Here is a 57,671-nt window from a genome sequence, read left to right as displayed (position 1 = left end):
CACAGCAGGTACGGGGGCGGGAACCAGATCATCAGCCTGGAGCAGCTGGAGCGCGAGGGGCAGGGCACACCTATGCCGCAGTATTCCTTCACGCTGGAGCGCGGGCTGATTCAGGCGCTGCGGACCGGCGAAGCGGAGGAGGCGGACCGGCTGCTGGAGGAATTCCTGGAGACGCTCTCCGCAGGCGGTGCGAAGGTAATTGACGTACAGCAGGGGATGCTGCATCTGCTCGGCGCGATCCTTCATGCGGTGCTGGAGGCCGGGATGGCCCAGAGCCAGCTGCTGCGCGGCAGGAATCTGTATGCCAGCCTCTCGCAGATCCATGAGCCGGGGCTGATTCTCTCCTGGTTCCGCACGCAGGTGATTGCTCCTTTCCTGAAGGAGCTGTGCGAACGCTCCGACGCCGGTATCAGGCGGACCATCGACCAGGCGATGCTGTACATTCAGCAGCATTATATGGACAATATCTCGCTGGACAGCTGTGCGGATTATACAGGCACCAGCCCTTTTCTCCTCAGCAAGTCGTTCAAGCGGGTCACCGGGCAGAATTTCATCGATTATCTGACAGAGCTGCGGCTAAACAAGGCGAAGGAACTGCTGCGTGACACCGATCTGAAGATGAATGATGTCGCCTTGCAGGTTGGCTATCAGCAGAGCTATTTCAACCGGATTTTCAAAAAACAGGAGGACATCACTCCGACACGTTACCGTGAACTGAGCCGGCAGGAGGGGGAGAAGGAGAATGGAACCCGCTAAGCGGGGAGCGGCTCCAGAATGACAGCGGCTCACTTCCCGTAATCCCGGCGTCCGCAGGCCTCCTGCTCCGGGAGCGGTTCATTCGTCCGGGTGATGTCCCATCAAGGAGATGACAGACAATGACTGCTATATCCTCGGCCCTGCCGGTCCAGCTACGGTGGTTAAACCCGCCTGCTGCGGCTGCGGGGGTGACCTGGGGGGTCCCTTGGCGCAAAGGAGATCTGAAGCGCGGTGAACTGGACGCGTTATGTCTTGGCAGCGGGGCTGACGATGGCCCCCGTCTGCCGCTGCAGAGCTGCCCGGCTGCGTATTGGCCGGACGGCAGCATCAAATGGTCTTTGCATTCTGCCGTATGCCCGGAAGGGAGTGCGGCAGGATATATGCTGGAACGCTCAGCTGGTCAGAGCGCTCTGCCCGCAGCTTTTCAAGTATCGGTGGAAGAGACGGAAGAAGCTTATATTGTTGATACCGGCAGCATTCGTTGCACCGTGGTCAAGCATGGCCCGGGTGTGATCTCCCGGATTATCCGCCGGGACACGGCGGAATCCGGGGGAGCGGACGGCAATCGCGGATATTCTGGAGCTTCAGAGGTGGGGTTAGGAGCAGGTGCAGGCGTGAGTATGAGCAAGGCGGAGGGTGAGTGTGCAGGCGCTGTGAGCGTAGGTGCTGAGGTGAGTGCAGGTGCGAATGCGAGTATGAGTGCAATTTCGGATGCAGGTATAGATTCAGCCGGTGCAGCTATAGGCGCGGCGAAGCAACCCTGTCCGGCAGAGCATGTGGTGTGCAGCGGAAGCGAACTGGTCTGTCTCCGCGAGCAGCGGGACATCCTCAGCGGGGAGCTGACGCTGCGGCAGGAACGGTTCACCGGAGTGACGCTGAAGGCCAGCCTGGAGGAGCGGGGACCGGTGCGTGCCGTGATCCGGCTGGACGGGCGGCATAGAAGCACAAGGGGAGTCCGGGAATGGCTTCCTTATACTTTGCGGCTCTATTTCTATGCCGGGCTTGCGTCGATCCGGCTGGTGCATACCTTCTATTATGACGGCAATCCGCAGCAGGATTTCATCAAGGGGCTGGGCCTGCTGTTCAAGGTGCCGCTCAGCGGTCCGCTGTACAACCGTCATGTCCGGCTGGCGGGCAGCGGCGGAAGCTTCAGCGAATCTCCCAAGACGCTCCAGACCCGCAGAACGCGGGGCAAATATGCCGAGATGTTCGCCGGACAGCTTGAGGGGCAGAGCCAGCACTTTGACCCGGTTGAGGATGCATACTTCACCAGCCTGCTCCAGGATTCGGCGGTATGGGATGACTTCTGCCTGGTGCAGGATTCGTCTGAGCACTATGCCGTGCATAAGCGGACCGGGCCGGACTGCACCTGGATTAAGGGCGCTGAAGGCCGGAGGGCCGGAGGGCTGGGCTATGTCGGCTGTGACGGCGGAGGGCTGGCTGCCGGCGTGAAGGATTTCTGGCAGAAGCACCCGTCCGGGCTGGAGATCACTGGCACCTCCGGCGCGGAAGCGGCGTTAACGGTCTGGTTCTGGACGCCGGAGGCACAGGCGATGGACCTGCGCCATTATGATACGAAGACGCATGTCGAGTCTTCCTATGAAGGCGCGGAGGAGCTGCGGGCAACCCCTTACGGCATCGCCAATACGAACGAGCTGACCTTGTGGTGTACCTCGCGGACACCAGATTATGCGCAGTTTCAGCAGATGCAGCAGCAGGCGGATGAACCGCCGCTGCTGGTCTGTAAGCCAGAGTATTATCACCGCACCCGGGCGTTTGGACTCTGGAGCCTGCCGGACTGGAGCACGCCGGCCAAGGCGTATCTGGAGGAGCGACTGGACGGGATCATCAGCTTTTACCAGAAGGAGATTGAACAGCGGAAGTGGTACGGCCTGTGGGATTACGGCGACTTCATGCACAGCTATGATCCGGTCCGTCATGTCTGGAATTATGATCTGGGCGGCTGCGCCTGGCAGAATGCCGAGCTGGTGCCGAATATGTGGCTGTGGGTGAGCTTCCTGCGGACCGGACGCGCGGATATTTACCGGATGGCTGAAGCGATGACCCGCCATACCAGCGAGGTGGATGTGTATCATTTCGGGGAATATGCGGGTCTTGGCTCCCGGCATAATGTTGTGCACTGGGGGTGCGGCTGCAAGGAGGCACGGATTGCCATGGCCGGACTGCACCGCTACTACTATTATCTGACCGGGGATGAGCGGACCGGCGACATCATGGACAGTGTGAAGGATGCGGATTATTCCACGGTGAATCTCGACCCGATGCGGGCATATTTTCCGAAGGATGAATTCAAGACGCATGTACGGGTGGGGCCGGACTGGGCCGCGTTCAGCTCCAATTGGATGACCCGGTGGGAGCGTTATCAGGATACCGCCTACCGCGACAAAATCCTCACCGGCATCGACTGCATCAAAGCAGCCAATCTGCGCCTGATCTCCGGTCCAACCTATGGATACGATCCCGCAACGGGAATTCTCAGTCCTATGGGCGATGACAACTGGGGACGGCATCTGGCCATCTGCATGGGCGGGCCGCAGGTATGGTTCGAGCTGGCGATGATGCTGGAGGACCCGGAGTGGGAGGACATGCTGGCGGAGTTCGGCGTCTTCTATAACTTGCCCGAGGAAGAGCAGCTGCTTAGATCTGGAGGTGCGATTACAGGCAAACAGCGCTTCGAGCATCCGGTGCTGAGTGTGGCTATTGCCGCCTACGGCGCGTGGGTCAAGGATGACCGGGCTACGGCGGAACGCTGCTGGAGCATTCTGCTTGAGAATCCGTTCGGGAAGCTCCGGCTGGAGGAGGAACTGAAGCGGGTTATGTATACGGAAGCGCTCGATGAGATTGACTGGATGAATACGAATGAGGCCTCGCAGTGGTCGCTGAATACGATCATTGCGCTGGAGCTGATTGCTGAAGCTCTGCCTGCACGGGAGGCAATGTCGGGTACGGCGAACGGGTGATGCAGCTAGTGTGGATTACCTCACCCTGATTAGGCTGCAAGGGGTGGGCTTAGATGTAATTTGTACAACTAAATCGCCGGATGTGCTGCCGAATCTCAGATTAGATGTAGTTCGTGCACTTAAAATGCCTCTAATTCTGGATTTTCGCCCATCCGGGCAAATTTAGTTGTACGGACTACAATTAGATGAGGAAGTCCACCCGTTTCGTTCTTTTTAGATGTACAGAATACACTTATCCCTGTTGCTTCGCTACGAACTCAGCTTCATTCTTTACCCCATTTATGGAATGAAATCTGTTTAATTCTGATGGTCTACTAGTAGCTTAGGTAATGTGAGAGATGGAGGAATTGCCAGGAATGGTGCGTGAACTGGTGATAAGGCTGGTTCATGAACAGGTGCAGAAGCTGAGATTAGCGCGGGGGCCGGTGCCGAAGTTGACAATAATGCCGGTGCCGGGAAAGGTGAGGTGGTTTAATGACGGTGCAGCAGGCTAATGCAGGCGTTCCTGAGGGCTGGCAGGAGATCTACCGCAATACGTTGGAGGGTCCCGCTCAGGCGGAGGGGTTCCACTTGGAAGGTGAGGGAGTCGTTACTTTTCCGCAGGGAAGGCTGCGGCTGGAGAGCACCCGGGGGGCTGAGGAGGGGCAGAAGGCGAATGTGGTCTTGTGGTGCCCCGAGGTGTTCCCGGCGGAGCTCGCCATCTCCTGGAGGTTCCGTCCGCTGCGTGAGCCGGGGCTGGCCATTCTGTTCTTCGCGGCTGCCGGTGCCGGGGGCAAGGATCTGTTCGACCCGTCCCTGCCGGTCCGCACGGGCGAATATGACCAGTACCATCATGGGGAGATGGATGCCTATCATATCTCGTATTTTCGCCGGATGTGGGAGGAGGAGCGGGCTTTTCATACCTGTAATCTGCGCAAAAGCTACGGCTTTCACCTTGTCGCCCAAGGCGCTGACCCGCTGCCGGATACCGCCGATATGACTGCGGACTACCGGATGCTGTTGGTGAAGCGGGGGGCTGCTGTCACTTTTGCTATCAATGCATTGCCGGTGCTGCACTGGTTGGATGATGGCTCGTCCTTCGGTCCGCTGCTCGGCGCAGGCAGACTTGGCTTCCGCCAAATGGCCCCGCTGATAGCGGAATATAGTGATCTGGTCGTCTATGCTCCCTGAAGCTGGGATAGGTGGCTGGGCGGATGAACAATTCGGTGATAAGGAGGTTTAACAGCAATGCCGGGAGTGTATTACTGCTATCCGCAAGGCCGTCATAAGGCGCTGACCATGAGCTATGATGACGGACGGCGGGCGGATGAACGGCTGGTCGGCCTGTTCAACCAGCATGGAATCAAGGGCAGCTTCCATCTGAATTCGGGGCTGCTTGGCGAAGGGGACCGGATCAGGGCGGATGAGGTTGCGGCGCTCTACCACGAACATGAGGTCAGCGTGCATACGCGGAGTCATCCGACGCTGGCGCGCTGCCCGCGTGAGCTGGTCGCGGAGGAGATTATGGAGGACCGCAGGGTGCTGGAAGGACTGGTCCGTCAGCCGGTGCGCGGGATGTCTTATCCGAACGGCTCCTATACGCAGGAGATCAAGACGCTGCTGCCGCATTTGGGCATTGAATATGCCCGCACAGTGCAGTCTAGCGGCGGGTTCGCCCTCCCGGAGGACTGGCTGGAGTGGCAGGCGACCTGTCATCATAACCGGGAGCTGCTGGCTCACGGGGAGGCTTTTGTGGGGCTGCATAAGCGGCAGTATCTGTACTTGATGTATGTATGGGGACACAGCTACGAGTTCGACATTGACCACAACTGGGATCTGATGGAGCGCTTCTGCACCATGGCGGGCGGACGCGGCGACATCTGGTATGCAACCAATCTGGAGCTGGTGCATTACATGAAGGCTTGCCGGGGGCTGCTGTTCTCGGCAGCAAGGGATTTGGTCTACAATCCGGGAGCGGCTGCTGTCTGGCTGGAGGTTGACGGTACGCTAGTCGAGGTGCCCGGAGGACAGACTGAGGATTTAGGCTGATACAGAGCAGGGATAGAGTGAAGGAGGATGTATTGTGAATCATATGGATCATAGTCAAAAGCTGCACCGGCTGGCCGGGCTGGATATCTCCGCCGCCGGTCCAAGATGCAAAATGCTGCTCGGCGATCTGGACGGGGACGGCCGGGCCGAACTGCTGCTGGTGCAGCCGGATAACCGCCAGGATGTCCGTTATATTCCGCATCAGGTGCAGTGCCTGACGGCTTACAATCTGGACGGCCGTCTGCTGTGGCAGACGGGAACGCCGGACCCGGGCGCAGGCAGCCAAGGCTCCGATTATCCGGCGCAGATTGCCGATATCGATGGTGACGGCGCTCTGGAGGTGCTGTGTGTGATGAAGGACCAGCTGTATATTCTGGAGGGGGCAACGGGCAAGGTCAAAGCGGTTCATCCGCTGCCGGCGAAGGAGGCCCATGACTGCATCATTATTGCCAACCTGTCAGGCGGGGACTATCCTTCCGACATCATTCTCAAAGACCGCTACCATCAGCTGTGGGCGCTGGACCGGAACTTCCGGCTGCTCTGGACCCATCAGGGCAATGTGGGGCATTATCCCTGGGTGTACGATCTGGACGGAGACGGGCGCGATGAAGTTATGGCCGGATATGATCTGCTGAGCGCGGAGGGCAAGCTGCTATGGAGCTGCAAGGATCTGGAGGATCACGCGGATTGCCTGTGGGTCGGCGATGTGAACGGGGACGGGGTGCCGGAGCTGGTCATCGGCGGCAGTGTGACGGTGATGTACGGCCGTGATGGACGCGAGCTGTGGCGGTACGAAGGCTCTGTCGAGTCGCAGCATCTGGCGCTCGGGCGGTTCCGCCCGGACCTGCCCGGCCTGCAGATTGCGGGCCTTGACCGCCTGGTCCGCGAGGACGACGGCAAGGGCCTGCGGGGCAGGGATGCCATGTTCCTGCTGGACGCATCCGGCTGCGAGCTGTGGAAGGAAGAGCGCACCACTGACGGATGGCTTACCATTGTCGAAGCCGTCAGCCGGTTCTGGCCGGAGGCACCGGACTATATTCTGGCGTACCGCCGGGGGGAAGCCGTGCTTCCTGCGCTCTATGACGGCTATATGAATATCGTTGCCGAGTTCTCCGAGCAGGGCTACGCCGTTCACGGGGATCTGCTGGGCAGCGGAACGGAGCAGGTCATTATTTATACGGATGAGCTGGCCGCCGTCTATGCCGGTGAAGCATTCCCGCTGCAAGCGGTCCACCCCGGGCAGCAGCTGCCCCAGCCCAAACGGCTGTACAGCTCCACCCTGTACCCCGGCGGTGAGGTGGCGCTGTGATGGGGACTGGGGACGAGAAGGCGGTGTTGAGTACCGAGGAAGGGCATGCCGTGAAGGGTGCTGCATTGAGAGCGGAGTCGGTGAATACTGATGCCGTGCAGGATAGTGCATTGAGAGCGGATTCTGTGAAGAGTACCGTGAAAAGTAGCCCGCCGGGCAGCAGAGGTGAGGTTGCGCAGGCTAGCGTTCCTGCCTATTTTCATCCGCGACACTCTATCGTCCGTACAGCCGGAGACGATACGGAAGCGATGCTTGCCGTTATAGCGAACCGCTATATAGGTGCGAATCCGCCGCAGCCTCCGGTCTACCGCGTGCACCTTACGAACAGCTTTCCGCGGCTGGCGGATTGCCGGTACCGGCTGAACCTGAAGGAGCGGCTGCCTGAACTGAAGGAAGGGGAATTTGTCTATGCCTGGGGGAAGCTGTGGAGCGATGCAGACAGCGAAATACCGCTCGCTCTCAGCTGCTTCGGTCCGGTGACGGTATATGTCAATGGCGTTGCCGTGTTCGCGTCCAATCTGAACGATGATGTGTTCCCGGACCGCAAGGCGTTCTTTCGTACCGGACTGAAGGCAGGCTGGAATCACTTCCTGCTGGAATGCACCGCCGTCGGCACCGGCTGCGGCGGGATTTTTGGCACCGGGAGCGTGAAGGGCGCGCCGCTGCATTTTCTGGCCCCGGCCGCGGAGCGCAGCGGCTGCGAGGGCTGGATCTACAGCGCGCCGCAGCAGAGCAGATGGACGCTGCAGCCGGAGGGCGGCGGCGCTCCAGCGGGAGAGGCTGCGGCGCGCCGCGCGGAGCCTTCGCAGCGCGTCCGCTGCGGCGAAGCTGCGGAGGCCGCCGAAGCTGCGCTGGCGGCCCGTTGTGTCTGGTATCCGGCGGCCGGATGGCCGGATGACGCGGCGCCGCGCGGGAACCTCGCGCGCGTGCTCGGCGCGGAGCCCGGCGCGAAGGCGCTGGCCTGGAGCAGGCTGGCGGTGAGCGCGCCGGGCGGAATGGACGTCCGGCTGTCCCTCCGCAGCCGGGATGTAGCGGCACTCAAGGTCTACGTGGATGGCAGGCTAGCCGCCATCCAGCCCGAAGAGAGTGCCGGCCTTGAGTGTATGCTGCCGCTAAGCTTCGGCAGCCATGACCTGCTGGTCGAGGCCGTGTGCGGCGGCCCCGGTTGGGGCTTCCGCCTGGAAGCGGCGGAAGCAGTTCCCCGTGTCCAGGCGGGGGACACGGAAGATAGCTCTTGTGCCGCTTTAAGCTCCATCGGCACATTGAAGCTGGTGAGTCCTTACCCGGTGGAAGGGCAGACCGGGCCATGGCTGTACCTGGGTCCGTTTCTGCAATCGGCGGCACCGCAGCCTATGGAGGCAGCTTCTATGAATGCTCCCTTCGGCGAAGGGGCGGAGGAATGCTTTTGGAGAGTGGACCGTCCTGGCGGCGCAGTCAGGCCCTATCTGGAGAGTGCGCTGTACGGCCGCTGGAATTATCCGCTCGGGGTAACCCTGTATGGTCTGCTGCGAACAGGTCAGGCTCTGGGCGATCCTCATTATTCCGCTTATGCCAGAGGACATATTGAGCAGTGTACCCGGCTTCATGCTTATTCGCTCTGGGACCGCAGCCGCTATGGTGCTCCGGGGATCAACCAGCAGCTGGCGCTCATGGACTCACTGGATGACTGCGGCTCCTTCGGTGCGACGATGCTCGCTGCCCATGCCGAACAGCCGCTGCACGGAGCGCCTGATACAGCGGCGTATATCGCCCGGTATATTACTGAGGAGCAGTCCCGCGATAAGGAAGGGGCGCTCTACCGTACACGGGGCACTACTGACTTCATGCAGGGAACAATGTGGTGCGATGATCTGTATATGAGCACTCCGTTCCTGAGCAGGTATTATCTGCTGACGGGTGATTCCGCTTATCTGGATGATGCAGTGTCGCAATTTCTCCATTACCGCAATCGGCTGTTCCAGCCGGAGCTTGGCATTATGCATCATGTGTATGACTACAAATTCAGCAAGCCGAACGGTGTAGCCTGGGGGAGAGGCAACGGATGGGTGCTGTTCTCGCTGACTGAGCTGCTGGAGGTACTGCCGGAGCAGCATCCGCAGCGGGAAGAACTGCTAGAGTATTACCGGCAGCTGTGCGAAGGGTATTTACGGCTGCAGGACGCCGCAGGATTATGGCATCAGGTGCTGACTGATCCCGATTCTTATGCGGAGGCATCCTGTTCTTCGATGTTTGTGTATGCTTTTGCGCGCGGCGTGCGTAGAGGCTGGCTGACTGAGCCGTATCCTTATACGGATGCAGCGTTACGCGGCTGGACGGCGCTGGCCGAATACTGCATCGATTATCAGGGGAATGTCTACGGCGTCTGCCGGGGCTCGGGCTATTCCTTCAACAAACTATATTACAAAGAACAGCTCACCTGGCAGCTCAACGATACTCACGGAATCGGTATAGTGCTGCTGGCCGGTATTGAAGCGCTTGAGCTCACACGGGAGCTGGAGGCACAGCAGTATAAATTATAATGTAGTGAAGGCGGCTTAGAAAAGTAATTTTGATTTTACTGGGAGCGAACGTACCGGGGAAGTAGGCCATGTGTAGGTTGGTAGCCAGAATGAAAGGGATAAATCCCTCTGAAAAAGCTGGAAATGGGCGATGGGCCGAAATCAAAGGGATAAATCCCATTGATTTAGCTGAAAGTGGGCGGTGAGCGAAAATGAGAGGGATAAATCCCATTGATGCGGATAAAAGTGGATGATGAGCTAAAATAAAAGGGATAAATCCCTCTTAGCCGTCAGAATGAGGAGCACAAGTGCACCTGAATTTTCCAAAAGCCGGCCTGAAGCGTAAATGAGGAGCACAAGTGCACCTAAATCCGCCACAATCACACAAAACCCCGCAGGAGGAAAATTTTTCCTGCGGGTTTTTTGCGCGTAGTGCCCTACGGGTATGTAGCACAGGCAGGCTGTGCGGTTAATCCTTATCGATGAGCTCAAGCTTTTCAAGGATCTTAAGGGTGGTAACGGCGGATAATTGCACAGCTAGTTGAATGCTGGCCTGGCTGTTTCCACTCTGCTCCAAGGCAGCTTGGTGCTCGGATAACACTTCTTCCGTTACCTGCTGGATCAGACTTTTAACAATCTCATTGTTCATAATAGGCTCCTCCTTCCGAATGTAAATCCTCTCATTCTATATTTCGGCCTGACCCAGGATTTTACTTAGGGAGCAGGGAATGTTATCCGGCAATCTGGAGGAAATCCATATATAACACAGACTTGGAGCGGAATCTGTAGTAAACTGGAAGGAATGTATTGTACGCCTGCAATTATTCTACAGAAAAGAATGTGATCAATGTATGCAGCTTCAAGCTCCTGAGCCGGCCAAGAAATGGCTGGAAAAATATCTGTCCGGGGACAGCATGGATTACCGGCAAATTATCGCCTTGTTTCTGCCTATTCTCATTGACCAGGCCTTCATTATCGGACTGAATCTGGTCAACACTGCGATGATCAGCTCGTCAGGGATGGCGGCGGTCAGCGCGGTGAATATGGTGGATTCCCTGAATATTTTTCTGATCAATGTATTTGTGGCGATTGCGACCGGGGGGACGGTGGTGGTTGCACAGTACAAAGGAAGCAGGAACGACCGCATGGTCTCCCAGGCTACAGCCGGCTCGGTAACCTCCGTCTCGCTGCTTGCTGTGGGTATCGGTCTGCTGCTGATGTCCTTCCATACGCCCATTCTGAATCTGCTGTTCGGGACGGCCTCTGCCGATGTGCTGGACAATGCCCGGGTCTATATGATCGGCAGCAGTATTTCGTATCTGGGGATTGCCGTGGTTCAGGCCGTATGCGGTGCACTGCGGGGCGTGGGCCGGACGCGGGCTTCGCTGATGCTGTCGCTGATTATGAATGTGCTGTACGTTATCCTCAACGTCGTCTTTATTAACCTGCTGGACATGGGTGTGCTGGGCATGACACTTGCGGTCAATATTGCGCGTTATGTGGGGATGGCCTGTGCCCTGATCTATCTGTTCAAGTTCGATTCGGTGCTGCGTGTGCAGTTTCGCGACCTGTTCCATGTTCCGCTTACGATGCTGCGCAAAATCATGTTCATCGGCGTACCGTTCGCCGCAGAGCAGATGTTCTTCAACGGCGGCAAGCTGCTGACGCAGATCTTCATTGTCAGTCTGGGCACGTATGCCATCGCCACGAATGCGATTGCCGGATCACTGGCGATGGTCTTTCAGATTCCGGCCAGTGCGCTGTCGCTGACGATTGTGACCGTGGTCGGCCAGTGTATCGGACGGGGGGATGTGGCGGATGCCCGTAAGTTCATTAAGTCCTTCCTGTGGATCGGTTCTGCCTCTTACGCCCTGGTGGCTTTGATCCTGATGCCGCTGTTCCACCCGCTGGTGTCTATTTTCTCCCCGCCTGCGGAGATTATCGACGATCTGTTCGTGGTGCTGCTGGTCAATGCAATTGCCCAGATTCCGCTCTGGGCCTTCAGCTTCATTCTGCCGTCCGCGCTGCGGGCAGCGGGTGATTCCCGCTTCACCTCAATTGCTTCAATGCTGACCATGTGGCTGTTCCGGGTGGTGTTCGGCTACATTCTCGGGATTGTACTGGGCTACGGGGTGCTGGGGGTATGGCTGGCGATGAACTGCGAGTGGGCGGTCCGCGGAGCAGTATTCCTGTGGCGCTTCCGGGGCAAGAAGTGGTATGCGCACAAGCTGATCTAGCATAGGATGAGACAACAACACCCAAAGAGCGGGTTATCGGTGAGATAACCTCATCTTTCTCGCTGGAACGGATACCGTCCTTTTGAAGGGCGGTATCCGTTTCTACTTTACAGGATAAAGAAATCCATTTAACAGACGAGTGGAATAGTTTTACTTTTATAGACTACTGTGATAGTATAGAATCAATTCAGACTACTGTAGTAGTATGAGGGGGAGGAGGCATGTGATTATTAAACTTTACGATTCTGAACTCAAGGTAATGGATGTGTTATGGAAAGAAGGAGTGCTAACCGCCAAGCAGCTTGCCGGTATCTTGAAAGAACAGGTAGGCTGGAACAAGAATACCACGTACACTGTGATCAAAAAATGTATTGAAAAAGGGGCCATTGAACGAATTGAACCTAATTTTCAGTGCAGGGCAGTCTTGGCTAGAGAACAGGTGCAGCAGCAGGAGACCGAGGAGCTTGTGAACAAAATATTTGACGGCTCGGTTGATTTGCTGTTTGCTGCTTTATTGAACAAGCGAAATTTATCGACTGAAGAAGTTCAAAGGCTAAAACGGCTTGTTAATGAGCTGGAATGAGGTAGGGGATATGGGGATCTATATCTATGATAAAAGCTTAACGGCAGCGGTTATGATCTTAGCAATTATCACAATACGGGCGCTTGCTTTGTACAAATTACCCAGGAGGACTTTTTCTATATTATGGGCAATTGTAATTATCCACCTGTTCGTGCCGTTCTCGGTGGCCTCGCCGTTCAACGTGTACGCAGGGGTTAACTGGCTGAAGCAGACGATGCTTGGTACAAAGGAAGTCATTGTGCCTGTATTGGCTAACAGCTTGGACAGGGACAACATTATGGTACTCAAGATGGCAACTGACACACCGCTTGCTTCTATTTCGATGTATATGATTCTATGGCTGGCAGGAATGTTTGTCTTTGCAGCGTATTTCTTTAGGACTTACCTGAAATGCCGCAGAGAATTTGCAATGTCCCTACCCGTGCCCAAGGAATGTTCTGCGCATTGGCTGAATCTATACCGTACCCGGCGGACAGTTGAAATCAGGCAAAGCGACAGAATCCGCTCTCCGCTGACCTATGGAGTATTGCGTCCTGTTATTCTGCTGCCCAAGGCAATGGACTGGACCGACGAAGCCCAAATGAGATACATCCTTGCACATGAATTCGTGCATATCCGGCGTTTTGATGCAGTGAGCAAGCTTGTACTGGTCCTCACCCTATCGGTCCACTGGTTCAACCCTCTGATTTGGGTAATGGTTGTGCTGGCTAATCGTGATATCGAACTGTCTTGTGACGAAGCGGTGATTAAGGGCTTAGGTGAACATACCAGATCCGCCTACGCGATGACGCTTATAGGGATGGAAGAGAACAGAGGCAGACTCACCTTTTTGTTCAACCACTTCAGTAAAAATGTGATGGAAGAAAGGATTGAATCAATCATGAGAATAAAAAAGACTACGGTAGCCGGGATCGGTTTGGCGCTGGCATTCATTATTGGTGTACCTGCTGTATTTGCCGCAGATGCTGCCGCAATTCCGAACCATGAAGCTGCGGGTGTAACGAATGAGAGTGCCATTACGTTATCTGCAACGGACGAGGATACGGGACTCATAAGCATCAGCGAGGATGGCGGTGTGACCTGGGTTCAGGAAAGTGAATATCAGAAGAATAATCCGGTGATCGTCTGGTGGACCGCTGAAGAGTATTCGAAATGGCTGGATCAGGAGAAAATAAATTTGCAGTCCATAGTTGGCGCCCCGGGCTGGTCTCAGGAGAGAGTCGACAGTGCGATCCTTAGGTATGAGCAGGAGCTGGAGCAGATCAAGGCGGGGGTGAAATATTCCCGAACGGTCGACGGAGATGATAACACCTCCTTTGTCTATACAGAAGGTCCAATCGGGATAAGCAGGATAAAAGATAGCAATGAGAACTAAACGTATCTTAATATAATCAATACGTTTGAATAACAGTGAAGGGCAGTGATTCTCAGCAACCGGAGAGTAGCTGCTCTTTTTTGATTCTAGTTGGTGGCTTACAAATGAAATCATCTATAAAAAGCACGGTACAACCTTTAATTTCAGATAAGACGCATTTGGGTTCGTATGCTACGATTTGGGTGGTGAAGGGGGAGGCTTCCATATTAACTGTAAGCGCTTAACTCATTGAAACCCAAATTCATACAGAGGAGTGCAATGCATGAAGAGAATAATCAAGCAAGTCTCTCTGGTGCTGCTGGCAGCCCTTCTGCTTCTTCCGGCAGGCGGGTATCTTCCGGCGGCGGAGGCAGCTGAGGCGCAGACCACGGTATATCACGAGACGTTCGCGAATGGGGCAGGTAAGACGAGCCAATCGGGGGGAGCCAGCCTGAGTGCGGTGAAGGAGGTTCCTTTTGCAGGGAATGCCGATGGTGCAGCGTTATACGTAAACAACCGGAAGGATAACTGGGATGGAGTTGATTTCAAATTCACCGATCTCGGTCTCCAGCATGGAAAAACGTACACCGTAACGGCTGTTGTCTACGTTGACGCAAAGGTGACGCTCCCAGAGGGAGCAGAGGCAGCGCTGCAGACAGTGAACAGCTACGGGAATTATGCAGCAACACCCTATGTGGCAGGGCAATCGGTCACACTGACGAAGACATTTACAGTGGACACGAGTGCCACGGACTCTACTAAGAGAGACCATTCCTTGCGCATCAACTCCAACGACAAGGGAGCCACAGTACCTTTCTACCTTGGCGATCTTCTGATCACGACAGATTCCGCTCCGGGCGGCGGGGAAGAGCCCGTGCGTGAACCGGCTTTGCCGTTCAGCAAGATTACTTTTGAAGATCAGGAATTGGGCGGGTTCACCGGCAGAGCCGGAACCGAGACGCTTACCGTAACGAATGAAGCGAATCATACCGAGGGCGGTTCATATTCCCTGAAGGTTGAGGGCAGAAGCAATACCTGGCACGGGCCTTCCCTGCGTGTGGAGAAGTACGTGGACAAGGGCAGCGAATATACCCTGTCTGCCTGGGTGAAGCTGATCGAACCGGCGAGTGCGCAGCTCCAGCTGTCCACGCAGGTGGGTAACGATACAGGAGCGAGCTATGTGGCGCTGTCTCCCAAGACGATTAGTACGGCTGACGGCTGGGTGAAATATGAGGGCAGCTACCGCTATAACAGCGTGGGCGGCGAACATCTGACCCTGTACATTGAGAGTTCCAATAATGCAACCGCTTCCTTTTATATCGATGATATTAATTTCGAGCATACCGGTACCGCTCCGGTGGATATTCAGAGAGATCTGACTCCGCTAAAAACAGCCTATCAAAATGACTTCCTGATCGGCAACGCGTTATCCGCCGAGGATCTGGAGGGTGTGCGGCTGGACCTGCTGAAAATGCATCACAATGCTGCTACCGCAGGCAATGCCATGAAGCCGGATGCGCTGCAGCCGACCAAGGGCAATTTCACTTTTACAGCGGCGGATGCGATGGTGAACAAGGTGCTTGCCGAAGGCATGAAGATGCACGGGCATGTCCTGGTCTGGCATCAGCAGTCTCCTGCATGGATGAATACGTCATCGGATGGAGCAGGCAAAAGCGTTCCCCTGGGGCGTGACGAAGCACTCGCTAACCTGAGAGCGCACATCAAGGGAGTTATGGAGCATTTCGGGGGCCGGGTCATCTCCTGGGATGTAGTCAACGAGGCAATGAATGATAACCCGTCCAATCCGAATAACTGGCAAGCGGCGCTGCGTAAGGCTCCGTGGTATGATGCTATCGGCCCGGACTATCTGGAGCAGGCGTTCCTGGCGGCCAGAGAAGTGCTGGACCAGCATCCGGAATGGGATATCAAGCTGTATTATAACGATTACAATGACGATAACCAGAACAAGGCCCAGGCCATCTACAGTATGGTTAAGGAACTGAATGAGAAGTACGCGCTGACCCATCCAGGCAAGCTGCTGATTGATGGTGTGGGAATGCAGGCGCACTACAATATCAATACCAATCCAGATAACGTCAAGCTGTCGCTGGAGAAGTTCATCTCCCTTGGCGTAGAGGTCAGCATTACCGAGCTGGATATTCAGGCCGGCAGCGGGAATAAGCAGACGGAGAAGGAACAGATTGCCCAAGGCTATCTGTATGCCAAATTAATGAATATTTACAAGGCCCATGCTGACCATATCGCGCGGGTAACCTTCTGGGGCATGGATGACCGCACAAGCTGGAGAGCGGAGTCAAGCCCGCTGCTGTTCGACAGGGACTTACAGGCGAAGCCAGCCTACTACGCGGTCATTGATCCGGCCAAATTCATGGCTGAGCATGAGCCGGATACAGCGGAAGCCAACGTGTCAGAGGCAGTCTACGGCACACCGGTTATTGACGGAACAGTGGATGGCATCTGGGCTTCTGCGCCTGAGATGGCTGTGAACCGTTATCAGATGGCCTGGCAGGGCGCAAGCGGAACCACGCGTACCCTGTGGGATGACCAGAATCTGTATGTGCTGGTCCAAGTGAATGACGCTCAATTGGACAAGAGCAATGTGAATGCATGGGAGCAGGACTCTGTGGAGATTTTCCTGGATGAGAATTTCGGCCGCACGACCTTCTATGAGAGCGATGACGGACAATACCGGGTCAATTATGACAATGAAGCCTCCTTCAGTCCGGTAGCTATTGGTGCAGGCTTTGAGTCGGCAACCAAGGTAACCGGAACTAACTATATGATTGAAATGAAGATTCCGTTCAAAAAAATCACGCCAGCCGGCGGTACCAAGATCGGCTTCGACACGCAGATCAACGATGCCAAGAGCGGCGTCCGGCAAAGTGTGGCCGCCTGGAATGACACCACCGGCAACGGCTATCAGGACACCTCCGTCTTCGGCGTGCTGACGCTTAAGGCCAAAGACGGCGCTGAACCGCCGACGAAGCCGACGCCAACCCCAACGCGGACACCGGAAGCCACGCCGGAACCAACAGCTACACCAGCACCAGTCTCTGGCGGCACCAGCTATAGCACCAGCACGCCTGCACCTAAGACTGCACAGTTAGACAGCAAGGAGGGTGTGGTGACGCTCAGACCTGTCGTGAAGACCGAAGGCACAGAGGCAAAGGCTGTAGTTACGGCTGAGCTATGGCAGCAAGCCCTGAAGCAGGCGGCCCCGGCAGCAGACGGACGGAAGCAGATCATCATCGATCTGGCGAACCTGGCCGGCGTGGCCTCCTATGAAGCCCAATTGCCGCTTCAAGGCCTGAAGACGGAGAAGTACCTGCTTGTTCTCCAGAACGGCCTTGCTACGCTGTCTATTCCAAGCGAGCAGCTCGCAGGGATTACAGCAACCACGGAATATGTTAGCCTCCGGGTCAAGCAATCCACAGCCGAAGGCCTGAGCGCCGCTGCTCTCCAGCAGACCGGCAGCCGTCCGGTGGTGGAGCTGAGCCTGCTCGCAGGCGGGCAGAAGGTAGCTTTGCCTGGCAGCAGCGAGATGACGGTCTCTATTCCTTACAAAGCGTCAGCGGAAGAGCAGAGTGAACCTGATTCCCTGCTGGTCCGTTCGCTCACCGGTAACGGTGCGCCCTCTGCGGTGGTGAACAGCCGTTACGATGCAGCGAAGGAAGCGCTGGTGTTCCGTACTGCGGAGTTCGGCACCTTTGCCTCAGCATACGCTCCGGTTGCGTTCACAGATCTCGGCAGCCTGTCATGGGCGAAGCAGGCAGCTGCTGCCATGACTGCGCGCGATATCCTTCCCGGCGGCAACAGCTTCATGCCTGCGGCTCCCATGAACAGAGCAGACTTCACAGCCTCGCTGGTGAAGGTGCTGGAGCTTAAGGCTGCTGCTGAAGCAGTTGCAGGCTTCAGCGATGTACAGAATAACGCGGCATACAGCAAGGAGCTTGCGGCCGCGAAGCAGCATGGTATCGTCACAGGCTATGCAGGCAATACCTTCAAGCCAGCGGGTGCAATCACCCGTCAGGAGATGATGGTGATTGCAGCGCGTGCCCTGAAGGCGGCCGGAATCACGGCTGAAGGCAGCGGATCAATGGCATCTTACACCGATGCCGGTCAAATCTCCGCCTATGCCAAGGACAGCGTATCTGCCCTGCTGAAATACGGCGTAGTGAACGGTAAGACGGGCAAGCTTGCCCCGGGGGACACCCTCTCCCGTGCGGAAGCTGCGGTGATTCTGTACCGGATCTGGAAGCTGTAGACCAAGTGAAGCACTGAAGCTATGGAAGAAAGTAAACGGCAACGGTGCTCCCATTACGGGTGCACCGTTGTTTGCGTTATGGACTAACAATTGTAGGGCCATTTAGCCCTTTTGGTTGATTGACGGATAAGGCGCGGATATGATAATTTGTGGATGAATTGTGAAGGAACCGTGAAGGAATGGAAGCCGGGGGGAGCAAATAGATGCTGCGGGTGATACTGGTCGATGACGAGCCGTCCATTCTGGAGGATCTCGAAATCATGCTTAGGAATTGCAATGAAGTTGAAGTTGTCGCCACTTACACAGATCCCGTCAAGGCGCTTGAGGATATGGAGCTGCACAGGGCAGGCGGTGCGTTTCTGGATATTGATCTGCCGGGAATGAACGGGATTGAGCTGGCCGAGCAATTGACCGCAAGGAATCCGGAGCTGCAGGTGGTTTTTGTAACTGCCTATAATCATTATGCTGCCCAGGCGTTCGAGGTGAATGCCATTGATTATCTCTTGAAGCCAATCCGTCCCGAGCGGCTGGAGCAGACGGTGAACAAGGTGCTGAAGCGGCTTGCGGCGAATCCTGCCCCCGCTCCTTCAAGCTGCCGGATTCGCTGCTTGGGCACCTTCGAGATATCGGTCGATAACCAGGTGCTGAAATGGAACCGCAACCGGGCGAGAGAGCTGTTTGCTTATTTTTTGCAGCATGAGGGGAAGTGGATCTCCAAATATAAGCTGTGCGATGATCTGTGGCCGGATTCTTCGCCCGAGCGGGCTCAGACGTATCTCCAGGTGTGTCTGCATGCGCTCCGCAAAAATCTGAAGGATGCCGGAAAATCACGGATTCTGCTCGCTTACAGCAACGGCAAATACGCCCTGACCGTCAATGATGTCGATTGGGATGTCAGAGCGTTTGATGAGGCATACCAGCGGTTCAGGGTGTCGAATTCCCTCGATGCGGCGAAGCAGGCCTTGAACTGCTACAGCGGTGAATATCTGGAGAGCGAGGATTGGCTCTGGTCTGCTCTGCGGCGGGAGGCTTACATCTGCCGGTATGATGAGTTAATGCTGGCTGTAGAGGATATTTCGTAATTATACCATTTTCACATGATCTGTCTGCCAATAGGCAGGCTTTTTTTGTTTTCAGGCACGAATGGTGTCGGAATTTGTAATTGGTTTGTAATTGGACCTGAATATAATGAACGCGGATATAGGCACGTCTAGAATACTTAAGATGAGGGGATGGATTTGGGATGAAAAGGAGAAGGTTCAACCGTTCTCTTGCGTTGCTGCTGTCCGTTGTGATGGCCTTCAGTCTGCAGATGGGAGGAGGCGGCACAGTATTTGCAGGCGAAGCGAGCAATGTCATTGAGAACACAACCACCGGTGTCCGGTACGCCGATGTGGGTACAGCGCTGAGTAATGCGGCAGACGGCCAGACCGTGGCTCTGATCTCAGATGTAACCCTTGGAGACGCAATCTCCTACAGCCGCTCAGGTGTTGGAGTAACACTGGACTTGAACGGTTACCGGATCGTCCGCGAGGTGTATGGCGGCGGAGAGACAGGCACAGACGGAGCGGTCTACGTCTCGGCCGGGGTATTGACAATCTGTGATACCTCAGCGGCTGCGGATGGATATATTGATTATATAAATAATGGAGGCTACAGCGGAAGCGGGCTTAACCTGGGAGCAGGCGGTACTGTAAAGCTGCTGTCCGGCGGCATTCTCGGGACCGGCCAGAGCGTATTTGCACATGATGCGGGCAGCCGCTTCGAGATGAGTGGCGGCGTGGTGTACGGCAGCGGAGACCATGTAGGCTCAGAAGCGATTGCAGCCGTATCCGGCGCTTATGTGACGATTTCAGGCGGTTTTGTCGGAACCAAAAATCCCGGTGCGGCGATGATTTGGAGCGGAGCAGCCCTTGACCCGGCGTACTGGAGCATCACTGGAGGGTATTTCACTTCGCAATACTACAGCGATGGCGGCCAGAAGGAGATTGCCAACTTCGTAACACAGGGTAAAGTGACCGAATTGGATGTAGCCCGGACCTATGCTGCTATCTCGGGAACTACGGAGTACAAGTATCACCTGACGATGCCGCGCACGGTTGTCTTTGACGGCAATGGCGGCGATAGCCCGGTGCCCACGCTGGTAACCGATTTGTCCGGCAAGCTGGAAGTATTGCCTGGAGATGCCGTCAAGAGCGGAGCTGAGTTCATCGGCTGGTTCACTATGGCATCCGGGGGAGAGCAAGTTACAGCGGACTATATTTTTAACCGGGATATGACCGTGTACGCGCAGTACCGGGGACCCGGCATTGATTACAAGACAGAGCAATTTAGCGGCCTGACACCAGGCGCAAGCTATAAGCTCACTGACACAACAAGTGTAACCGGGGCCACTTATGTAACGGCAGATGCATCCGGTAAGATTGCAATTGACGAAGCCTGGCTTAGCGGCACATGGTCACTGGAAGAGGACACCGAAGGCGGAACGCCAGCCTGGTCGATCAGTCTTCCGTCCCGTCCCGCTGCGCCAACTGGCGTTAACGCCGGTAGTGTATCGCAAGCAGGTGCAGCCGACGGCAAGCTCACGGGCTTGAACACGAATATGCAATACCGGATCAAGGGGACAGGCCCGTGGATCACAGCCACCGGACCTGCAGCCACCGGGCTTGAGGCCGGCACCTATGAGGTGCGGACGGCCGCTGCCTCCTCCTCCTTTGCTTCAGCGGCAACCGAGGTTACTGTAGGCGTTACAGTTCCCCCCGCACTGACAGCGGCGGGCGATAACGAGAACAATCTGGTGAAGCTGAACTGGACCTCCTCTCTGGCAGGCCAGGAATACTATATGGTATATCAGAGAGATACCGGCGGGGACGGGCTGGATGAATTCCAATCGATTCCGCTGAAGAATGATATCAAGGTGCTGAATGTGTACCCGGATATGCCCGGCTCTGACGGCTTACAGAACTGGATGAGCACTTGGGGCAATCCAAGCGGCTATACGATGCAGGTGGACAAGGTGTCCATGAGCGAATTCAACGGCAGTGATCCCGGGGCCAACTACGCCCACTATCTGGCGAAGGATGCCAACGGGGCATATGCTTATGATGTGCTGTATTTCGGCGCATGGGATGCCAATAACCGGCGCGACCTGTCGGGAGAATCGCATGAGGCGGTAGAGGCCTTCATCCGCTACGGCGGCGGTGTGCTGATGGGGCATGACACGGCCAGCTTCTACCATACGCATCTGATTGATCTGGCGGCCAAATATCTCAATTTGGATGTCAACTTCCAGGAGGGGTACTATAATCCCGACATTCCGACAACCGGAGGTACCCGGGTGGGTGTTGAGCGCCGCGGCTTCCCGATGAACTATCCTTATGCGCTCGGCGATGTCGGGACGGTTCTGACTGTTCCGCAATCCCATAGTTATTTCCAGTTTGCCAAAGGCGATGTATGGTTCAAGTACGTCTCCCCTGATTGGGGGAGTACCCGGGAGATCAATACCTATAACGGCAAGCCCGGCACGAACAACTTCTACCTGACCACCTGGAATAATGCGGCCCTGATTCAGACCGGGCACAGCAATGGCAGCGCGACAGAAGATGAGCAGAAAATTCTGGCCAACACGCTGTTCTACCTGGCGCAGACCTCGACCTCGAACAGCTTCGATGACCGGATGTCGCAGGATGTGGCAGCTCCCGATCCGGTTAGCGGCCAGGCCATCCTCACTTATGACAGTGCCTCCGGCCAACCTGTGCTGACATGGAATGAACCTAAGGATAACGGCAGCAGCTATGCCTACTATTTGAAGGCAACCTCCTATGTGGACGGCACCAGCCGCCAGTCTTCAGAGACCACAGCCACTGTAACGACAGGTGTGCAAGGGTACGCTGTTACGGTTGACACTGACCCGGAGGGGAACGTTCCCGGGAATACGGTGACTACTGCAACATACAGCTACGCGATCCCGGGTGCTCTTGAACGGGGAGTGACCTATTACGCGCACATCAAAACGATTGACCGTGCCGGCAATGTCTCGGGCGTCTATACCGTTCCATTCAATAACGATGCTTCAGGCTTGACGGCGGTATCCACCGATCCTTCCGGCAGGGCGAATGACGGGAAGACAAGATTGTCCGTCCAAGAGACGGTGCTGCCGGGCAACCGGCTGCTGTACCTGAATGTGCAGGACGGCATCTTGCAGGTGCCTGGTCTCGGAGAAGAATTGAGCGGCTATACTGTTCTTCCGGACAACGGCCTGATTGAAGCCGTGAATGGAGACAAGCTCGCGGTTGCGGAAGTGGATGCCAGCGGCAAGGTTGTGCGGTTCGGCTTGGCGGTAGCCAAGGTATTGCCTTCGCCTGCTGTACTTCCGGTGGTCTCCGTTGATCCGGCCGGAACCGAGAACAACGGTAAGACCCGGATGATTGCCGGAGCATGCAGCGGCAACAAGCTGGTGTATGTGAACTTCGCGAGAGGTGAGGTTACAGAGCCAAGCCAGGGTCAGGAACTGACGGGCTATACCGAGCTGCCGGCGGATGGAGTGATTCCGGCGGAGCGGGGCGATAGAATTGGAATTGCCGAGGTGGATGCAGACGGCAAGGTGATCCGCTACGGTGTTGCCGAAGCGGAGGTATCCTCCGAGACGGAAGCGAAGGGCCTGAGCGCTGCGGCCAGTGATCCGGCTGGCAGCGGAACTGACGGCAAGACCCGGGTAAGCGCCAGTGCAGCCAGCGGTAACAAGCTGGTGTATGTGAACTTCAAGCGGGAGCCGGTACGTGTCCCGGATACCGGAAGCAGCCTGGAGGGTCTGGGATACGCGGAGCTTGCGGCAGACGGTCTGGTAGATGCGCAGAACGGGGACAGCCTGGGGATCGCCGAGGTGGATGCGAGCGGCAAGGTTGTGCGGTTCGCAGCGTTGCAGGCGGTTGTGGAAGCGGAAGATGCAGCTAAGGGCCTGACTGCTGCGGCAACCGACCCGGCTGGAGCAGGAACCGACGGCAAGACGAAGCTCAGTGTCCAGACCCCGGCAGGGGCCGGCAATAAGCTGGTCTACCTGAATTTCGGCAGACATGCTGTGCAGAAGCCAGGCACAGGGGATATCCTGGAGGGTTATCTTGCCATCCCAGAAGACGGCCTTATTCCTGCCGTTGACGGGGATCATATCGGGGTTGCCGAAATCGATGCCAGCGGCAAGGTTGTCAAATATGGCACAGCCACCGCGCAAGTTGTTTCCGATTCGGCCGCCGGAGGGTTAAGCGTAGCCTCTTCAGATCCGGCTGGCGCAAGCAATGACGGCTTAACGCTCATCAGTGCGCAAGCCAAGGCAGGCAATGCTCTGCTGTATGTCAATTTCGGACAAGGCCTGCTGCTTACCCCTGAGACGGGCGAACTGCTGTCCGGTTATTCCAAGTTGCCTGAGAATGGTCTGATTGCGGCCAGAGAAGGGGACCGGATTGCTGTCGCTGAGGTGGATGCCTCAGGACGCGTGGTACGCTTCGGCTGGGTGAAAGCCATCGTGGCAGATGAACCTGTTGTTGTACCGCCTGTGGAGACTACACCATCCCCAACCCCTGAACCGGCAGCAACACCAGCATCAGGCGGGGGGACAGGACCGGCTGCAACGCCAACCCCGGCTGCTCCTGCTAAGCCTAGCACCCAAAGCGTGGAAGTGCTGGTTAACGGCAAAGTGGAGTACGCTGGCATTGCGACCATTACAAGAGTAAATCAGCAGGTGGTAACCACCATTGATGTAGATCCGGCCAAATTGCAGGCCAAGCTGGATGCAGCAGGCCGGGGAGCGGTAGTGACGATCCCCTGGACCGCCGCTTCGGACATTGTAGTTGGGCAATTAACAGGCCAAATGGTCCAGAACATGGAGGATCAGGAAGCGACTCTCATTCTGGATACTCCTGCCGGAGCCTACAAGATTCCGGCCAGCCAGATCCGCATGGCCCGGCTGGCGGGCCAACTGGGCAGCGATGTGAAGCTGGAGGATATTACGCTCCAGGTGCATATCGAGCTGTTCAGCGCCGAGGCTGCCAAGGCCGCAGAAGCCAAGGCTGCCAAGCAGGGCGCGACCCTGATTGCTGCGCCGGTTACTTTTACCGTCAATGCGGTATATGCAGGCAAGAGTATCGAGATTAAGGATTACAGTATCTACGTGGAACGAACAGTTGCACTGCCTCAGGGAGTGGACCCGAACAGGATCACTACCGGAGTGGTGCTTGAGCCCGATGGCACACTGCGTCACGTACCTACCAAGGTGACCAAAGTAAATGATATGTATTACGCGCAGATTAACAGTGTGACGAACAGCGATTATGGTGTGCTCTGGCATCCGCTTGAATTCGCGGACGTTGCCTCCCATTGGTCCAAGGATGCCGTTAACGATATGGGCTCGCGCCTAGTCATTAACGGTGTGGGCGAAGGCGCATTCCATCCGAATGCGGACATTACCCGTGCAGAGTTCGCGGCCATTCTGGTCCGCGGGCTGGGACTGCGTCTTGAACAAGGAACGTCAGCATTCCGCGATGTAGACAGTTCCGCGTGGTACGCTTCTGCAGTGAACACGGCGTACCGGATGGGGCTGATCTCCGGGTATGAGGACAACACCTTCCGGCCCCAGGGCAAGATTACCCGGCAGGAAGCCATGACCATGACTGCACGGGCAATGAGCATCACTGGCCTTAAGATCAAGGTAGACGGCGCAGATGCTGCGAAGGTACTCCAGCCTTACAAGGATGCCTCAGCAGTTGCCGGGTGGGCCAAGGAAGCTGCGGCTTACTCGGTTGCCTCCCAGGTGATGAAGGGAAGAACCGCCTCATCGCTGAACCCGCAAGCGTTCATTACCAGAGCAGAGGTTGCGGCGGTTATCCAGCGACTGCTGCAGCAGTCCGGTCTGATTTAGAGCAAGACAAGCTTATAGAGGGGGCCTTTCCGGTGAATTGCCGGAGGGCCCTCTTGTTCTTGATCAGGAAACTATGATTTTCGTCCGGTGTGGATAAGTTGCAGGGATGACTTCGCTGATTTCACCGACCACATTTGGTGCGGCGGAGGTGCGAGGTCCGGATAAGGTCGAAAAACCGACCACATTTGGCGCGGCGGAGTTGCGAGGGCCGGATAAGGTCGAAAAACCGACTACATTTGGCGCGGTGGAGTTGCGAGGTCCGGATAAGGTCGAAAAACCGATTACATTTGGCGCGGCGGAGTTGCGAGGTCCGGATAAGGTCGAAAAACCGACTACATTTGGTGCGGCGGAGGTGCGATGGCGAAATAAGGTCGAAAAACCGACCATACTTGGTGCGGCGGAGGTGCGAAAGCGCAAGCATCTTTTCCTGCCAGGAATAACAAAATACCGGAGCTTGGTGCGGCGTACCCTTTGTTTCAGATGCACACGGGCGAGGTAAGCGATAGGTAGAGTTTCGTATAATATTACCGACACTATGTACATATACAGAGGGAGCGGCCCGTGCCCGCTGATCGCGGAAGGGACCTGAAGGAGGAAGGATATGATGGATAACCGGCGGTATAACGATGGAGGCTATCAGCCGTTTGTGGTGGCAGCTTCACGGGTGAAAATCTTGTTGATGCTTGCGGGAGCGCTGCTTTTTGTGATAGTGGGGATTCAATTTCTGGTATGGTCCCAAGGGGTGACGCCGGATCTCGCCATCCTTCTGCTCACGCTGGGAATCGTCTGCACAGTGCTGTTTGGCCTGTCGGCACTGGTTCTGCTTATCATGCTGCTGCGCCGCACACCGCTGATTGTGGTGGATGCCCAGGGAATTGATGACCAGTCTTCCGCTATTCCCGCAGGCCGGCTGATGTGGGAGGAGATTTCCGATATCCGCCTGATCCGCTACTCCGGGCAAAAAAACATCTGTATCTACCTTACCGATCCCAAGGCCTATCTGGCCCGGCAACGCGGGTGGAGACGCTGGCTGATGGCCATCAACCAGCGTCTCGTCGGCACTCCCGTAAATATTGCGGGCCAGTCCATGGGGGTGTCCCTGGAGCAGGTGTATGAAGAGATGGAGCTTCGAAGACGGCTATGGGCCGGGCAATGGTAAACGTCCGGCTGGAGCGGCTAGGATGATAGCAGTAACCTGATCAAGCCCAGAGTCTCAAGGTGGAATTTCCTTGAAGACTCTGGGCTTTCTATTCATTCTGTGTCGTGGACGGCTTGTCCAACTGAGCGCCGTGAACGAAGAATTACCGCTTTAACACCAGGGGAAGGTACACCTCGTCCACAATGCCCGCGATCGTCTCCTCCGTCATGGGGGTGTTGTACAGCATCAGCTCATGGCGGGCCAGATCCGAGGGCAAGGTGAGCATCCGCGGCGTAATGGCTTCGGGAGCTACCTCGCCCCGGTCCGCGGCCCGCTGAAGCACAATGGTCATCGTCCGGTTCTGACGACCGTCGGGGAAGATCAGGGAGGCCAGCGGCACAGCGCCTAATTCAGTCACCAGCCCGTACAAGGCCTTCATCATGGCTTGTGTATTATTATGGTTCATTGCCCGCAGCACCCCGATTACATCATCGCGCAGGTTGCCGGTATCGGGCACCTCCTCCAGCGGGAGGGGTACGCGTTCCCGGAGCGCCGCCAGCACAAGCTCTGCGCGGTTAGCCCAGCGGCGGTACAGCACTGCCTTGCTCGTTCCCGACCGTTCTGCGACTCCATCCATTGTAAGGTTAGCATATCCCTGCTCCTGCAGTTCTTCACGGACGGCCTGCAGAATCGCCGTCTCCAGCTCCTTCCCTCTGCGTCTGCTTTTCAATTTATCCTGCTGCCCAGAAGTAGACATTCTGTCTCAGACTCCTTTGAATGATAATCATTGCGTTTTGTATGAGGATAGTATATCATAACAAAATAAGAAACTTTTTGTTTCTTATTTATGGTCTTAGGGAGGGAATTAACTTGAACAAACAAACGGCTGAGGTGCATGAAATGGTAGAGCAGGCGGGCTCAACCAAATTACTGTGGATTCTGATGCTTGGCATTATGGCCCCGCTGTTCGACACGACCATAACCAATGTGGCGATTGACACACTTGTCAAGGAATTTAAGGCGCCGGTATCAACCATCCAGTGGGTCATGACCGGTTATCTGCTGGCGCTTGCTATGGTGATTCCGTTGACCGGTTGGGCAGTGGAGCGGTTCGGAGGCCGGAGAACGTGGCTGTTCTCACTGGGAATGTTCTTCCTCGGCTCAGTGCTGTGCAGTATGGCCTGGAGCGTGGAGAGCCTGCTTTTTTTCCGGGTCATCCAGGGGATCGGCGGGGGCTTGCTGATGCCTGTTATGCAGACGCTGGCCGTACGGGCCTCAGGGGCGCAGAATATGGGGAAAAGGATGGCTACCGTAGCGCTTCCGGCGTTGCTTGGGCCGATTCTGGGGCCGGTGCTGGGGGGATTGATTATCAATCATCTGAGCTGGCGGTGGATTTTCTTCGTCAATATCCCGCTCTGTATCGCGGCCATTATTATGGCCTGGACGGGACTGCCCAAGGAAGAACGCAGCGCCCGGACGCTGCGGCTGGATCTGACGGGACTGGTGCTCTTATCTCCAGCCATTGTACTTATTATTTATGGCCTCGGTGAAGTCAGTACCCTCCACGGGTTCGCTCATGCTGCGGTTCTCATTCCGGTGCTGTCCGGGGGCCTGCTTCTGGCTCTATTTGTCACTCATGCCCTGCGAAAAGGAAATAAAGCCTTGGTGGATGTCAGGCTGTTCAGGGTGCGTTCCGTAACCGTATCCTCGGTGCTGCTGTTCCTGTCGGGTCTGACCAGTTACTCGGCGATGCTGCTCCTGCCGCTATATTTCCAGCAAGTCCGTGGTGAATCTGTGCTGATCTCCGGCTTGCTGCTGGTTCCGCAGGGAATCGGAATGCTGCTGACGAGACAACTGGCCGGCAAGCTGACGGATCAGATCGGTTCCCGGCCGGTCGTGCTGGCCGGAACACTTCTGACCTTACTTGGTACATGGCCGCTTACGCAGCTTGGTGCAGATACCAGCTATTATTTTTTGAGTGCGGTATTGGTGGTGCGGGGGGCCGGCCTGGGCGCTGTGTTCCTGCCGGTTATGGCTTCAGCCTATGTGGGACTGACCTCGGGGCAGATTCCCCACGCCAGCAGCACCACCCGTATTATGCAGCAGATCGGCGGTGCTTTTGGCGTGTCGGTGATCGCAGTCATTCTGCAGAATCAGCTTCATTCTGTGCTGTCTCATGACCCGGCTGCTATGGTTATAGCCTTCGATCATACGTTCATGTGGACGATCGCTTTCTCTGCGGTAGCATTGATCCCGGCGTCGTTCCTGCCCGGAAGAAGATCATAGACAAATTGCACACTGGCAGGTTTTGTGTCAGTCCCAAGAGCGGTGATGGTCAAATACAAAAAGCAGCAACCTCTAGTATGAGACGACAGGATTTGAATCTACAGCCTCTTGCTCCTGAAGTATGGGCGGGGGGCTTTTGGCTATATCATGAGGTTGTATCCGTTTATCTGAATTCAGGATATAATATTGAACAAAGGGGTGGTGAGTATGTATCTGGAATTAAAGGATAAGAGCGGCAAAGTGTATCGTTCCTTTATCAATGACAGCCAGAAATCTGTGATTGTAATTAATGACATGGAGTATGAAGTATCCGAAATAATCCAGTATCAGGACAACTCAGATGCTCTTTCAGCTGCGCAAATTGCTGAGCTTGATGCTGATCCCGAAATCGCACAAATGATCCAAGAGTCCAAACAGGATATTATTCATGGTTCAATTATCTCTTCAAAGCAAATGATCGAGATGATAAGAAATGGAGAACTTTGATGCAGGTAGTCTGGACTAAGAGTGCGGCGCAGAGCTTTTCCAAGATCGAGAGCACCCACTTCTCACCACAGGAAACAGCAGAATATAAATTAAAACTTTTCATGCGTATTGAGGAAAAGGTGACTCGGTCAGGAAAGCTGTTTCCATCAAGAACTTATAAAGATACTTACTATATTCGTATTGATCGTTATATTGTTTCCTACCAGCCATCTAAGGATGGCTCTACATATATAATTACTGCTTTTAAACATGGAAGGCAGAATTAGGCATCTTCAAATTGAGCAAGGTAGATTCTGTTAAAACTGAGATTTCAGGGATGAGAGGGAATGATATTTTGAAAATAAGGAGTATTTTAGAGGGAACTGGTGCGAAGTTGGGTGGAGCTATTATTAAAGATGCTTTAAAACTACTACCAGGTGGTCATTTTGTCGTATTTGGTGCTGAAATTATTGGAACTGCTATTGAAACTACACTCGAAGAAATGGCTAACAGAGAGTTATCTTTTAGAGAAGAGTTTCGTGTTGCGTTATCTGCTTCTACAGTAATCACAAAAATAGCACAAAGAATAGATAATGGTGAAACATTAAGGACAGATGAATATTTCTTTAAGAATCAGGGACTTTACAATTCAAGTGCTGAGGAAATTTTTGAGGGGATACTTCTGCAATGTAAGCGAGAACATGAAGAAAAGAAAATACCTTATGTTTCAAATGTTATGGTGAGTATTGCTTTTAGTAATGAAATAGGTGTTGCTGAGGCAAATCAATTACTTAATATTATTGAAAGGTTTACTTATAGGCAACTGGCCCTAATTGCTGTAATTAAAGATAATCAGTATTGTAAATTGAATTTGCGTAGCGAAGTTTTGAACTCTCCCGAATATAGGGAAATTGCATTATTGCAAGAATTAGTTGATCTTTCCAAACTAGGTGTTGTACAACAAATTTCCACTAATGTATTTCCGATTGAGTTCACTAAAGAATATATTATGGAGAGGTTGATATCAAGGGAGTTTGATTCTATATCTTCTTGGGAAGATATTTTACCACAAATACTTGTTTTGACATCATTAGGGGAAGTCATATACGATTTTATGGAATTAAGTGAATTGCCTGATGAGGATGTTGAAAATTCACGAATATCGCTTTCTTAGCTTTATTATGCGTAAAGATCATGGGTAGTGTGCTTTGCTCTTATACACGCCAAAAAATCGCGGCCCCAAAGCTGCGAATCTTAATTAAAAATGGTCGAGACGACAGGATTCGAACCTGCGGCCTCTTACTCCCGAAGCAAGCGCTCTACCAAGCTGAGCTACGTCTCGACGCTATGAATAACATAAATTATACGCCTGTGTGTAAGCGCTGTAAACATCCTTTTTCATTGCATTACCGGCCTCAGCTACAGCAAATTACGGTCTGTGATTGACAGATATCCACCCGCTGGCTATACTTGAAATGTTAAAAAGCAAATCGGACAAAGCGTTGATGAAAATAAGTACGCCGGAGAATGGCTTCACCAGAGAACAGGTTCCTTTGCGGATTGCCGCATCGGGTGTGAGAACCTGGGAGACAGGCCGGCTGAAAGCTAATTTCGGAGTGCGGGGACAATCCCGCCGGGGGCACCCGTTAACAGCCGCACAAGGCGATCGTCTGCAGGTGTCCGTGGTTCACGGATCAAGGCGATAACCAGGGTGGTACCGCGATAATCATCGTCCCTGAATATATATTCAGGGGCGTTTTTTGTTGTTAATTTAATGAAGAGACGGGAGCTGTACATGATGAAAGCAAGTGAAATCCGTTCCAAATGGCTGCAGTTTTTTGAGAGTAAGAACCATAAGATTGAGCCGAGCGCCTCGCTCGTGCCCCACAATGATCCTTCGCTGCTGTGGATTAACGCAGGTATGGCGCCGCTGAAGGCGTACTTCGACGGCCGGGAGATTCCTGAGAATCCCCGCCTGACGAACTCGCAGAAATGTATCCGCACCAATGATATTGAGAACGTGGGCAAGACGCGCCGCCACCATACATTCTTTGAGATGCTGGGTAACTTCTCCATCGGCGATTACTTCAAGGAAGAGGCCATCACCTGGGCCTGGGAATTTCTGACCGGCAAGGAGTGGATCGGCTTCGACGGCGACCGGATCTCCGTGACCGTGTATGCTGAGGACGAAGAAGCGTTCAAGCTGTGGAATGAGAAGGTCGGCCTGCCCGCAGAACGCATCATCAAGCTGGGCGACGAGAACTTCTGGGATATCGGCGAAGGCCCGTGCGGCCCGTGCTCGGAGATTTTCTATGACCGCGGTGAAGCGTACGGCAGTGATATGAGTGATCCGGAGATGTATCCGGGCGGTGAGAATGAGCGTTGGCTGGAGGTCTGGAACCTCGTATTCTCGCAGTTCAACCATAACAAGGACGGCAGCTATACGCCGCTTCCCAACAAGAATATTGATACCGGCGCAGGCCTGGAGCGCTTCGCTTCCATTCTCCAGGATGTGGATTCCAACTTCGATACCGATCTGTTCCAGCCGATTATCCAGAAGACTGCCGGGCTTGCCGGAGTAACCTACAAGGATAATGTTGAACAGGATATCGCGCTAAAAGTCATTGCCGACCATGTACGTACCGTTACCTTTGCAGTGGGTGACGGTGTGCTTCCTTCCAATGAAGGGCGCGGCTATATTATCCGCCGTCTGCTCCGCCGCGCCGTTCGCTACGGCAAGACGCTGGGACTGGACCGTCCGTTCCTGCATGAGCTGACTGAGACGGTTGGAGAGATTATGGGAGTGTATTATCCTTCCGTGGTCGAGAACCGTGAATATATCGCCCGGATCATCCGTCTGGAAGAGGAACGCTTCCATGAGACGTTGTCCGATGGTCTGGCGATTCTCGGGGAGATCAGCGCCAAAGCCAAAGCAGACGGCCTGAGTACCATTGCCGGTGCCGATGCATTCAAGCTCTATGACACGTATGGCTTCCCGTTTGACCTGACCGAGGACTTCGCGTCCGAGCAGGGGCTTGCCGTAGACCGTGCAGGCTTCGATGCCGCGATGCAGGAGCAGCGTGACCGGGCCAGAGCAGCCCGTCAGGACAGCGCCAGCATGAAGATTCAGGGCGGTGCACTTGCTGAGCTTACGGTTAAAAGTGAATTTGTTGGATATAATGACACGGTAACAGAGTCCAAGGTGCTGGCGATTGTGGTAGACGGCGCGCTTCAGGATACAGTAAGCGAAGGCGCCGAGTGCCAGGTGATCCTGGAGTCAACACCGTTCTATGCAGAGAGCGGCGGCCAAGTCAGCGACACCGGCGTTCTGACCGGCGGATCGGTGACTGCTAAGGTGAACGGCCTCTTCAAAGCACCGCACGGCCAGCATGTTCATCTGGTTACAGTTGAGGCAGGCGATCTGAAGGTCGGCGATACCGTCCGTGCCGAAGTGAACCGGGCGGAGCGCGAGGATATCGTGAAGAACCATACCGCCACCCACTTGCTGCACAAGGCACTGAAGGAGGTGCTGGGCAGCCATGTGAATCAGGCAGGCTCTTTAGTAGAAGGCTCGCGCCTGAGGTTTGACTTCTCGCATTTTGGAGCGATCACTCCAGAGGAGCTCAGCGATATCGAGCAGCGCGTGAACGCGCAGATCTGGCGCAGCCTTCCTGTAGTCATTGAGAATAAGCCGATAGATGAAGCCAAAGCCATGGGAGCGATGGCCCTCTTCGGAGAGAAATACGGCAATGTTGTCCGTGTCGTTCAAGTCGGCGACTACAGCCTGGAGCTGTGCGGCGGATGCCATGTGTCTAATACAGCGCAGATCGGAATCTTCAAGCTGCTCAGCGAGAGCGGCATCGGTTCCGGGGTGCGCCGGATTGAAGCTGTGACTGGCCGTTACGCCTATCAGTTCACGGAGAGTCAGCTGGACCTGCTGAAGCAATCGGCAGCCCTGCTCAAATCTTCGCTGACCGATGTGCCGAAGCGGATTGAAGCTCTGCATGCCCAGGTACGCGAGCTGGGCCGTGAGAATGAATCGCTCCAGTCTAAGCTGAGCGCAACCTTCGCAGCAGAGCTGACCAGCAGTGTCATCACAGTAGGCGGAGGAACGCAGCTTCTTGCGGTCTCCGTGCAAGCCGGCAATATTGATGCTTTGCGCTCGACCGCAGACGAACTAAAGTCCAAGCTTCCGCAGGCCATCCTGGTGCTCGGTGCTGCAATGGATGACAAGGTGAACTTCGTCGTGGCCGTGCCTCAGGAACTGGTCCAGAAGGGCTTCCATGCCGGCAAGCTGGTGAAGGAGATCGCTGCAGTCTGCGGCGGCGGCGGCGGCGGACGTCCGGATATGGCGCAGGCCGGAGGCAAGGACGCTTCCAAGCTGGGTGAAGCCCTGAAGAAGGCCGAGGAACTGGTAGCCGCACAGGCATAAGCAGTATGCGGTAATTCTTGTCTGTAAGAAACTGTGGATTTCTATCAAGGGTTGGAAAGCAGCGGTGCTGAGGGCATTTCCTCGGTGCCGCTGCTTTATTCACACAATGTATATTTTTTGGGGTTATTCATTATTGACCCAGGGCTTGCAATAGCTTAAAACCCAAAAAAACATCTATTTTTGTAGACAAAATGCCAAAAAAAGCGCTTTAACCATGGCAGGATTTCCTCGTTGGGGCATGAATATGTTATGATGAGGGCAGCAAGTGAGCTGTACAGCAGCAACTTTGCGAAGCCGCCTGAACCAGGGTGATTTTGCAGAAGGAAGGTGTCACCACATGGACTCCATGGACAAAACGGTCAAATTCAATGTGAAGGGCGACGAAAAGGAAGCCTCTCCCCAGGAAATACTGCTCGCCGTGTACGACGCGCTGGTGGAGAAAGAATATCATCCGATCAATCAGATCGTAGGGTATCTTCTCTCAGGAGATCCGGCTTACATTCCACGCCACAACAATGCGAGAAGTTTGGTCCGGAGGAAAGAGCGTGATGAGCTGATCGAAGAACTGGTCCGTTTCTATCTGGCCAATCATCGGGTGGACCAGCCCAAATGATGAAGAAGCTGGGACTGGATTACGGCGACCGCAGAATCGGTGTCGCCACAAGCGATATTTTCGGATGGACAGCACAGTCTCTGGAGACCATTGAGCGGCGCGGCAACGGCAATGAGTTCGACCGCATCCGTGAGCTGGTCAAGGAGCACGAAATCGGCGAGATTGTTGTCGGGCTGCCGAAGAACATGAACGGCTCCGTAGGACCCCGTGGTGAAATTTGCATCGAATTCGCAGATAAGCTGCGGGAGCAACTCGATTTACCCGTACACCTTTGGGATGAGCGTCTGACGACGGTATCTGCTGAGCGGGTGCTGATAGACGGGGACGTCAGCCGGAAGAAACGCAAGGGGCTGGTGGACAAAATGGCCGCAGCGCTGATTTTGCAAAATTTTTTGGATGCTAACAGTAAAAGGTGAGGGGTGTGCGGATATGACAAACGAACAGATCGGCCAAGAAGAGGAACCGGAAATTATCTATATTCCTGATGAGGAAGGTAATGAAGAGGAATTCGAGGTCATCATGAAGTTTGAAGTGGACGGATCGGATGCCAAGTATATGATGGTGGTTCCGCTCGATTCCGAGGATGAGGAGACAGATGAGGTCTACGCGTTCCGTTATGAGGAAGACGGCGACGATCTGCAGCTCTTCATGATTGAGAATGACGAGGAGTGGGCCATTGTAGAGGAGACCTTCAATACTTTGGTTGACGAGCTGGATGGAGGAGCAGAGAATGACTGAGTTTTCCGCTGATGGGGCGGTATGGACTTCTAAGCTCAAGGAAGTATATGGAGAAACAGTAGAACTGGAGGATGAGCAGGGCAAGTCTTCCGTTTACGATATTATTGCAGAATTTGCTGTGGGTGACCGTGCTTATGCCGTTCTGGCCGGATCGGGAAGAGCTGCGGAGCAGGAAATTCTGCGCATCGTAGTTTCTCCGGACGGACTTCCGGAACTGGAGAGCATTATGGACGATGAAGAGTGGGAGGATATTTCCGAGCTGTACGATGAGCTCACCTTCCCTGCGGATAGCGAGTAGTCGTCTGCAGCAACTTCATGTATGGCAGATACGGAAGAGGGCGGAATTTTTCCGCGCTCTTTTTGCTTATGAGGGACGGAATAATCTTTCCGTTTGCCTGAAAAAAGCTTATGCTATAAAAATAGGTTGAATTTTGGACAATACAATTTTATACTTTATAGTCGGAAAGTGAGGCGTAACATTTGAAAGCCGTGATCCGCACCGTGCTTATCTTCATTCTGGTCCTGGCAGCAGCTGCAGGAGGGGGAGCATGGTACATCTGGAATGGAATGCAGCCGGTCAAGCCCGCAGGGCCGGCCGTAACGGTTACAATAGAGAAGGGTATGGGGAGCTCGCAAATTGCCGACCTGCTTGAGCAAGAGGGCATTATTAAGCATAGCCTGTTCTTCAAAGGATATCTGAAATGGGTCCAGGAAGGCTCCAGCTTCAAGGCCGGCACGTATCAGGTAAGCCCCGGCGACTCCTACGATACGCTGATCAGCCGGTTGAATGCCGGAGATGTTGTGAAGGAAGCTACCGTTACGTTTACAATTCCTGAAGGGTATACTGCGGTCCAGGTGGCAGAAAAGCTGGCCGCTGCATGGAATCAGAAGCCGGAGGTCTTTCTTGCGCTGATTGATTCCGGTAAGGGAATAGAAGCTGTAAGCAAGCTGGAGATTCCGGACAATCCGCTGCTGCGCCACCGGCTGGAGGGGTATCTTTTCCCGGAGACCTATGAACTGGCTAAAGACAGCACTCCGCAGGAAGTCATCGGGGCGATGCTGGAGCAGCTGGTGAAGAAGCTGGATACGATTCCTGAGTGGAAGGCGAAGCTGGCGAACCGCGGGCTCTCGCTGCATGAGCTGCTGACCGTAGCTTCACTGGTGGAGCGTGAGGTGGTAGTAGACAAAGAACGTCCGCTGGTGGCTGGTATTATCTATAACCGGCTGGACAAGGGACAGAAGCTGGAGATCGATGCTACCGTCCAGTACTTGCTGGACAAGCAGAAAGAGCGGCTGTATGAGAAGGATCTGAAGGTAGACAGTCCTTATAATACGTATAAGCAGGCAGGCTTGCCGCCTGGACCGATCAGCAGTCCCGGGCTGGCGTCGATTGAAGCAGCTATGACGCCGGAAGTCTCGGATTATTTCTTCTATGTCACTAAGAAGGACGGCTCACAGGGACATTTATTTGCCAGAACCTACAAGGAACATTTAGCCAATATTCAAAAAAGCAAACAAAATCCTTAAGAACCCGCTACAATAGTAAGGATGAGCAACGCACAGGAGGTAACACAATGAATAACACACCGGAGCTGCTGGCGACAGCGGCTTCTCTGGAAGAAGCGGCAGCGCTGCTGGATGCAGGAGCGAGTGCTCTGCTGGTCGGCGATGACCGCTTTGGCATGCGTCTTGCCGGACATTTTACACTTGAAGACACGGCCGCAGTGGTTAAGCTGGCACATGCCCGGGGCGGTAAGGTATATGTAAGCATCAATGGACTGATTCCTAATACTATGCTGGAGGAGCTTCCGGCTTATGTGAAGGCCATCGGCGGGCTGGGTGTGGATGGGGTAGAGTTCGGTGATCCTGCCGTACTGGCAGCTGTCAAAGCTGAAGCGCCAGAAATGAAGCTGCACTGGAATGCGGAAATGACCTCAACCAATTATGCTACAGCCAATTACTGGGGCCGCAAGGGAGCTTCGCGGGTCGTTCTGGCACGTGAGCTGAATATGGATGAGATGACCGAGATGGTCCCTAACCTTGAGGTGGAAGCCCAGGTCCAGGTACACGGGATGACGAATATCTATCATTCCAAGCGTAAGCTGGTAGCAAGCTATATGTCCCATCAGGGCCGTCCGAGCGATAGCGGAAGCCTGGGGAAGGAGCGCGGGCTGTTCCTGATTGAAGCGGAGCGTCCGAATGAGAAGTTCCCGATCTATGAAGACGAGAACGGCACGCATATTATGAGCTCGGATGATATTTGCATTCTGGAGGATCTCCATTTCTTGTTAAAAGCCGGCGTACACAGCCTGAAGGTAGAGGGATTGCTGAAGCCGGTAGCTTATAATGTGGCTGTCGTTAAGGCTTACCGTCATGCTATGGACGTCTACGCCGCTGATCCCGCCGAATATGCATTCGAAGAGTCTTGGCTGGAGGAGGTCCGGGCTTTGCAGGACCCTGAGCGTGAGCTTTCGTTCGGCTTCTTCTATAAAGAGCAGGTATATTAATATAAAAGGTTTTGTCTCAGCTCTTGTAAGGTTTATCCCATCATCATAGGGTTCAGCGGCGGAGGGGAATTTGGAACTGCAGGAGCGGTAGCGTCCGCCTTTGTCTCCGGATGTTATCAGCTAAGCGGAATAATTCCAAACATCTGGAGACAACAGCGGCCGAAAGTCCAAATTCACCGCAGCAGCGTGTACTACCCGATGTCAGTTTTAAACTCTTGCAGAAGATGAGACACAGAAAGGAGAACAGGAATGGGAACCATAACCAAGCCCCAGTTCAAGGGCAAGCGTTACCGTCTGGACAGACCGGAGCTCCTGGCTCCGGCAGGAAACTTAGAGAAATTGAAATTCGCCGTGCATTATGGCGCGGATGCCGTCTATATCGGAGGCCAGAAATACGGTCTGCGCTCAGGCGCAGATAACTTCACCTTCGAGGAAATGCGCGAGGGTGTGGAATTTGCCAAGAAATATGGTGCCAAAGTATTCGTAGCCACCAATATCTATGCTCACAATGAAGATATCGCGGGGATTGAAGAATACCTGCGTAATTTATATGAGGCCGGAATTGCAGCGATTATCGTAGCCGATCCGGTGATTGTCGATACTGCCCTGCGCCTGGTGCCAGGTCTTGAGGTGCATTTAAGCACCCAGCAGTCCACGCTCAACTGGCAGGCAGTGTCTTATTGGAAGGAGGAGGGTCTGCCGCGCGTAGTATTGGGCCGGGAGACTAGCCTGGAGGAGATCGCCGAGATCAAGCAGCATGTGGATATTGAGATCGAGAGCTTCATCCATGGTGCTATGTGCTCTTCGTACTCCGGACGTTGTGTGTTATCCAACCACTTCACCGACCGTGACTCCAACCGCGGAGGCTGCTGCCAATCCTGCCGCTGGAAGTATGATCTGTTCGAAGATGCCCGTCCCGAAGGGAACTGGGTATCTGAAGAGGAACAAGCCGAGGCACCGCAGGCCTTGCAGCCCGGAATTACCCAGCTGCCGCTGCATCAGCCCGAGGATAATCCGTTCACTATGGGCTCGAAGGATCTCTGTATGCTGGAGAGTATTCCCGACCTGATCGAAGCCGGAATTGACAGCTTCAAGATTGAGGGCCGGATGAAATCGATTCACTATGTGGCCACCGTAGTGAATGCCTACCGCAAAGCCATAGATGCTTACATGGCCGACCCGGAAGGGTATGTGCTGAAGCCAGAATGGCTGGAGGAGCTGCAGAAGGCGGCTAACCGTCCGCTGAATACCGGCTTCTTCTACGACACACCGGACCATGAGGACCACATCTATGAACCCGAAGAGAAGGCAGCCCCGTATGATTTCGCGGGACTGGTGCTGGAGTATGATGCAGAGAGCGGGATGGCGCTCGTTCAGCAGCGCAACAACTTCAAGCCGGGACAGGAAGTGGAGTTCTTCGGCCCGGATGACACCTTCTTCAAACAGACCGTCGGAGAGCTGTGGGATGAGGCCGGCAATCCGCTGGATGTGGCCCGTCACCCGCTTCAGCGTGTGCGGATGAAGGTAGATCATCCTGTTGCTTATTTCGATATGATGCGCAAGCGGAAATAGTGGCTTTACAATCTAGGGATGCCCGTTTACACAAGGGCATTTCTTTTTTTTGCGTGCTAAAAAAGGAGATGTTTTGGGGCCCCCGCAAAGTACCTGAGTAAGCACCTACGCTGAAGCTCCATTTTGTGGGGTTATTTTGTGCCAAATGGCTTATGCAATTCGACAAAAAAATATGAGTATTGAAGCAATTTGCAAATAATGCTAAGAAAAATGAGACTTTGTGCCGATATAAAGGGCAGGTAACGCTTACATATATCTTCCAATCTAGGCGATAGGCAGGTGATGGTTATGGGAGCTCCCAATCCGGACAACAAGACAGATAAACCGAAGGAGAGTAGGATAAAAGTGGCGAAAAACAGTAAAAAGCCAAAGAGCACACAAAAGGCTAAGGCCCAGAAGACAGAAGCTTCACAGACAACTAGCAACACGGCAGAGAAGAGAAATTACAGGACAGTATTGAACGGCTCGCTACGCCAGGTGAAGAGGGTGAACCCGACCAAATCCGTTGGGGTGAAGCTGTTCCTGATCTTCTTATCCTCTATCGTGGTAGTGGTCCTGTTCTTAGGACTTCTGTCTTACAACAAAGCGAAGAATACAATTAAAGAGAATGTGTCCGAAGCCAACCGGCAGACGATTATTCAGACCTCAGAGAAGCTGGATATTACCTTGAAGCAGTATGAGAGTCTCGCGCTTCAGTTATATTTTGATACACAGATGCAGGCGAATCTGACAGAGCTGTCTTCGGCGAAGAGCAGTTATGATAAGTTCGTGGCTACCGATGCGATCAGCAAGAAGCTGTCCAGCCAGACTACGACAGATGCTAATATCGTCGCCATATCGCTCATTCCGGAGGACCCTGAGATGGGGATCGTTTCCAGCGGAAGCACCGGTCTCGCGGGTGATGATGTGAGAGCTCAGGAATGGTACAAGACCGTGGTCAAGAATTCAAGCTCTTATGAGCCTTATTATACGTCAGAAGCCAAATCCGCCCAGAACTACTGGTTCCCTACCGCCGTTGAAGGCAGCGGCGGCAAGAACCTGGCCATGGTTAGAACACTTAAGAATCTGGGCTCCAATGCCTCTTATGTAGTCATGCTGGAGCTTAAGAGCACCCTCCTGGAAGAAGCCTTCAAGAGTGTGCAGCTTGGGGATGGCTCGCGGATTCAACTGGTTGCCCCGGATGGAATCGTAGTGGCATCCTCGCAGCCCGAACAGGACGGCAAAGCCACCGTACTGAATTTCATCAAGGACAGCAAGGTGAACAATGACAGCACGGAAGCGAAGGATGAGAACGGCAAGAATATCCTTGCTGTATACAACCCGATGCAGAAGGCAGACTGGAAGCTTGCCGGTGTAGTTCCTACCGGACAACTGGTTCAAGCTGCTACGCCGATTCTGTTTACCACGTTCCTTGCTGCGGGAGCGGCAGCCGTGCTTGCTATGATTGTCGGCTTCTGGATGGTTCAGTTGATCGCCAAGCCGCTGGCACGCTTGAAGGACCTGATGCTGGAGGGAGCCGAAGGCAACCTGAGTGTCCGTACCCAGTATGTCTCTAAGGATGAGATCGGCCAGCTGTCGGCCTCCTTCAATATGATGATGGGCAAGATTACTGAGCTGGTGGCCCAGACTACAGATACAGCCCGCGAAGTCCTTGAGACTGCGGGTGAGCTGGGGGATGCCTCGCGCAAGACGGCGATCTCCGCCAAGGAAATCGCTGCGGCCACGGAAGAGATTGCCGGCGGTGCCGGAAGTCTGGCCCAGGAAGCCGAGCGCGGCAATGAGCTGACAGACTTGATCGCAACGCAGATGCAGAGTGTCATTGCAGCTAACTCTGAGATGGATCAGGCAGCGCGTGCAGTTGGGGAAGCCAGCGGACAGGGTGCTGTACAGCTGGAATCGCTGCTGGATCAGACCGGACGTACAGGTGAAATGACCTCTGCTCTGGTGGATAGAGTCAATAATCTCAAGGAAACGGTATATTCCGTAATCAAGGTGCTGGATGTGATGAAGAATATTACCCAGCAGACGAACATTTTGTCTCTGAATGCAACGATTGAAGCAGCGAGAGCAGGCGAAGCTGGCCGTGGCTTCATGGTAGTCGCAGGGGAGGTCCGGGAGCTTGCCGACCAATCCAAGCAATCCATTGCTCTGGTCGCCGGAATTACAGATAAGATCGTAGCTGAGATGGATGAGACGGTTGCTGTCCTGTCTGAGGTGGCTCCGCTGTTCAAGGAGCAGATGGTATCCGTGAAGAGTACCAGTGAAATCTTCGTGTCCGTTAAGGGTCAAATGGAGGACTTTATTACAAGTCTGGAGTCTGTAACAGGAGCCATCGACAGTCTGAACCATTCACAGGGTGTGCTTTCCGATGCTATGGGGAATGTAAGTGCGGTGGCGCAGCAATCCTCGGCAACCTCAGAAGAGGTTGCCTCCCTCAGCAGTGAGCAGCAGAATGTCAGTGACCATCTCGTAGCCTTGTCGAACAAGCTGCAAGGGGCTTCTACCCAACTGGAAAGCAAGCTGTCGCTGTTTACGATCAAATAATATTTAGAGCTGTTCTGATTTCAGGGCGTCACGCAAGCCGCATTCGGCTGCGTGATGCCCTTTTTAGTTGATGTATAGGAATGCTGCGCCGAGGGATATGCCCCATGTTTCACAGCCAGTACCATTTTTTAAGGAATCCTGCACGAATTGCAACAATGCTGCCCCGTAGAAGCGGTCTATGCTAAAATCCTGCACGAATTGCAACAAATCCTACGCTAACTTGCTCAAAACGTCGGAATTTGTGCAAATAATGCAACAATTGGAGCTTAGCCAGTACTATTATTTAAGGAATCCTGCAAATAATGCAACAATACTGCTCCTTACAAGTTATCATAACGATCCAGTTCAATCTTAATAACTGAATGAGTATCCACAAGGAAGCTGATTATATCCTCACCCTGGTCAGGTGTCCAAGATAAAACGTGTGCTGTTTTCATAGCCGGAAATGTTTCTCTAATAATGTTTAAGAACCTACGCCTGGATATATCATTGAACAAATGAAATTTCGAGGTTTTTAATTCTTCTCTATATGCTTTTTCAGTTAAAGTTCCCTTAAGTTTCATACCCTTCCTACTTTCCAGAGAAGCCGAACCATTAGCGAATACGGCTATTTTTATATTACCTTTTTAATTCAAGGAAGCCACCAAACTATCCTTCCTTGTACATCCTCAAGCGAATGCGTATAATAGTTTTGTTAGGGTTTTGTTATTGTTGTTTGCTGAATTAGTTATGTATCCTGAACCAGGGAGAAGGCAGAGTGAGAGCAGCACGGAGTTACAACTGGTGGTCTTATATCGTGGATATGTCGATGGAGCGCAAGCTTTTCCTGGTCTTTCTGGTCATTATTACGCTCCCGCTGTCTTTCATCAGTGTGATCAGCTTCAAGAGCTATTCGGAATCCATCCAGGCGAACACGATCGCCTATTCCGAAAAGCTGATTGATCAAATGATGGATTCCATCGATGTTTACATAGAAGATATGAAACGGATGTCCTCAATGCCTGCCTACGTCAATGAAATTAAGCAGAACCTCATCCGCTCGAACCGCTATTATGAGCAAAAGCAGATGATGGAAGGCAAGCAGGACACGGCTCAGGTGGCTCCCGGCGATTTGGATCTCCTGCTGTCTATTCAGCGGGGCATCGAAGAGAATATTTCATTTATTAACAATATTAAGCGGGGGACCAATTCGGTCTATATTTTTGATGCCTACGGGAATGGCTATTATTCTGCCAAGGATGGGGGCGTCCGGCTGGATCTGCAGCAGAGCTACAGGTTCTGGAGCGGGCAGGTAAAGGGCTCCGGCGGGGAAGCGATCCTTCTGGGAACACAGGCATATACAAGCAATTTGCAGAGTACCCGATATGCCTTTACGGTGGTGCGTCCCATTCTGGACGGGCTGTGGAAGCCAGCCGGCCTGATCGCGGTGGAGGCTAATTTCAGTAATCTGGAGAATCAGGTGGCGGAGCTGGACAAGGTGACCCGGGGGAAATCTATCCTCGTGGATCAGTCAGGCAAAGTCATCTATGACAGTGAGCAGAAGCTGCTGACTGCGGATATTTCCCGCTCCTCCTTATTCCGGGCTGCGGCAGGGAGCTCAGGGAGCTTTTATGACACCGTATCCGGCAAGGACCGGCTTAATATCTATTCAAGCTCAACCAAGACGAACTGGAAGGTGATTATTTCCATACCGGTGGATGAATTGACCCGTGGAGTGAAGCTGACCCGTAATGCGACTATAGGCGCTACTCTAATCATCATTGTACTGGCCCTGATCATCTCGCTCATTCTGTCATTTGCCCTGACCAAGCCGCTGACCCAAATGATTCAGCTGATGAAAAAAGTGCAGGGCGGCGATCTCGATGTGACCTTCCGCATTAAACGCCGTGATGAGATTGGTCTTCTGGGGCATCAATTCAACCGTATGCTGGCCCGCATTCGTCAACTGATCCAGGATATTTACCAGATTGAGGAACAGAAGAAGGAGGCGGAGCTGCAGGCGCTTCAGAGCCAGATCAATCCGCATTTTATCTACAATACGCTTGAAACGATCCGGATGACCGCAGAGATTAATGATGATGTGGAGGCCGCTGACATGATCTCCATCCTGGGGAAGCTGCTCCGCTACAGCACCAGTGACCTGACCGGCTGGGCAACGATGAAGCAGGAGCTGCTATATGTACGCAACTATGTGGAGCTGCTGGGCAGCCGGTATCCCGGCAGATTTGAGCTGATGATTGATGTTCCCGAGGCGCTTGACAACTACTCCATGATTAAGCTGGTTTTTCAGCCGATTATTGAGAATGCTGCGTATCACGGGCTGGACGATACCAAGTCCCGGATGCATCTGAGCATCAAATGTGAGTATACAGAACAGAGGCTGCTGTTCCATATCCGTGATGACGGCTGCGGAATGGATCAGGTTACGCTGGATAAGCTGAGGGAAAGACTCCGGCACGGGGCCCCTCCGAAGAGGAGCATCAATGGAGGAATTGGCATGGCAAATGTGCACCAGCGCCTTCAGCTTCATTACGGCCCGGCCTATGGGATTGAGGTGTTCAGCAAGCCTGGCGGGGGTACGGATGTAATCTTGTCATTGCCGCTGCCGGGAAATACTCCCGTAATTGAAGGGGAGACCCCTTGAGGAGGAATGGGCTTGAAACGGATGATTGTACGCTTTCCGGTGTATGCTGGGCTGCTACTGATGCTGCTAGTGCTGGCAAGCGGCTGTAACACCTGGAGCAGTGGAGGGCCTGCCCCGGTCCCGGCAGCCTCGGCCGTAGATGAAGCGCCTTCTGAGCTGTCCGGTACGATCGTGATGCTGACGAACCGGATTGACCTGATTGAGAATGGAACATTTAAGGGCTATGCCGAGGAATTCAGGAAGCGGTATCCTGAAGCCCATGTGGAATTTGAGGGGCTGTCCAGCTATGCCACGGATATTCTGGTCCGCTTGTCCACCAAGGATACTGGGGATGTCCTGTTGCTTCCGGTCAATCTGCCTGCAAAGGAGCTGGAGCTTTTCTTCGAGCCGCTTAGTGAGGAATTGGCGGCGCAGGAGCGGTTCACAACCTTTGCCACCTTTGGCGGCAAGCGTTACGGGCTGTCTACAGGCAACACCACGAGTGGAATTGTATACAACAAGAAGGCTTTTGAGCGGGCGGGAATTGAACAGGTGCCGCAGACGCTTGATGAATTCTATGCAGCCTGTGCCAAGCTGAAGCAGGCGGGCATCATCCCGCTGTATATGAATTACGGGGCTGTCTGGCCGCTGCGGGAGTGGGGCAATAATCTGGTTAATTATATGACGGGGAACCCCGATTATTTGAATGATATGGTTCATGAGGATAGTCCCTGGCAGATCGGTAACGAATGGGGACGGGCTCTGGGGATTGCCAGAATGATGATGGCCAAGGGTTATGTCGAGGAGCAGTTATTCTCCAACAGCTGGGAGATTTCCAAATCCAGCCTGGCCAAGGGAGAAGCAGGCATGTATTTGCAGGGGAACTGGACCATCCGGCAGATTATTGATGCAGGCGCTTCGCCGGAGGATATAGGCTTCTTTCCCTTTCCATATGACAACGGTACGGCCCATTATGCCGCACTCAATCCCGACTGGTTCATGGGGGTTAGCAGATTCAGCCGCCATAAAGAGCTTGCGATGGCTTGGCTTCAGTATTTCATCACAGAAACTTCGTATGCGAAAGATTGGGGGTTTCTTCCGGCGAAGGGTTCGGACGAACCCGCTTTACAGCAATATAGTGAGTTCCTCTCCCATCATCCGAAGCTGATTGAGGCTACGGTGCAGACGGATGCGTTCATTGATCTGGCGAACCGGACGAAGCTGAGCTTCTGGTCGGGCGATTATATTCAGGATGTGCTCGCCGCACCGGATCTGCAGAAGTCCTTTGACCAGTTGAATGCAAAATGGAAGGAAGCACGTGTGAGTCAGCAGACTGCTCCGTAACCACCGGACTCTGCACACTAAGCAAGATCAAATTCTGGAGGTATTGTTGTGGCCAAAAAAGTAACGATGCAAAAAATAGCCGATCATCTTGGGGTTTCCAAGTTCGTCGTATCCAAATCGCTCTCCGGCAAGGAGGGGGTTAATGAGACCACCCGGGAACGGGTGATTCAAGCTGCTTCTCAGCTGGGATATTTCACCCAAAAAAACGCCTATGTACAAAGTCCGAAGCGCCGTTCGCTGACAGGAGAGCAAGACCGTAATAAGCAATCCGTGCTGGTGCTGATGCCCAATATCCGTTCTCAGACTCAAGATTCACTATATTGGGGCAAAATCGTCGATGGCATTGCGCTGGCTCTGGATCAGGAGGGGCTGGGCATGGTGATTATTTCAGAGCACCGGGCTGATAATTTTGCTAATGTGCTTAATCCGGACGGTTTGCTTGGTCTGATCGGAGTAGGGCAAATCTCCACCTCACTGCTGCTCGAAGTGCACCGGACCCTGCTTCCGCTGGTCATGATCGATCATGAGGATGCTTTAATTCCATGTGATACTGTATTTGCGAATAACATCGATTCCATGACCCGGCTCGTCAATCATCTGATAGGCACCGGACACACTCTATTTCACTTTATCGGCAATATCCGTTACTCCCGCAGCTTCCGTGACCGCTGGATCGGGTTCCGCAGCGCCTTGGAGGAGAATCATCTGAAGGTCCCGGCCATAGGTGATGAACTGCTGCTGGAGGGAATGGATGACCAAATGCTCCGCGATGAATTCAGACGCTGGGTAGCCACCCGTAAAGAGTCGGATACCCTGCCTACGGCCATTGTGTGTGCGAACGACTTTACAGCCCTTGATGTCAGTGAATTGCTGCGGGAAGCCGGGCTTAGTATTCCCGCTGATCTTTCGGTCACAGGCTTTGACAATATCGAGGATTCCCTGCGTGGAGTTACGCCGCTTACAACCGTTCATGTGCCTAAGGAAGCTATGGGCCGTGCTGCTGTCGAGAAGCTGCTGAACCGTATCCAGAATCCCGCTGCACCACTGGAGAAAATTCTGATCTCCGCAGATATCGTCCACCGGGACTCTGTAGGGAAGCCGCGGGGTTGAAGCAACAAAATAAACCCTTAAAGCTTTAGCTTCGATGATGACCCCAAACATATAAATTCTTTCAAAAAGAAACGGTACCGTCCTCTAAAAGGACAGTACCGTTTCCGCTTCTTTTGCATTATTTCACCCGTAAATTCCGGTCGATCAAAGCGATGCGCTGCTGTACGCAAGCATAGGAACGAAGCGGATCTTCAGGAGTATTCATGACATAATCGAGCAGTTGGTCTACAGTGGTGGCAGCTACATGGATACGGGTATCGGAGGAGGCATAATAGATAAAGACCTCGCCGTTGTCACGGGCAATGACGCCGTTGCAGAAGACAACATTGGATACATCGCCGACGCGCTCTTCGCCGTCTGGAGCAATGAAATGTCCGCCTGGAGCATGAGTCACACGGTTAGGCTCGGCAAGGTCAGACAAGAAGGCATACAGCACATAGCGCAGGCCGGCAGCCGTACCCCGGACGCCATGGGCGATGTGCAGCCAGCCGAGCGGTGTTTTGATCGGAGCCGGGCCTTGGCCGTTCTTCACTTCTTTGATGGTATGGTAGTAGCGCTGGTCTATAATCGTCTCACGGGTGATAACGGCGTTCTCAATCTGTTCCGATAAGCCCCACCCGATGCCGCCGCCCGAACCGGCGTCGATGAACCCGTCCTGCGGGCGCGTATAGAAGGCATACTTGCCGTCAACGAATTCTGGATGCAGGACCACGTTACGCTGTTGGGCGGAGCCGGTCTTAAGATCGGCGAGACGCTCCCAGGTCTTGAGATCCTTGGTACGGGCAATGCCGCACTGCGCAACAGCGCTGGACAAATCGCCAGGGGGAGCGTCCGGGTCCTTGCGTTCGGTGCAGAACAGGCCGTAGATCCAGCCATCCTCATGCTGTACCAGGCGCATGTCATAGACGTTGATATCCGGGTCTGCGGTCTCAGGCAGCACTACGGGGTGATCCCAGAAGCGGAAGCCGTCCACACCGCTGCTGCTCTCGGCTACAGCGAAGAAGGATTTGCGGTCATGGCCTTCCACCCGGGCAACGATGTAGAATTTGCCGTTCAGTTCAATGGCTCCGGGATTGAATACGCCGTTCACTCCGATTCTCTCTGCGAAATACGGGTTGCTCTCCTCATTGAAGTCGTAACGCCAGATCAGGGGAGCGTGCTCCGCAGTGAGCAGGGGATACTTGTAGCGGTCATAAATACCGTTGCCGTAAGGCAGCTTCTCATTGGTGCGTCCAATCAGGGCTTCATAACGTTCAGTCAATGCCTGCTTGCGTTGTTCAAAAATGGTACTCATTGTATAGTCTCCTTTATATCTGATGGTTCGCCAAGCCGTCTAATCATCTCGAAGCAGGCCCGGCTGTTGTGATAAGGGCATTTCCAGGCGCTGACCTTCGGTGCATGGGCCAGAGGCTGCAGGGATTCATCCACTCCCCAGTGCCATTCGCCCAGCTGGTGATCAATAATAAAGTTCTCTGTGAAGCTCCATGAGCTCTCAGCGGCTTTCAGGAAACGCAAATCTCCGGTTAACTGATATGCATTGTAGAATCCGACCATGGCTTCAGCCTGCGGCCACCAGTCTCTGGATTCGCGGGCTTTGTCAATGAAGCCGCTAAGATCTGCCTCATTCCAGATTCCTCCATCCGGCGCTACCCCCTCAGTCAGTGCAGCTTCGGCCATCGACAGGGATACCTTGCGCACGCGTTCAAGCAGGGCCTCGTCCCCAAGTACTTCCGCAGCTTCATAGAGCAGCCAGCTTCCCTCAATGTCATGGCCGAAGGAGATATGCTCTGACTTCACCTGCCACTCTTCATCCATGAACAAATGGAAGTGCTTGCCGTCCGAATCCAGGATATGCTCCAGCATGGTTTCGATCAGCTCAGCGAGCTTGCTTCGGAGTGTCTCTGACTTCCATACCCGGTACAAGCCGGTGTACCCTTCCAGTACATGCAGATGTGTATTCATGGATTTTTTCTCATTCATATCCTTCGCGCTGAGACTTAGAGCATCGGTCATCTCCCACTCCCGCGATAAGGCTTCAATATACCCTTTGTGAAGAGGGTCATAACCGTACTTCTCAATCAAATCGAACAATTGGGTGGCTTGGCGCAGGACATCGTCCCGGCCGGTGGCATGATGGTACTCGGCCAAGGCATAGATGACAAAGGCGAGTCCATAGATTTGTTTCTTGGGCTGGGAAGCAGCTCCGTGTTCATCTACCATCCAGAAGAAGCCGCCGAACTGGGAATCTGTAAAATTCTGAATAAGGTAATCATAGGCACGGTCGGCCATAGCCAGATAATCTGCGGTTCCGTAGACGCTGTAAGCACTTGCAAATGTCCACAGAATCCGTGCATTCAGTACAAGGCCTTTGTCCGCACCGGGTAACACGTGCAGCTGATTGTCCATTTCACCGATAAAGCCGCCATGAGTATCATCCAGGGTATGCTTCATCCAGAAGCCCAGAATATTGTCCTTCAGCTCTGCTTCCAGCCGGGTGCGCCATACTTCAGTTGCATTCTTCATATTTGTACTGTTCACTCCTTAATAGTGCTCGTTGGTATTGGAGTTATTTTTATATTTGTTATTATTATATTAGTATATAATGATAACGATATATAACCATGTTATAACTCTTTTCGGCCGGGAATTCAAGCGGGAACTGGATGAAGTCAATTGAAGACTATAAAAGTGGATAGAGGCACATTTTCTAATGGTTATGCAGAGTCTATAATTGTATTGATAGCGCTATCATCAGAGATGAAACGACGGGGGCGATAGGGTGGTAATCCGGATCATGATTGCGGATGATGAGGAAGTGATCCGCCGCGGGCTGGAGAAGATCGCTTCCAGAATGGATGTGGAGGTCCGGGTAATCGGCTCGTACGGCAACGGGCTTGAGGCCTGGAACCATCTGCAGGAGCTAAGCCTGGAGGAGATTGATCTTCTTATTACAGATATCAAGATGCCGAGAATGGATGGATTCCAGCTGATTGAAGCGGCGAGAGGACATCTTAAGCAGCTGCCTATAGCAGTGCTGAGCGGCTTCAGTGAATTCGACTACGCCCGTAAGGCCATGCGCTTCGGTGTACTTGATTATCTGCTGAAGCCCATTGATAAGGTCCAATTATATGATCTGCTTAGAAGTGTAGAAGCGGCCCGGCAGATGCCTGCGGCTGCTCCCTCCGATGAAGTGCCGCATCAGCCTTCCGAAGGCGGGGAGCATTATGTTGTAGAGCAGATGAGGAGCATTCTTGAACAGGATTACGGTCTTAATTTCGAGCTTGAGCGGCTGGCTGAGGCCGTGGGAATGAATGCAAGTTATATCAGCAGGCTGTTCAAGCAAAAGACAGGGCAGACCCTTACCGACTACTTGATCAGCATCCGCATTGCGGAGGCCAAAAAGATGCTTCTCCATCACCCGGACCTGAAGAATTATGAGATTGCTGACAAAGTCGGCTACAGCGATCCGGTGTACTTCAATAAGCTGTTCAAGAAAATGTGCGGTATGACTCCCAAAGAATATAAAAGCCGGTACAGATCATAAGCTTGCGCTGCACTTTACAGGAAAAGAGCCCATTGGCACTACCATTTCACTTCTTCAGGGAGTGACAGGGTAGTGCTTTTTATTAATTAAGGAAATAAGATTTTTGTCCGATGTGGACCGGACGCGCAGCGTCGGCCGAATGTAATCGAAAAACCGATCACAATTGGACTGGATGTGCTGCGTCGGCGGGATGTAATCGAAAAAACCATCACATTTGGCGATGGTGCAGACATTTTGTTTTTGCTGCCACTATATTTTAAATAACAAAAATAACAAATATAAGACCAGAAAAAGCAATTGAAACCATCGTTTAAAGGAATGGTAAGGTCTATAATTGCAATGAAAGCGATAACAAAAAGGAATTCAAGATGAATGCAGGATAATTTAAATTCTGCGTAGTAGGGAAATGGATTTCTCTGTTATTGTTTTGTTATTATACCGTTCTAAATGAAGAGAGGGGTCAGAAATATGATGAAAAAAACCAAAGCAGTTACCGGGTTGGCAGCGCTGACACTGATGGCCGGTCTATTCTCAGGCTGTTCATCTAACAACAATAATGCCACTAATGCGGCTGCAACCAATGCAGGCGGGAACACAGGCACCGCTGTGGAGGCAACAGCCGCTCCACAGGGAGATGCCGCCAAGGATATCAAAGGTGATATTACGGTTATTACACAGCGGACGGATATTGTGGATACGGTGTTCAAAGACTACGCTGCCAAGTTTAACGAGAAATACCCGAATGTCAAAGTGAATTTTGAAGCCTTGTCGAACTACGAGGATCAGATCAAAATCCGCATGAGCACCAGTGATTACGGAGATGTTCTGCTCCTGCCTACCAGCGTAGCGATCAAAGACCTGCCGGATTTCTTCGAGCCGCTGGGTAAAAAGTCTGACCTGGAGCAGCAATATACTGGCCTGGAAGAGCGGACGGTGGACGGCATTTCTTACGGCATTCCGATTACGGTTAATTTCTCCGGCGTGATCTACAACAAACAGGTCTTCAAGGATGCCGGAGTGACCGAGGTTCCAAGAACCTTCGACCAGTTCTCCGCTGCACTGAAGAGCATCAAGGAGAAGACGGATGCTGTTCCTCTCTACACGAACTATGCTGCGGGCTGGACGCTGACCCAGTGGGAAGCAGATCTGGCGACTGTTGCCGGCGACCGTGAATATGTCAACATCGGACAGGTAGCCTCCGACGATAACTTTGTTCCAGGGAAGCCGCACTATGAGCTCTACAAAGTGATGTACGATGCAGCCAAAGACGGTCTGATTGAAGAGGACCCGACTACAACTGACTGGGAATCCTCCAAGGCAGATCTGGCGAACGGCAAAATCGGTACGATGATGCTTGGCTCCTGGGCTATCGGTCAGATCAAAGGACTGGCAGCGAACCCTGATGATGTAGGCTTCATGCCATTCCCGACCAATGCCGACAAGATTCTGGTTCCGCTGTCTGACGACTATAATCTGGGGGTTAGCATACACAGCAAGAACAAAGAGGCCGCCAGAGCGTGGGTGGACTGGTTCATCAATGAATCCGGTTATCCGACTACAGAAGGCGGAGGCATGAGCCCGGTAAAGGGAGCAGAGCTGCCTGAAATCCTCAAGCAGTTCGCAGGTACAGACATCACCTTCGACACGCTTGCTCCAGCCAAAGCCGGTGAAGAAGGCTGGGTGGATGCCATTGATAAAGAGGCTGAAATCGGCCTGTGGCAGCCGGACTTCAAGAAAGTAATCATTGAAGCAGCAATTGGCAACCGCAAGCAATCCTATGATGACATTATGAAAGAACTGAATGATAAATGGAAAGCAGCCAGAGCCAAAATTGTGACTGGCAAGTAGCATGTGAGCCTGATTGCAGAAGTGAAATAAGAGGGAAGAGAACGGGGAGATGCCGTAAGGCATAATCCCCTTCACTTTTGCATGGATAGAAGCGCATTGAAGAGCAGTAAGTTCTCAGGAGGTGTGGAGAGTGCCCAAATTGTCTAACATGAGCTATAAAAATCAACGGATTCTGATCATCTTTTTATTCTCGCTAGTACCCGTAGTGCTGCTGCTGACGTTCTCCTATTTACCTGTGTTCAAAATGTTTCAGTACAGCTTCACCAGCTGGAACGGGCTAAGCAAAAATATGGAGTATATCGGCTTCGACAACTACAAGACGATCTTCACGAAACCGGAGTACTTCGCCGTGTTCAAGGTCAGCTTGTATTACTTTTTCGCCACCTTTGTCCAGATGGGGCTGGCGCTTTATTTTGCCACGATTCTGAGCTTCAATGTCCGGATGAAGAACTGGTTCAAGGGGATTCTGTTCTTCCCGACCTTGCTGAACGGTGTGGCAATCGGGTTCATCTTCCTGTTCTTCTTCAAGCCGGAAGGCACCCTTAATACCATTCTTGATCTGCTGGGACTTGGGGCGCTACAACAAAAATGGCTGCTGAATCCGCAGCTCATTAATATCTCGCTCGCTTTTGCCTCGGTATGGCGTTACATGGGGATGAACTTCATTATCTTCCTTGGCGCAATCTCCTCGATCGGCAGCGATATCTATGAAGCCTCGGAAATAGACGGTGCGAACCGCTGGCACCAGTTCCGGCATATCATCATTCCAAGCATCAAACGCATCCTGCAGCTCAATCTGATCCTCGCGGTCAGCGGGGCGATCGGTGTGTTTGAAATTCCCTACGTCATGACCGGCGGCTCTAACGGCAGCGGTACTTTTGTCATCCAGACCGTTGATGTGGCCTTCAAATACAGCAAGCTGGGGCTGGCTTCGGCAATGGCTGTGGTCCTGCTTGGTATAGTGGTACTGGTCACCATCCTTCAGCGCATTCTGATCAAGGAGGAGAAATAGAGCGATGCATACCTTCAAATACCACCTGGCCGCTGTGTTCAAATATATCTCCCTGGTGCTGGGCGCGCTTATGGCATTGCTACCGATTGTGGTAGTCTTCTTCGCTTCCCTGAAAACTAATGCCGAGTATGCCTCAACCGGTCCGCTCACCCTGCCGGAGAACTGGCTGAATTTCGCCAACTATTCTAAGGCCTTCGTAGACGGTAATATGCTGCTCGGCTTCATGAACACGATCATTATCGTCCTTATCTCTATTGCAGGCGCTACGCTTACCGGCTCGATGATGGCGTATATTCTGGCCCGCTTCAAATTCAGAGGCAGCAAGGCGCTGATGGGAGCTTTTCTGCTGGCTACGCTGATTCCCGGAGTAACGACGCAAGTGGCAACTTTTCAGATCATCAATGCCCTGGACTTGTTCAACACCCGCTGGGCACCGATTCTGATGTATCTGGGGACCGATATTATCGCTGTCTATATCTTCATGCAGTTCCTGGACTCGATCTCTGAATCGCTTGATGAATCGGCAATGCTGGATGGGGCCTCATACTGGACGATCTACTGGAGAATTATTCTTCCGCTGCTGAGTCCGGCCATTGTGACGGTGATCATCGTGAAGGGCGTCAATATCTACAATGACTTCTACACCCCGTTCCTGTATATGCCCAAAAGCAGCCTGCAGGTCGTGTCCACCGCACTGTTCAAATTCAAAGGACCTTATGGCTCCCAGTGGGAGGTCATCTGTGCCGCGATTATGATCGCTATCATTCCGACGCTGATCGCGTTTGTAGCACTGCAGAAATACATCTATAACGGCTTCGCCCAAGGGTCGGTCAAATAAAACGGCAAGCCGGGGAGCAACACACTACCGCAGCGGCTGCTGCAACTATTATTGGGAGGGATTCTATCTATGAGAGAAGTTAAACTGACTGGCAGCCAGAGTCTGCCGAATATGCCTTGGCAGGGCAGACCTGCCGGGAATGACAATCCGGTCTGGAGACATAGCGATAACCCGGTAATCAAGCGCAATCCGGCCAAAGGGGTCGCCCGTATCTTCAACAGCGCGGTGATCGCTTACGAGGGCAGCTTCCTGGGCGTCTTCCGCGTGGAAGATCACACGACCCGCCCCCATCTGCGGATGGGCCGCAGCGCAGACGGGCTGGATTGGGTCATTGATGAGCAGCCGATCCAGTTCAAGGACGAGGCAGGCCATCCGTATATGCCACGTTATGCGTATGATCCCCGTCTGGTGAAGGTGGAGGATACCTATTACATCATCTGGTGCACGGATTTCTACGGGGCGGCAATCGGCGTTGCCAAGACCCAGGATTTCAAGAGCTTCATCAGTCTGGAGAATCCATTCCTGCCGTTCAACCGCAACGGCGTGCTGTTCCCGAAGAAAATCGGCGGCAATTTCGTTATGCTCTCCCGTCCGAGCGACAGCGGGCATACGCCGTTCGGCGATGTTTTCCTCAGTGAGAGCCCTGACTTCGTGTACTGGGGCAAGCACCGCCATGTCATGACCAAGGGCGGACAAGGCTGGTGGCAGAGCACCAAGATCGGCGGCGGGCCTGCGCCCATTGAGACCTCGGAAGGCTGGCTGATGTTCTACCATGGGGTAACAGGGACCTGCAACGGCCTTGTCTACAGCATGGGCGCTGTGATTCTGGATGCGGATGAGCCTTCCAGAGTGAAATACCGCTCCCGCAACTTCGTGCTGACACCGGAAGAATGGTATGAAGAAAGAGGCTTTGTCAACAACGTGCTATTCCCTTGTGCTGCGCTGTGCGACGCGGATACCGGCCGGATTGCCGTCTATTACGGCGCTGCTGACACCTATGTCGGTGTTGCATACACTACAGTCCAGGACATCGTTAACTACGTCATCGAGACGCATGAAGAGATTGGCGATGATGCGGGTCCCGGCAGAATCTAGAGCTTGCAGAGGAGGTGACTGAGAGTGAACCAAAGATCTCTACCGCAGTTGCTGGATTATCAGGGCAGCAGCCCGAAGCCCGGTGACTTTGATGCTTATTGGGAGCGTGCGCTTCAGGAGCTGGATGACCAGTCACTGGCTTATGAACTTGTACCCGCTGAATTTACCAGTGAGCTGGCAGAATGCTTTCATTTGTATTTTACCGGAGTGGGCGGTGCCAGTGTGCACTGCAAATATGTAAGACCGAAGAAGACGGGAGCAGGCCCAGGCGCCGGAGTTGTAATATTCCACGGCTATTCCTGCGACAGCGGGGACTGGATGGAGAAGGTGGCTTACGCTGCACACGGAATCAGCGTGCTGGCCATGGATTGCCGGGGGCAGGGCGGCTTGTCCGAGGATAATCTGACCGTCCGGGGAACGACTGTCCGCGGCCATATCATCCGGGGCATCGATGATTCCAATCCCGACAAGCTTTATTACCGCAACGTGTTCCTGGATACGGTCCAGACGGCGCGGATTCTGATGACTATGCCGGAGGTGGACCGGGAGCGGGTGGGCGCGTTCGGCTGTTCCCAAGGCGGTGCGCTTACGGTTGCCTGCGCTGCCCTGGAGCCAAGGATCAGGCTTGCCATTCCGGTCTATCCGTTCCTCTCAGATTACAAAGGAGCCTGGGCGCTGAATATTACAACCTCTGCTTATGAGGAGATTAACTATTATTTCCGCTTCTTTGATCCGCATCATCTGCGGGAGGAAGAGATTTTTAACCGGCTAGGTTATATTGACATCCAGCATTTAGCTGGACGTATACAGGGCAGGGTATTATGGGTAACCGGTCTTATCGATACGATCTGTCCGCCATCGACACAATTCGCCGCATACAACAAAATCACAGCCGTAAAAGATCTGTTGGTATATCATGAGTATGGTCATGAATATCTTCCCTATCTTTCTGATCGGACGCTTCAGATGTTCATGACCTTGTAACGGGCTCCTTCCGTGCAAGAATACATAGAATCTGGCGGTGATTTTTTGAGCAAGTCAACAGTTCGCAGTACATCTATTCTTACTCGGCTGCATCCCTTCAAGTCGCTGGGGATGCGGCTCTTTCTGGTGTTTTTCATCGCGACCATGGGAATTGTACTGTCTCTGGGTTATATTTCTTACGCTGTGGCCAGACATACGATTGAAAATAATGCATTGTCCGCTAATCAGCAGACCGTGGAGCAGACGGCAGAGAAGCTGGATGTGATCCTGCTGCGCTATGAAGATAATCTGGGCCAGCTGTTCTACAATGATGATATTCAGCAGGCGGTTGCAATGGAAGGTGCATCTTCCGCAGATTCTGCGAAGCGTATAGAGCTGTCCAAGACGATTAACGTGGAGCTCAATCAATGGCTTACGGCTGTACCCGGGGTGCAGGCAGTGTATCTGGTTCCGCTGAATGAAGTGTTGCCCGCAGCCGGAGCTGGTGAAGTGGATAAAGATTTCCTGGCGGCGATCCGTGATGCAGCATGGTACAAGCAGTTGCAGGAGAAGCCGCAGAGCCAGTGGATTACCGAAGCGTTGAAGCAGGGAGAGGCCGCAGGAGTAGTGCGTTTCGCTAAGTCTGTGGAGCCGGAAGCGGGTCACTCCGGTTATCTGGCAGTCTGCGATATTAAGACTACAGAGCTTGACAGCCAGCTGCGGATGGTTGATCTGGGCCCGGGCTCCTATATCCAGCTGCTGACGTCCACCGATGAGCTGATCGCCTCTTCCCAGCAAGAGGAGACGGACACCTATCTGCGCCTGGGCGGCACTCTGTTCAAGGGCTTAAGTGATACCTCCGGCTCTCTGCCCACGAAGGATGAGAAGGGTAAATCCATTCTTGCAGTCTACGGCACGCTGCATACCTCCGGCTGGAGAATGCTCGGTGTGGTGCCTTCCGGTAATCTGACCAAGGATGCGGGACGCATTCTTAACACGACCTACATCGCAGTGGCCGCCGCTGCCGCTGTTGCCGTGCTTGTAGGACTCTGGATGGTACGGATGGTCTCACGTCCGTTGTCACGGCTGCGGGATCTGATGGTCAAGGGGGCAGACGGGGATCTGCGCGTACGCACCGATGTGCTTACCCGTGATGAGATAGGCCAGCTGTCCGGCTCCTTCAACCTGATGATGGAGCAGATTACAGAGCTGGTCGTCCACACCAATGAGACCGCGCTTGAAGTTACGGAAGCAGCGGAAGCGCTTGGCAATGCTTCGCGGGACACGGCGGTGGCAGCGAAGGATATTGCTGCAGCCACGGAAGAGATTGCCGGCGGTGCAGGCAGTCTCTCACTGGAGGCGGACCGGGGGAATGAGATGACGGCTCAAATCTCGGAGAAGATGGAAGCCGTCATTGCAGTGGCCCATGAGATTGGCGGAACTGCCCACAGTGTGGAGCAAGCCAGTGCAGAAGGGGTAGTCAAGCTGCAGGAGCTGCTGGGCAGAACCCAAGAGACTGGCGACAGGACAGGCAAGCTGGTTCTTAAGGTGAATGAGCTTAAGGATACCGCCTCATCGGTCATACAGGTGCTGGAGGTGATGCAGAGCATCACCCAGCAGACCAATATCCTGTCGCTGAATGCTACTATTGAAGCAGCGCGGGCAGGCGAAGCGGGCAAGGGCTTCACGGTTGTCGCCGGTGAAATCCGCCAGCTGGCGGAGCAGTCCAAGCGTTCCATTGCCGTTGTGGGCGAGATTACGGACCGGATCATGCGGGATATGCATGAGACGGTAGACGCCTTGTCCGAGGTGGCGCCGCTGTTCGGAGAGCAGATGGACTATGTTCAGAACACCAGTGAGATCTTCATTAGTGTACAGGGGCAGATGCATCAGCTGATCACCAGGCTGGATTCGGTCTCCTCTTCGATTGACGGCCTGAACCACTCGCAGCAGGTCTTGTCAGAGACTATAGGCAATGTCAGCTCATTCGCGGAAGAATCCTCGGCCGCTTCTGAAGAGGTAGCTTCCCTGACCGGAGAACAGGAGAATGTAAGCGAA

43 protein-coding genes and 1 tRNA gene (2 of these 44 only partly in view) are annotated in these 57,671 nt (G+C 53.7%); 39 read left to right on the top strand and 5 right to left on the bottom strand.

The features are described from left to right. The 7 genes from NSU18_RS11340 to NSU18_RS11310 all read left to right on the top strand — a co-directional run. Nucleotides 1–756, top strand: partial view of a helix-turn-helix transcriptional regulator gene (locus NSU18_RS11340; RefSeq protein ID WP_341151027.1) — the 3' end only. 1,611 nt of this gene lie to the left of the window's left edge; the window shows 756 of its 2,367 coding nt (coding positions 1,612–2,367); the start codon falls outside the window, past its left edge; its stop codon occupies nt 754–756. Between the two features lie 119 nt (nt 757–875). Continuing rightward, entirely contained in the window at nt 876–3,737 is a 2,862-nt protein-coding gene (locus NSU18_RS11335) for an exo-rhamnogalacturonan lyase family protein (RefSeq protein WP_341149049.1), read from the top strand. A gap of 338 nt (nt 3,738–4,075) precedes the next feature. Next, the gene (locus NSU18_RS11330; RefSeq protein ID WP_341149048.1) at nt 4,076–4,231 is read left to right on the top strand and encodes a hypothetical protein; all 156 of its coding nucleotides are present in this window, start codon (nt 4,076–4,078) and stop codon (nt 4,229–4,231) included. Continuing rightward, the gene (locus NSU18_RS11325; protein WP_341149047.1) at nt 4,212–4,907 is read left to right on the top strand and encodes a DUF1961 family protein; all 696 of its coding nucleotides are present in this window, start codon (nt 4,212–4,214) and stop codon (nt 4,905–4,907) included. The genes NSU18_RS11330 and NSU18_RS11325 overlap by 20 nt, the downstream gene beginning before the upstream one ends. A gap of 57 nt (nt 4,908–4,964) precedes the next feature. Next, the gene (locus tag NSU18_RS11320) at nt 4,965–5,765 is read left to right on the top strand and encodes a polysaccharide deacetylase family protein (protein WP_341149046.1); all 801 of its coding nucleotides are present in this window, start codon (nt 4,965–4,967) and stop codon (nt 5,763–5,765) included. A 43-nt stretch (nt 5,766–5,808) separates the two neighbouring features. Further along, nucleotides 5,809–7,074 (top strand): FG-GAP-like repeat-containing protein, encoded by a 1,266-nt coding sequence (locus NSU18_RS11315; RefSeq protein WP_341151026.1) that lies wholly within the window; start codon nt 5,809–5,811, stop codon nt 7,072–7,074. Then, on the top strand, nt 7,074–9,593 hold the full coding sequence (locus tag NSU18_RS11310) for a glycoside hydrolase family 88/105 protein (RefSeq protein WP_341149045.1): 2,520 nt from the start codon (nt 7,074–7,076) through the stop codon (nt 9,591–9,593). The genes NSU18_RS11315 and NSU18_RS11310 overlap by 1 nt, the downstream gene beginning before the upstream one ends. A 448-nt stretch (nt 9,594–10,041) precedes the next feature. Here the strand turns inward: NSU18_RS11310 and NSU18_RS11305 are convergent, their stop codons facing one another. Continuing rightward, nucleotides 10,042–10,221 carry a hypothetical protein gene (locus NSU18_RS11305; protein ID WP_341149044.1) on the bottom strand — a complete coding sequence of 60 codons (180 nt, stop codon included), beginning with the start codon at nt 10,219–10,221 and terminating at the stop codon, nt 10,042–10,044. Nucleotides 10,222–10,423: 202 nt separating this feature from the next. On the opposite strand from NSU18_RS11305, the gene NSU18_RS11300 reads away from it, so the two are divergent. The 8 genes from NSU18_RS11300 to NSU18_RS11265 all read left to right on the top strand — a co-directional run bounded on the left by NSU18_RS11300 (nt 10,424) and on the right by NSU18_RS11265 (nt 26,100). Then, nucleotides 10,424–11,809 carry an MATE family efflux transporter gene (locus NSU18_RS11300; RefSeq protein ID WP_341149043.1) on the top strand — a complete coding sequence of 462 codons (1,386 nt, stop codon included), beginning with the start codon at nt 10,424–10,426 and terminating at the stop codon, nt 11,807–11,809. A 223-nt stretch (nt 11,810–12,032) separates the two neighbouring features. Then, the gene (locus tag NSU18_RS11295) at nt 12,033–12,392 is read left to right on the top strand and encodes a BlaI/MecI/CopY family transcriptional regulator (RefSeq protein ID WP_341149042.1); all 360 of its coding nucleotides are present in this window, start codon (nt 12,033–12,035) and stop codon (nt 12,390–12,392) included. Continuing rightward, entirely contained in the window at nt 12,379–13,767 is a 1,389-nt protein-coding gene (locus NSU18_RS11290) for a M56 family metallopeptidase (protein ID WP_341149041.1), read from the top strand. The genes NSU18_RS11295 and NSU18_RS11290 overlap by 14 nt, the downstream gene beginning before the upstream one ends. A 262-nt stretch (nt 13,768–14,029) precedes the next feature. Further along, nucleotides 14,030–18,031 carry an endo-1,4-beta-xylanase gene (locus NSU18_RS11285; RefSeq protein ID WP_341149040.1) on the top strand — a complete coding sequence of 1,334 codons (4,002 nt, stop codon included), beginning with the start codon at nt 14,030–14,032 and terminating at the stop codon, nt 18,029–18,031. A 203-nt stretch (nt 18,032–18,234) separates the two neighbouring features. Then, complete coding sequence (locus tag NSU18_RS11280) at nt 18,235–19,113, top strand: response regulator (RefSeq protein ID WP_341149039.1); 879 nt, start codon at nt 18,235–18,237, stop codon at nt 19,111–19,113. 161 nt (nt 19,114–19,274) lie between these two features. Further along, nucleotides 19,275–24,941 carry an S-layer homology domain-containing protein gene (locus tag NSU18_RS11275; protein ID WP_341149038.1) on the top strand — a complete coding sequence of 1,889 codons (5,667 nt, stop codon included), beginning with the start codon at nt 19,275–19,277 and terminating at the stop codon, nt 24,939–24,941. Between the two features lie 106 nt (nt 24,942–25,047). Beyond that, on the top strand, nt 25,048–25,440 hold the full coding sequence (locus NSU18_RS11270) for a hypothetical protein (RefSeq protein WP_341149037.1): 393 nt from the start codon (nt 25,048–25,050) through the stop codon (nt 25,438–25,440). A gap of 102 nt (nt 25,441–25,542) precedes the next feature. Next, a complete protein-coding gene (locus NSU18_RS11265; RefSeq protein WP_341149036.1) occupies nt 25,543–26,100 on the top strand; it encodes an STM3941 family protein in 558 nt (185 codons plus the stop codon). A gap of 142 nt (nt 26,101–26,242) precedes the next feature. On the opposite strand, the gene NSU18_RS11260 is transcribed toward NSU18_RS11265, so the two are convergent. Beyond that, nucleotides 26,243–26,836 carry a TetR/AcrR family transcriptional regulator gene (locus NSU18_RS11260; protein ID WP_341149035.1) on the bottom strand — a complete coding sequence of 198 codons (594 nt, stop codon included), beginning with the start codon at nt 26,834–26,836 and terminating at the stop codon, nt 26,243–26,245. A 113-nt stretch (nt 26,837–26,949) separates the two neighbouring features. On the opposite strand from NSU18_RS11260, the gene NSU18_RS11255 reads away from it, so the two are divergent. The 4 genes from NSU18_RS11255 to NSU18_RS11240 all read left to right on the top strand — a co-directional run bounded on the left by NSU18_RS11255 (nt 26,950) and on the right by NSU18_RS11240 (nt 30,004). Then, a complete protein-coding gene (locus NSU18_RS11255; RefSeq protein WP_341149034.1) occupies nt 26,950–28,365 on the top strand; it encodes an MDR family MFS transporter in 1,416 nt (471 codons plus the stop codon). A gap of 207 nt (nt 28,366–28,572) precedes the next feature. Next, nucleotides 28,573–28,851 (top strand): hypothetical protein, encoded by a 279-nt coding sequence (locus NSU18_RS11250; RefSeq protein WP_341019731.1) that lies wholly within the window; start codon nt 28,573–28,575, stop codon nt 28,849–28,851. Then, nucleotides 28,851–29,117 (top strand): type II toxin-antitoxin system RelE/ParE family toxin, encoded by a 267-nt coding sequence (locus NSU18_RS11245; RefSeq protein ID WP_341019732.1) that lies wholly within the window; start codon nt 28,851–28,853, stop codon nt 29,115–29,117. Before NSU18_RS11250 ends, NSU18_RS11245 begins: the two co-directional genes overlap by 1 nt. A gap of 11 nt (nt 29,118–29,128) precedes the next feature. Further along, complete coding sequence (locus NSU18_RS11240; RefSeq protein WP_341019733.1) at nt 29,129–30,004, top strand: hypothetical protein; 876 nt, start codon at nt 29,129–29,131, stop codon at nt 30,002–30,004. 91 nt (nt 30,005–30,095) lie between these two features. Here the strand turns inward: NSU18_RS11240 and NSU18_RS11235 are convergent. Then, nucleotides 30,096–30,172 (bottom strand) — tRNA-Pro (locus NSU18_RS11235). 133 nt (nt 30,173–30,305) lie between these two features. Between NSU18_RS11235 and NSU18_RS11230 the strand changes: the two genes are divergently transcribed. The 13 genes from NSU18_RS11230 (at nt 30,306) to NSU18_RS11170 (ending at nt 46,313) form a co-directional block, all read left to right on the top strand. After that, nucleotides 30,306–30,536 (top strand): hypothetical protein, encoded by a 231-nt coding sequence (locus NSU18_RS11230; protein WP_341149033.1) that lies wholly within the window; start codon nt 30,306–30,308, stop codon nt 30,534–30,536. A 92-nt stretch (nt 30,537–30,628) separates the two neighbouring features. Continuing rightward, nucleotides 30,629–33,262 carry an alanine--tRNA ligase gene (gene alaS / locus NSU18_RS11225; RefSeq protein WP_341019735.1) on the top strand — a complete coding sequence of 878 codons (2,634 nt, stop codon included), beginning with the start codon at nt 30,629–30,631 and terminating at the stop codon, nt 33,260–33,262. A 337-nt stretch (nt 33,263–33,599) separates the two neighbouring features. After that, nucleotides 33,600–33,875, top strand: coding sequence for an IreB family regulatory phosphoprotein (locus NSU18_RS11220; protein WP_036696603.1), 276 nt, complete (start codon nt 33,600–33,602; stop codon nt 33,873–33,875). After that, on the top strand, nt 33,875–34,291 hold the full coding sequence (gene ruvX, locus NSU18_RS11215) for a Holliday junction resolvase RuvX (RefSeq protein ID WP_340757813.1): 417 nt from the start codon (nt 33,875–33,877) through the stop codon (nt 34,289–34,291). Before NSU18_RS11220 ends, ruvX begins: the two co-directional genes overlap by 1 nt. Before the next feature lie 13 nt (nt 34,292–34,304). Continuing rightward, on the top strand, nt 34,305–34,613 hold the full coding sequence (locus NSU18_RS11210) for a DUF1292 domain-containing protein (RefSeq protein ID WP_036696606.1): 309 nt from the start codon (nt 34,305–34,307) through the stop codon (nt 34,611–34,613). Next, nucleotides 34,606–34,911 carry a DUF1292 domain-containing protein gene (locus NSU18_RS11205; protein ID WP_341019736.1) on the top strand — a complete coding sequence of 102 codons (306 nt, stop codon included), beginning with the start codon at nt 34,606–34,608 and terminating at the stop codon, nt 34,909–34,911. The genes NSU18_RS11210 and NSU18_RS11205 overlap by 8 nt, the downstream gene beginning before the upstream one ends. A 182-nt stretch (nt 34,912–35,093) precedes the next feature. Next, a complete protein-coding gene (gene mltG / locus NSU18_RS11200) occupies nt 35,094–36,140 on the top strand; it encodes an endolytic transglycosylase MltG (protein ID WP_341149032.1) in 1,047 nt (348 codons plus the stop codon). Between the two features lie 47 nt (nt 36,141–36,187). Continuing rightward, the gene (locus tag NSU18_RS11195) at nt 36,188–37,120 is read left to right on the top strand and encodes a peptidase U32 family protein (protein WP_341149031.1); all 933 of its coding nucleotides are present in this window, start codon (nt 36,188–36,190) and stop codon (nt 37,118–37,120) included. 249 nt (nt 37,121–37,369) lie between these two features. Beyond that, entirely contained in the window at nt 37,370–38,692 is a 1,323-nt protein-coding gene (locus tag NSU18_RS11190; protein ID WP_341149030.1) for a peptidase U32 family protein, read from the top strand. 345 nt (nt 38,693–39,037) lie between these two features. Beyond that, nucleotides 39,038–41,236, top strand: coding sequence for a methyl-accepting chemotaxis protein (locus tag NSU18_RS11185; protein WP_341149029.1), 2,199 nt, complete (start codon nt 39,038–39,040; stop codon nt 41,234–41,236). Nucleotides 41,237–41,993: 757 nt separating this feature from the next. Next, nucleotides 41,994–43,880 (top strand): cache domain-containing sensor histidine kinase, encoded by a 1,887-nt coding sequence (locus NSU18_RS11180; RefSeq protein ID WP_341149028.1) that lies wholly within the window; start codon nt 41,994–41,996, stop codon nt 43,878–43,880. 6 nt (nt 43,881–43,886) lie between these two features. Then, entirely contained in the window at nt 43,887–45,203 is a 1,317-nt protein-coding gene (locus NSU18_RS11175) for an ABC transporter substrate-binding protein (protein WP_445321797.1), read from the top strand. Between the two features lie 48 nt (nt 45,204–45,251). Beyond that, entirely contained in the window at nt 45,252–46,313 is a 1,062-nt protein-coding gene (locus NSU18_RS11170) for a LacI family DNA-binding transcriptional regulator (RefSeq protein ID WP_341019745.1), read from the top strand. A 118-nt stretch (nt 46,314–46,431) separates the two neighbouring features. Here NSU18_RS11170 and NSU18_RS11165 read toward each other — a convergent pair whose 3' ends face one another. Then, the gene (locus NSU18_RS11165; protein WP_341019747.1) at nt 46,432–47,607 is read right to left on the bottom strand and encodes a glycoside hydrolase family 130 protein; all 1,176 of its coding nucleotides are present in this window, start codon (nt 47,605–47,607) and stop codon (nt 46,432–46,434) included. Then, nucleotides 47,604–48,836, bottom strand: coding sequence for an AGE family epimerase/isomerase (locus NSU18_RS11160; protein WP_341149027.1), 1,233 nt, complete (start codon nt 48,834–48,836; stop codon nt 47,604–47,606). Before NSU18_RS11160 ends, NSU18_RS11165 begins: the two co-directional genes overlap by 4 nt. Before the next feature lie 256 nt (nt 48,837–49,092). On the opposite strand from NSU18_RS11160, the gene NSU18_RS11155 reads away from it, so the two are divergent. From NSU18_RS11155 to NSU18_RS11125, 7 genes are all read left to right on the top strand, one after another. Then, the gene (locus NSU18_RS11155) at nt 49,093–49,857 is read left to right on the top strand and encodes a helix-turn-helix domain-containing protein (RefSeq protein ID WP_341149026.1); all 765 of its coding nucleotides are present in this window, start codon (nt 49,093–49,095) and stop codon (nt 49,855–49,857) included. A gap of 471 nt (nt 49,858–50,328) precedes the next feature. Then, entirely contained in the window at nt 50,329–51,705 is a 1,377-nt protein-coding gene (locus NSU18_RS11150; protein ID WP_341149025.1) for an ABC transporter substrate-binding protein, read from the top strand. Between the two features lie 130 nt (nt 51,706–51,835). Next, nucleotides 51,836–52,717 carry a carbohydrate ABC transporter permease gene (locus NSU18_RS11145; RefSeq protein WP_036722590.1) on the top strand — a complete coding sequence of 294 codons (882 nt, stop codon included), beginning with the start codon at nt 51,836–51,838 and terminating at the stop codon, nt 52,715–52,717. 4 nt (nt 52,718–52,721) lie between these two features. Next, nucleotides 52,722–53,555 carry a carbohydrate ABC transporter permease gene (locus NSU18_RS11140; protein ID WP_341149024.1) on the top strand — a complete coding sequence of 278 codons (834 nt, stop codon included), beginning with the start codon at nt 52,722–52,724 and terminating at the stop codon, nt 53,553–53,555. 69 nt (nt 53,556–53,624) lie between these two features. Further along, nucleotides 53,625–54,650, top strand: a complete 1,026-nt coding sequence (locus NSU18_RS11135) for a glycoside hydrolase family 130 protein (RefSeq protein ID WP_341149023.1) — start codon at nt 53,625–53,627, stop codon at nt 54,648–54,650. A 24-nt stretch (nt 54,651–54,674) separates the two neighbouring features. Next, nucleotides 54,675–55,634, top strand: coding sequence for an acetylxylan esterase (locus NSU18_RS11130; protein ID WP_341149022.1), 960 nt, complete (start codon nt 54,675–54,677; stop codon nt 55,632–55,634). Nucleotides 55,635–55,679: 45 nt separating this feature from the next. Continuing rightward, a protein-coding gene (locus NSU18_RS11125) for a methyl-accepting chemotaxis protein (RefSeq protein WP_341149021.1) crosses the window boundary here: on the top strand, nt 55,680–57,671 show its 5' portion. It continues 78 nt past the right edge of the window; the window shows 1,992 of its 2,070 coding nt (coding positions 1–1,992); it begins with the start codon at nt 55,680–55,682; its stop codon lies off the right edge, out of view.

The organism is Paenibacillus sp. FSL H8-0048, assembly GCF_038002825.1.
Classification (GTDB): Bacteria; Bacillota; Bacilli; order Paenibacillales; family Paenibacillaceae; genus Paenibacillus_AQ.
The sequence above is the reverse complement of the archived record's forward strand: the minus strand, read 5'-3'. Positions and strand labels throughout refer to the sequence as shown.

What these genes read in the sequence shown, in the direction of transcription:
- NSU18_RS11335 (WP_341149049.1), top strand. Translation starts at nt 876, where the DNA reads ATGACTGCTATATCCTCGGCCCTGCCGGTCCAGCTACGGTGGTTAAAC.
- NSU18_RS11330 (WP_341149048.1), top strand. Translation starts at nt 4,076, where the DNA reads ATGGAGGAATTGCCAGGAATGGTGCGTGAACTGGTGATAAGGCTGGTT.
- NSU18_RS11325 (WP_341149047.1), top strand. Translation starts at nt 4,212, where the DNA reads ATGACGGTGCAGCAGGCTAATGCAGGCGTTCCTGAGGGCTGGCAGGAG.
- NSU18_RS11320 (WP_341149046.1), top strand. Translation starts at nt 4,965, where the DNA reads ATGCCGGGAGTGTATTACTGCTATCCGCAAGGCCGTCATAAGGCGCTG.
- NSU18_RS11315 (WP_341151026.1), top strand. Translation starts at nt 5,809, where the DNA reads ATGGATCATAGTCAAAAGCTGCACCGGCTGGCCGGGCTGGATATCTCC.
- NSU18_RS11310 (WP_341149045.1), top strand. Translation starts at nt 7,074, where the DNA reads ATGGGGACTGGGGACGAGAAGGCGGTGTTGAGTACCGAGGAAGGGCAT.
- NSU18_RS11305 (WP_341149044.1), bottom strand. Translation starts at nt 10,221, where the DNA reads ATGAACAATGAGATTGTTAAAAGTCTGATCCAGCAGGTAACGGAAGAA.
- NSU18_RS11300 (WP_341149043.1), top strand. Translation starts at nt 10,424, where the DNA reads ATGCAGCTTCAAGCTCCTGAGCCGGCCAAGAAATGGCTGGAAAAATAT.
- NSU18_RS11290 (WP_341149041.1), top strand. Translation starts at nt 12,379, where the DNA reads ATGAGCTGGAATGAGGTAGGGGATATGGGGATCTATATCTATGATAAA.
- NSU18_RS11285 (WP_341149040.1), top strand. Translation starts at nt 14,030, where the DNA reads ATGAAGAGAATAATCAAGCAAGTCTCTCTGGTGCTGCTGGCAGCCCTT.
- NSU18_RS11280 (WP_341149039.1), top strand. Translation starts at nt 18,235, where the DNA reads ATGCTGCGGGTGATACTGGTCGATGACGAGCCGTCCATTCTGGAGGAT.
- NSU18_RS11275 (WP_341149038.1), top strand. Translation starts at nt 19,275, where the DNA reads ATGAAAAGGAGAAGGTTCAACCGTTCTCTTGCGTTGCTGCTGTCCGTT.
- NSU18_RS11270 (WP_341149037.1), top strand. Translation starts at nt 25,048, where the DNA reads ATGACTTCGCTGATTTCACCGACCACATTTGGTGCGGCGGAGGTGCGA.
- NSU18_RS11265 (WP_341149036.1), top strand. Translation starts at nt 25,543, where the DNA reads ATGATGGATAACCGGCGGTATAACGATGGAGGCTATCAGCCGTTTGTG.
- NSU18_RS11260 (WP_341149035.1), bottom strand. Translation starts at nt 26,836, where the DNA reads ATGTCTACTTCTGGGCAGCAGGATAAATTGAAAAGCAGACGCAGAGGG.
- NSU18_RS11250 (WP_341019731.1), top strand. Translation starts at nt 28,573, where the DNA reads ATGTATCTGGAATTAAAGGATAAGAGCGGCAAAGTGTATCGTTCCTTT.
- NSU18_RS11245 (WP_341019732.1), top strand. Translation starts at nt 28,851, where the DNA reads ATGCAGGTAGTCTGGACTAAGAGTGCGGCGCAGAGCTTTTCCAAGATC.
- NSU18_RS11230 (WP_341149033.1), top strand. Translation starts at nt 30,306, where the DNA reads ATGTTAAAAAGCAAATCGGACAAAGCGTTGATGAAAATAAGTACGCCG.
- alaS (WP_341019735.1), top strand. Translation starts at nt 30,629, where the DNA reads ATGAAAGCAAGTGAAATCCGTTCCAAATGGCTGCAGTTTTTTGAGAGT.
- NSU18_RS11220 (WP_036696603.1), top strand. Translation starts at nt 33,600, where the DNA reads ATGGACTCCATGGACAAAACGGTCAAATTCAATGTGAAGGGCGACGAA.
- ruvX (WP_340757813.1), top strand. Translation starts at nt 33,875, where the DNA reads ATGAAGAAGCTGGGACTGGATTACGGCGACCGCAGAATCGGTGTCGCC.
- NSU18_RS11210 (WP_036696606.1), top strand. Translation starts at nt 34,305, where the DNA reads ATGACAAACGAACAGATCGGCCAAGAAGAGGAACCGGAAATTATCTAT.
- NSU18_RS11205 (WP_341019736.1), top strand. Translation starts at nt 34,606, where the DNA reads ATGACTGAGTTTTCCGCTGATGGGGCGGTATGGACTTCTAAGCTCAAG.
- NSU18_RS11195 (WP_341149031.1), top strand. Translation starts at nt 36,188, where the DNA reads ATGAATAACACACCGGAGCTGCTGGCGACAGCGGCTTCTCTGGAAGAA.
- NSU18_RS11190 (WP_341149030.1), top strand. Translation starts at nt 37,370, where the DNA reads ATGGGAACCATAACCAAGCCCCAGTTCAAGGGCAAGCGTTACCGTCTG.
- NSU18_RS11175 (WP_445321797.1), top strand. Translation starts at nt 43,887, where the DNA reads ATGGGCTTGAAACGGATGATTGTACGCTTTCCGGTGTATGCTGGGCTG.
- NSU18_RS11165 (WP_341019747.1), bottom strand. Translation starts at nt 47,607, where the DNA reads ATGAGTACCATTTTTGAACAACGCAAGCAGGCATTGACTGAACGTTAT.
- NSU18_RS11160 (WP_341149027.1), bottom strand. Translation starts at nt 48,836, where the DNA reads ATGAAGAATGCAACTGAAGTATGGCGCACCCGGCTGGAAGCAGAGCTG.
- NSU18_RS11150 (WP_341149025.1), top strand. Translation starts at nt 50,329, where the DNA reads ATGAAAAAAACCAAAGCAGTTACCGGGTTGGCAGCGCTGACACTGATG.
- NSU18_RS11140 (WP_341149024.1), top strand. Translation starts at nt 52,722, where the DNA reads ATGCATACCTTCAAATACCACCTGGCCGCTGTGTTCAAATATATCTCC.
- NSU18_RS11135 (WP_341149023.1), top strand. Translation starts at nt 53,625, where the DNA reads ATGAGAGAAGTTAAACTGACTGGCAGCCAGAGTCTGCCGAATATGCCT.